This window comes from Pseudomonas sp. LBUM1676, from assembly GCF_059695605.1.
Genome location: NZ_CP166777.1, coordinates 751,888 through 809,558, shown reverse-complemented (window position 1 = coordinate 809,558; position 57,671 = coordinate 751,888). Strand labels below are relative to the sequence as shown.

The window sequence follows — 57,671 nt, the reverse complement described above, 5'->3', positions numbered from 1 at the left end:
GCCAGGGCCTTGTTCAGCGTCGCCTCGGCTTGCTTGAGGGCAATACCGGTGCCGCAACGGTAAATCTTCTTGCCGGCGAAACGCTCGGTGGCGACTTCGATGTCCGCCGCCAGCAACACCACATCGGCATCGGCAATGGCGGCGGCGCTCAGCGGATTACGCGCGCCGACCGAGCCCTGGGTTTCCACCTGCAGCTCGTAGCCCAGGCGCTTGGCGGCCTGCTGCAAGGCTTCGGCGGCCATGAAGGTGTGCGCGACGCCGGTCGGGCAAGCGGTCACGGCCACCAGGCGCGGGGCGTTCTGGACGACGGCAGCCGGCTCGGCGACGACTGGCGGGGCAACATACACCTCGGCCTCTTCAGCACCGCGGCGCAGCACCGCTTCGACATCCTGCAGGGCCTGGGCCGGCGTGCTCTGGAACACTCGCTTACCGACAAATCGTGACATATCCACTGGCGCGCTGGTCACCAGCAGCACCCACTCGGCAGCTTCGATCGTCGCCGCCGACAATTGACGTTCCGGATGCGCCGCATCGGTGACTTCGACGCTGGTGCTCCAGCCCTGACGCTGGGCCGCGGCATCGAGCAGCCGGGCGCACAGCACACTGGTGACCATGCCGTTCGGGCAGGCCGTAACAATGGCTAACTTCATGACAAACCCTCTTATTGTTCTGTCAGGGGGCGTATGCGCACACCCTGTTCGAGCCGCGCCAATTGCGCGACGTCGCCGATGCCGAAACCGATCTGGGTGACCGCCATCGCGGCAATTGCCGTGGCGGTGCGCAGGGTCTGTTCGGGTGTGTCGGCGCTGAGCAAACCGTGGAGCATGCCGGCCAGCAACGAATCGCCGGCACCCACGGTGCTGACGACGCTGACCCTGGGCGGCGTGGCGTGCATCGCCGAGCCGACACTGAACCAGTTCACGCCATCGGCGCCGTGGGAGATCACCACGTGCTCAATGCCCTGAGCGTGCAAGCGGCTTGCGGCTTCGGCCTGGGCCGCGACGGACACCACTTCGCAGTCCAGAGCATCGGCCAACTCTTCGGTGTTGGGTTTGATCAGCCATGGAGCGGCTTTGAGCCCTGCGCGCAAGGCTTCGCCGCTGGTGTCCAGCGCCACGTTCAAGCCGAGATTTTTCAAACGTTCGATCAAGGCCTGTAACCATTGAGGGCTGATGCCCTGGGGCAGGCTGCCGGCAACGACGACTGCATCATGACCAGGCGCGATGTGATCAAGTTGATCAAGCAACGCCTGCTGCGCCGCTTCGCTCACCAAGGGTCCTGGACCATTGATGTCGGTGATGCGCCCGTCACTTTCCGCCAGTTTGATATTGCTTCGGGTCTCGCCGGGGACGCGAATGAAAGCGTCGACGAAACCACGTTTGGCGAACAGGGTTTCAAACGCTTGAGGATTGTCTTCGCCGAGGAAACCGCTGACCGTGAGCTGATGCCCGAGGTCCGCCAGCACCTGCGCCACGTTCACGCCCTTGCCCGCGGCGTGGGTGTGCATCTCGTCGCTGCGATTTACCTGGCCGGGCTCCAGGCGCGGTAACTGGACGGTGAGGTCCAGCGCCGGATTGAGGGTCAGGGTCAAGATCTTGGCCATTACAGGGCCTCCACTAATGCGCGTACTTCATTCGCGCTGCCCACGGCCAGGGCCTGTTGGGCAAGGGTTTGAGTCTGGGTCAGGCTGAGTTCGCGGATGCGCGCCTTGACCTCGGCAATGCTGCGGCCCGATACGCTGAGCTCATCCACACCCAGTCCGACCAGCACCGGCACCGCCAGCGGATCGGCCGCCAGCTCGCCGCACACGCCGACCCACTTGCCATGGGCATGGGCCGCTCGCACGGTGATATCGATCAGTTGCAGCACCGCCGGGTGCAAGCCGTCAGCCTGGGCCGACAAGGTTGGATGACCACGGTCGATGGCCAGGGTGTACTGGGTCAGGTCGTTGGTGCCGACGCTGAAGAAGTCGACTTCCCTGGCCAGCACCGGCGCCAGCAAGGCCGCCGACGGCACTTCGATCATGATCCCCAGTTGCAGGTCGGCGACCGGGATTTCCAGTCGCAGTCGTTCGGTCATGTCCCGCGCCTGACGCCACTCATCAACGCTGCCGACCATCGGGAACATGATGCGCAACGGGCGGTTGTCGGCGGCACGGAGCAAGGCGCGCAATTGCGCTTCCATGATGTGCGGGCGTTGCAGGGTCAGGCGAATGCCGCGTACGCCAAGGAACGGGTTTTCCTCTTTGGCGATCGGCCAATACGGCAGCGGTTTGTCGCCACCGACATCAAGGGTACGCACCACCAGCGGTCGACCGGCGAGGCCATCGAGGACGCGACGGTATTCGACTTCCTGAGTGGCTTCATCCGGCGCTTGCGAGTGGGCCATGAAAATCAGTTCGGTGCGCAGCAGGCCAATGCCTTCGGCGCCCTGCTCCACCGCGCTGATGACGCCCGCGCTTTCGCCGATATTGGCGAACACCTCGACCGCGTGGCCATCGGTGGTCAAGGCCGGTTGATGACGTTGTTCGGCGGCCGCCTTCAGCCGTTGCTCGCGGGTGTCGCGTTCTTCGGTGGCGCGCTGCAAGGTCGCCGCATCGGCGTCCACGTGCAGGCGACCGCGTTGCCCGTCGATCAGCAACGGCGTACCCGGCGCCAGCAGCAACACCGCCGGGCCGGCGCCGACCAACGCGGGAATACCCAGGGCCCGGGCGACGATTGCACTGTGAGCGGTGGCGCCACCCCGGGCGGTGAGAATGCCGGCGACGCGGGTCGGGTCGAGACGGGCGACGTCGGATGGACCGACCTCATCCATCACCAGAATGTACGGTTGCTCGGGCTCGGCCGGAGTTTCGACGCCACAGAGCTGCGCCAGCACCCGACGGCCTATATCGCGCAAGTCGGCGGCACGCTCGGCGAGCAAGGCGTCCTGCAGGGATTCCTGTTGCTTGGCAGCCGCTTCAATCACCGCCATCCACGCCGCTTCAGCGCTTTCGCCTTGCTTGAGGCGAGTGTCGACTTCATCGGTCAATTCCGGGTCGTCGAGCATTTCCTGGTGGGTGATGAAGATCTCGCGAATCGCCTTGGACTTGCTGCGTTCAATCAGGCCTTCGATATCGCGACGCACATCCGTCAGCGCCTGCTTCAGACGTTCGCGTTCGATGCCGGCGGATTCGCCGCGCAGTGGGTAATCGATGGCTTGCAGCACCTGGATATGCGCCGGGCCGATGGCGATGCCCGGTGCCGCTGCAATGGCCTGAACCAGGCTGCCGGACGTTGGCGCGAGCAGCACTTCGGCGATCTCGGTGAGCACTTCGCGCTGCTGGCTCACGGCTGGCAGCGGCTCGACTTCTTCGCCAAGGCCTTCTTCGATGGCGGCGAGCAAGGCCGGCAAGGCATCGGCGGCAATGCCCGGTTCGGCGACGAATTCCAGCACCTGACCGCGACGGGCGCCGAGGCTGAGCAGCTTGCTCAAGCTCTTCACCGACACCGCGCTGTCCTGGCCATCGACAATCCGCACGCGGATTTCACCTTCGAAACTTTTTGCCAGTTGCGCGAGGATCTTCGCCGGGCGTGCATGCAATCCGTGGGCATTGGCCAAGGCGATGCGAGCGCTCGGCCAGTCCGCGGGCAATTCACCGCCGAGCACCTCGAGGACTTTGCGGCTGCTGGTGGCGCGGCCCAGTTCATGACCACGACCTTCAATCAGCAACGCACAAAGGCGTTCGAGCAACGCCTGATGGGCTTCACCGAGGCTGGCCAGGCAGAACAGACCGCTCAACGGCTGGCCGAGGTAGCGCATCGGTTTGTCCGGGGTGACGAAGGCCAGGCCCGGACGCTTGACCGTTTGCTCGCTGTGCAACCACCACAGGCCATCGCCCAGCGGCAACGCTTCGACCTGTTGCAGCACGGCGGAGAAACCGTTGCTCACGCAGTCGGCCTGGCGCAGCAAACGGGCGCCGCGCCACACCAGCTCTTCGAAATCATCGGCAGACACGCCGAGACCGATCATCTGTGCATCCAGCGCCAACTCTTGCGGCGCGCCTTGCAACAGCTTCAACAAGGCTTCGGCGGAGCCGGCCCGGCGCAGGGCCTGGCCCAGATCGGTCTCACCGAGGGCACGGGTCAGCAGTTGCAGCAGGCGCAGGTGTTCATCGGATTTGGCGGCAATACCGATCGCCAGGTAGACGACCTGACCGTCGCCCCAGTCCACGCCTTCTGGAAACTGCATCAGCCGCACGCCGGTGGAAAACACCTGATCGCGGGTTTCGGGGGTGCCGTGGGGGATTGCAATACCTTGACCGAGAAAGGTCGAGCCCTGGGCTTCACGCGCCTGCAACCCGGCGAGATAGCCCTCGGCGACCAGGCCATCGGTTACCAGGTGCTGGGCCAGCAAATGCAACGCTGCGGACTTATCCACTGCCGACTGGCCCATGGATATCTGCTCTATGGTGAGCTCGAGCATGCTTTCTCCTTTTTGGCGTCTGTGGGCGCCAGGTATTGTTTTGATGATTTCAGCTTAGGCGCTTGGTCATGACTTTGGCAGTTTTGCGGCAGAACCGGCCAAAGGCACCTTCAACGTAGAAAATACGCTTGCTGAAACGTTTAATCTAGAATGATTGGCACGTTACTCGATAATGTCTCATCCTTGAAGTCCAACTTGTCGGATGCGTTGAGACAATGGTCGTCTGCCTGAATCAGGTAGGATTGGCGAAAATGTCGGGACAAGCTCGAAAAAACAAGGAATTGCGAGTTGAAACTCAGTGATATTGCGCAGTTGGCCGGTGTGTCCGTTACTACCGCCAGCTATGTCATCAATGGCAAGGCCGAACAGCAACGCATCAGCAGTGCCACCGTCGAGCGCGTGCGCGCGGTCGTCGAACAACATGGCTTCACACCCAATCCACAAGCCGCGGGACTGCGCAGTCGGCACACGCGGACCCTGGGTTTCATTCTCCCGGATCTGGAGAACCCCAGTTACGCACGGATCGCCAAATTGCTGGAACAAGGCGCCCGGGCCCGCGGCTATCAGTTGCTGATCGCCAGTTCCGACGATGCGCCGGACAGCGAACGGCAGTTGCTGCAACTGTTCCGGGCACGGCGCTGCGACGCGCTGATCGTCGCCAGTTGCCTGCCGGCCGGTGATGACAGTTACCGTCAGTTGCAAGCCAAGGGCATGCCGATCATCGCGATCGACCGGGTGATGGAGCCTGAGCATTTCTGCTCGGTGATCAGTGACGACCGCGAAGCCAGCCTGCAACTGACGCGCAGTTTGCTTGAGCCGTTGCCCAAGCAGATCGCACTGATTGGTGCCCGTCCGGAACTGAGCATCAGTCAGGAACGGGCCGCAGGCTTCAAAGAGGCGTTGGCCGGGTTTGAAGGCGAAACCCTGATCGAACACGGCGAATCGTTCAGCCGTGAGTGCGGCAAACAATTGATGGACGAATTGCTCCAGCGTCTGGGGCATTTGCCGGACGCGCTGGTGACCACCTCCTATGTGCTGCTGCAGGGTGTGTTCGATGCCTTGCACGACTTCCCGCTGAAATCTCGTCCGCTGCGCCTGGGCACCTTTGGTGACACGCAGTTGCTGGACTTCCTGCCGTTGCCGGTCAACGCCATGGCCCAGCAGCATCAACTGATTGCCGATAAAGCCCTCGCGCTGGCGCTGGCCGCCATCGAGCAGTCCGATTACCAACCCGGCGTGCAGGCCATTGCGCGGACCTTCAAGCAGCGAATTCGCCAGGACTGAATCGTGGAACTGATCGACACCCACACCCATCTGGATTTTCCGGACTTCGACGAGGATCGTCAGGCGCTGCTGGCCGAAAGCCGCGCCCTCGGTGTGCGGCGGATCGTGGTGCTGGGGGTTTATCAGGGCAATTGGCAACGGGTCTGGGATCTGGTGCAAAGCGATCCCGACCTGCATGCGGCGTTCGGTTTGCACCCGGTTTACCTGGATGACCATCGGCCTGAAGACCTGAAAGAGCTCGGCGACTGGCTGGCTCGGTTAACCGGTCATCGGCAGTTGTGTGCGGTGGGCGAGATCGGCCTGGATTACTTCATCGAGAGCCTCGACCGTGAGCGTCAACTACCGTTGTTCGACGCACAGTTGCAACTGGCGGCGGACTTCAATCTGCCGGCTCTGATTCACGTGCGGCGCAGTCATGCGGCGGTGATTGCCACGCTCAAACGGTTCAAGTTGAAACGCGCCGGGATCATCCACGCTTTCGCTGGCAGCAAGGAAGAAGCCCGCGAATACATCAAGCTCGGGTACAAACTTGGTCTCGGCGGCGCTGCGACCTGGCCGCAGGCGCTGCGTATGCACCGTGTCCTCGCCGAACTGCCGCTCGACTCGGTGGTACTGGAAACCGACTCACCGGACATGGCGCCCGCCATGTTCCCCGGCCAACGCAACAGCCCGGCGCACCTTCCGGCGATCTGCGAGGCACTGGCCGGGATCATGGCGATCAGCCCCGAGCGGTTGGCGGCGGCGAGCACCGCCAATGCCTGTGAAGTCTTCAATTGGTAAATCAGGTTGTGCACACAATCCCTGTGGGAGCGAGCTTGCTCGCGATTCGGGCTGACAGCCAACATCTCTGGTGAATGTAGCGCCGTCATCGCGAGCAAGCTCGCTCCCACATTGAATCTGCGGTGTAGTATCAAACCCGGAACGCGCTGATCAGCTGCTTCAACTCCACCACCTGGGCCGACAACGCACGACTGGCATGCTCGGTCTGGTGCGCCCCCTCGGCAGTACGCTCGCCGGCGCGGTTGATCTCGACGATGTTCTGGTCGATGTCGTGCGCCACTGCGGTTTGCTGCTCCACCGCGGCAGCAATCTGCTGATTCTGGTCGACGATCATGCCGACGGCACCGAGAATATTTTCCAGCGCCTGCTGGACTTTTTTCGACTGCCCGACGGTGCCGCTGGCCATCTGATGGCTGGTGCCCATGGCCTTCACCGCAGCGCCGACTCCGCTGTGCAGCCTGGTGATCATCTGTTCGATTTCTTCAGTCGATTGCTGGGTGCGCTTGGCCAGGGTCCGCACCTCATCCGCCACCACCGCAAATCCACGGCCCTGTTCGCCGGCGCGAGCGGCTTCGATCGCCGCGTTCAACGCCAGCAGGTTGGTTTGTTCGGCGATGCTCTTGATCACTTCCAATACACGGCTGATGGACTGACTGTCGCTGGCCAGTTGATTGATCACCTGCACTGACTGATCGATCTCACCGGCCAGTGCAGCAATGCTGCCCTGCTGGGATTCCACGAGCACGCGACCGCTAATGGTCTCGTCGTTGACGCTGTGGGCGCTGCTGACTGCCGCGGCGGCACTGCGCGCCACTTCAAGGGAGGTGGCCGACATCTGGTTCATGGCCGTGGCGACCTGCTCGATCTGCGAGCGCTGCCCTGCCACCGCCTGGTTACTGCGGGCGGAGACGTTTTCGACTTGCCCGGCCTGGCGCTCGACCTCGGCGACGGTCTGCCCCACCCGCTCGATCAGGTCATGGATTTTCTTCACGGTGCCGTTGAACACCTCGCCCAACTCGCCCAATTCATCGCGGCTGTTGGCATTGAAGGTCACGGTCATGTCGCCGGCCGCCACCTTGTCCATCATCGCGCCAAGGCGCTTGAGCGTGGTGCGCGTCGACGCGTAGAAGCCGCCGTAGAGGTAAAAAATCAGTACAAACACCACCGACAACGCCACGGCCTGCAACACCATGTGCGTGCGGTTCTGGTCCAGCCGCTGCTGCAACTGGGTGCCAAGAAACGTCAGGGTGGCTTCGTTGAGTTGATAGGTCTGGTCCATCAGGCCCGTGACATGATCGTAAAAGGCCTGCCACGGCGCATCGAGGGTGTCGGCCATCACCACCTGCTCTTCGAACAGCTCACTGGCTTTTTTCAGCGACGTTTTACTGCTCTCGGCCTGCGCGGCCAGGCTGTCCTGTGCCGCCTTGCTTGAACCCAATGCATCCTGCAACTTCAGACCGTACTCGGCCTGCAGCTTTTCGATCTGTGCCAGCAGCTCGTCGAAACGGGTGCTCGAGGATGAATTGAGAAAGCCCTGCCCCAAGGAATAAGAACCCATCGCCCTTCCGTCACCCAGGGTCTGGGTGACCGCTGGCGTGACGCTGGTGATGAGCTCGCTCAGCTGGCGCATGTCGCTTTGATTGTCACGGCTAAGCCCGGCCTGACTGGCGATGATCTGGCTGAAAATTTGTGCGTTGCCCAGCAGCTTGCCGATCAGCGCACTTTTACTCTGCATGGAGGTTTCCGTTTGCTGGCCCTTGAACGCGGCAATCATTTCATCGCGCTTGGCGTCGAAAACCAGTATCTGCGCCGGATCGGTGGTCATTGCCGCCAACCCTTGCAAACGCGCGAGAACGCTTTGCTCCAGCGCATTGATTTTGCCTTCGACATTACTGGCCTTGCCGGACTGACCCAGGGTGACGTTGATCTGCACCAGGTTGTTCAGGGTTTCCAGATCGCGGCGCAGCGTCAGGCTGCTTCCTAGCAGGTCGAGGCTTTGCAGTTCGACCCGGGTGCCCTGGAATTCGCGATAGGAATCGCGCACCAGATAGAAGTTGGTCACCAGCATCGGCACCAGGAACAGCACGCTGATCAGACTGAACTTCATGCCGAAACTCAGGCGGTTCATCAGCGCGACGGCGGGATAGAGCAAGCTCTTCACTGGAAGTCTCCCTTTGATTTCTTATTTTTATTGGCAGGCGCGGGCTGAGAGCAGATAGCCACTATTCGGCGCCAGCTCTGTATAACTTAAATCGGCGGGAGGTTTTGTAACTTAAGGTTAACGGAGAAATATCGCTCTTCAGGCAGATGAACAACCTGTGGCGAGAGAGCTTGCTCCCGCTCGTCTGCGAAGCAGACGTAAAGCAGGCGACAAGCTTTTCCTGACGAACCATCGTGTCGGTTTGGGGGCGCTTCGCGCCCCAGCGGGAGCAAGCTCCCTCGCCACATTGAATTCGCTTTTATGCTATGCGTGATTTACGGCAGGACGGTCCACAACGCAAACCCGGCGTACCAGAGCACCGCGGCGCGCAGCAGCAGCTCCCAGATCCGGTCCAGGCTGTTGATGCCGTCCGGTCCGACCACCGGTGCCGGGATTTCACCGGCCACCAGCCCGACCTTCTCGATCAGTTGGGCGGCGCTGATGTTCCAGTTCAGCAGCTCATGCAACATCACTCGGCTGACCGCGACGAAGTTGCCGACCAATGCAAAACTCGCCGCCAGCAACCGCACCGGCACCCAATCGAACGCGTGACGCAGTTGTGCCGCGCGCTCGACCACGGCCGGGTTTTGCCCGTGCTCTTCGGCCAGTGCCAGCAGTCGATAGCTCAAGGCGGCGACCGGCCCCAGCAGGAAATACCAGAAAATCACCGCAAAGAAGCTCTGGTAGGCTTCCCACAGCAGATGCCCCTGGACCCGCTCCAGCAGCTGATCAGCGCTGTCGGCGCAGATACCCAGGTCACGTTCCGCCACGTGGGCGGCGGCCTGCAGGTCTTCCCGGCGCCAGGCATCGCGAAACGGACCAAGGCCGGCCAGCAGGTCGCCGCGACCCAGGCTGTAAATCACCACCAGCAAATGCACTGGCAACGCCAGCAGGCCGTAAGCCACCGGCTCCAGCACCAGCAACAGCAAGCCCAGCAGTGCCACTGGCAACAACACCAGCACCATCAGTATCAGCCATGGCCGGTTGACCAGACGCGGACTTGCCTCAAGCTTGTGCAGCTCGCGCACCCAACCGCCATCACGTTGGACCCGATGGCGCAGGGCCGAGAACTTCTCGACCCAGACCGCCAACAGCAACACCAGAAAACTCATTGTCGTTCCTCTTTTTCCAGGGCGGCGCGATAGCGGGCCCAGTCGAACGCCGGCCCCGGATCGGTTTTGCGACCGGGAGCGATGTCGCTATGCCCGCAGATACGCTGTGCGGTGATGGCCGTGAAGGTGCTTTGCAGCTGCCGGGTCAGGGCCGTCAACGCGTCATATTGCGCGTCGGTGAACGGCAGATCATCCGTGCCTTCGAGTTCAATGCCCACGGAAAAATCGTTACAGGTTTCCCGACCCTCAAAACACGAGACGCCGGCGTGCCAGGCGCGTTCAAGACAAGAGACAAACTGAGTGACAGCGCCGTCACGTTCGATCAGAAAATGCGCAGACACGCGCAGCTCGGCAATCCCTTCAAAGTAGGGATGCTCCGTGACATCCAGACGATTCTGGAAAAATTCCTGCACCTTGCCGGTGGCGAACTGCGCAGGCGGCAGGCTGATGTTGTGGATCACCAGCAGGGAAATTTCGCCCAGGGGGCGCGCATTGAAGTTGGGCGAGGGACATAAACGCACGCCCTGACACCAACCGCTCGCGGGGTCCAACTGCATACAGGTTCCTTCAACGACAAGTGTGTTGGCGCCCAGTATGCCGCGATAGACCCTGGGGGCGCGATCACTTGCCGCGATTGAGACGTTGCAGGTTGCCGATCACCGACTCCAGGGCCCGGTCGAACAGCAAGTTGTCATCGAGGACGCGCGCTGCGCCACGGCGCAATTCCAGGGCCAGCCGGGTGCGGCTGCGCTCGCCATGGGTGAAGGCAAGAAAATCCGTCAGCAATTCGGAAAAAATCGCTGGGTCATCGACAAAATCGTTCAACAGCCGCTGCACCAGTTGCTCGATGCGCAGGTACAGGCTGTCGCGCTCATGGTCATCCCGCTCGCCCCAACCCATGGCGGCGGCGGCGATTTCGTTGAGCAAGCGCCGGGCCGGATGGCTGCCGCGGCTGAAGAAGCTTTTGTCGAGTACCGCCACTTTCAGCATCGGGATCTGCAGGCGGCCGATCAGTGCCTTCAGAGCCTGCGGCAGGTTGCGGTCATCGAGTATGGATTCGAAGAGCATGGCGACCAGATTGATCACGTCCTCGTCAGCCACCCCGACCACGCGCGATTTGCCGCTCCTGACGCTGACCCGCGTCAGCAGTTGTCTGAGCTGGTTGCGCAGATCGAAGTCGTCCTGGGAGGCCGGCACCGGCACGTATTGCTGCAAGTGCGAGAGCAGGCGCAGCAGGTCGCGGGTGGAAATCGGTTGCGCCTGGGCACTGGCTTCCAGCGTCGGTGCGACGCTGCCGCGAACCTGTAACAACAATTTCTGCAATGCGCCGAACACTACATGATCGCTGTCATCCGCCTGCGGGCGGCCGGGACGAATGCCGTCCCCGGGCTTGGCACGTACACTGGTAGCAGCACGGCCCGCAGTGCGCCGTACAGGCGCGGGCTTGAGATCAGGCAGCACCCCGGTGACGATCAGCAGTTGGTTGGCTTCGGCGTAGAGTTGGTCGGCAAGACTGAGTACATAGCGGTCGAACAGCTTGAGGATGATCAGCTTGACCTTGATTTCGACCCCAAGGTCGCGCCCGGACTGCAGGAAATATTCGCAGAGCATCGCCGGTCCCAAAGGGTTGTGCTGACTGTCCAGTTCCGTGCCCAGCAGTGCGTTGAGCCGGACGGTCAATTGGTCGAGGGCGAAACCGTCACGGTTCAGTACGTTGCCGACTATCGCCGCAACCGCCACATTGCGTTCCATGTCGTCGTCCGGCGGCATCGCCGAGGCATCGAAGGCCAACGCCTGGGGCATGGCAGTCTCAGTGCCGCCGTACTGGGTGAGGTTGGCAAAAGCCTGGAACAAGTGTTCGAAAAAGCCGCGCTCGATGTTTTTGTGCTTGAGGCGCAAGTCGCGCATGACTTCGAAGAAAATATTCTGTTCGACGTCATCGCGGGCCCGGTCGGCCATTTCGAACAGCGTGTCGTCGGCGTTATCGAACAACGCCTGCAATCCATGCCGCAGGTGTTGAGCCGCCTTGTCGCGAACCTGAAGCATAATCACAGGCAGGCGGGCGAGCGGCGAAGGACTCGCCTGGTCGGTAGTCGCCTTGTGCAAAGGCACTACATTCCCGTCGTTGTGCATCCACACCTCCTGAAATGGCGAGTCTGGGTTCGGTACGAATAGTCTGTGCGCAGCCAGAAAAGACAGCGCGTCAAAGCCATGACGTCAAATACAAGGCGAATTATCTTGTAAAAGATAACCTTTGTGCCAGCAGACTCTGTGGCTACCACTGAATTAGACGTGCGGCACCGCTCCATGTCTGGCGCTTATCGCGTCGGCGAATTGACTGGAAGCCGGGTTCTGGGCGACAGGAAAAATGCTGATGCCTTGGGTTGCTCCGCACCATGGCCCTATAATCGGCCCACTTTGTTTGTGGAGTCCGTTATGCCGAATCTACGTCTCGCCGATCTGACCGCCGAAATCGAAGCCAACGTGCGCCGTGCGTTGCTCGAAGACATCGGCAGCGGCGACATCACCGCACAGCTGATCCCGGCCGAACGCCTGGCCAAAGCCACCATCATCACTCGCGACGCCGCCGTCATCGCCGGCACCGCATGGGTCGATGCGGTTTTCCGCCAACTGGACCCGCGGGTTGCAGTGCATTGGCAAGTGCGCGATGGCGAACGGGTGAAACCCAATCAGGCGCTGTTCCACCTCGAAGGTCCGGCGCGCTCGCTGCTGACCGGCGAACGCAGCGCGCTGAACTTCCTGCAATTGCTGTCGGGTGTAGCCACCCGGGCGCAGGACCTGGCGGATTTCGTGGCCGAGACTCAGGTGAAACTGCTCGACACCCGCAAGACCCTGCCGGGGCTACGCCTGGCCCAGAAGTACGCCGTGACCTGTGGCGGCTGCCACAATCACCGCATCGGCCTGTATGACGCGTTCCTGATCAAGGAGAACCATATTGCCGCCTGTGGGGGCATCCCGGAGGCCATCAACGCCGCGCACAAGATTGCCCCGGGCAAACCGGTGGAGATTGAAGTGGAAAGCCTGGATGAGCTCAAAGAGGCTCTGGCGGCCGGTGCCGATATCATCATGCTCGATGAGTTGAGCCTGGATGACATGCGTGAAGCGGTTCGCCTGAACGGCGGCAAGGCGAAACTGGAGGCCAGCGGCGGTATCAACGAAAGTACGCTGCTGCCGATTGCGCAGACCGGAGTGGATTACATTTCGATCGGTGCGATGACCAAGGATGTGAAGGCTGTCGATCTGTCGATGCGTCTGAGCCTCTGATCGAAAAAACGCCCGTGCCAAATGTGGGAGCGGGCTTGGTCCGGGCGGCGTTCCGACGAAAGCGGTGAGTCAGTCGACAATTACGTTGACTGACACGCCCTCTTCGTCGGAACGCCGCCCGGACCAAGCCCGCTCCCACAGGTCAGACCACCAGATTATTCATCTCGCAGTACTCTTCCCACTCGACGCCCAACACCTCGGCCGCCTCCTTGTGCAGTACAAGGCGCGCAGCCTCGAACTCTTCCGGGCTCGAGGTGTACTTGAGCGTCAGCTCCCATGGCTGCAAGCCCTGGGATTCCGCCTCATCCTCGAACGCCCACTGGATCTGGTCTTTCTGATCGTCGGCGGGCAAGTCCTTGATCTCTTCGGCTAGCTGGGGCGATTCCAGCAAGTACTTCTTCAGCGCTTCTGCGTGTCTGGCTTCTTGGGTCAATTCTTTAACGGTCATGGCGTTCTCTTTGATCTGGGGAATGGAAGATGGATCTGGATCATCAAGGATCTCTCTGACGCAAAAAAACCGTTTGAAGCCCGGTTTATCTGGCCTTCAGAACCATTCGGGATCATCTGAAAACAACGTGTCGCTCGTGCCCGAGACAGGAATCGAACCTGCGACCTTCGCGTTACGAGTGCGCTGCTCTACCGACTGAGCTACACGGGCAGTGGGCTAAACCTAGCACTGACTTTGGGGTCAGGCAACTTCATGACTCGTCTCATTTTTTTGCAGGCAAAAAAATGCCCCGCAGCTTTCACTGCGGGGCATTTTTTATAACGTTGAAGCGGTCAGGCGTGGGGAGTAATTAAACGCCCGAAGCCTTGGCTGCTGCTACGTCTTTGATGGACAGCTTGATACGGCCGCGGTTGTCCACGTCCAGTACCAGTACTTCCACTTCCTGGCCTTCTTTCAGGATGTCGGTCACTTTCTCTACGCGAGCGTCGCTCAGCATCGAGATGTGAACCAGACCGTCCTTGCCGGGCAGGATGTTGACGAATGCGCCGAAGTCGACGATGCGCTCAACCTTACCGACGTAGATCTTGCCGATTTCAGCTTCAGCGGTGATGCCCAGAACGCGCTGACGTGCTGCTTCAGCCGCTTCCTTGGTTTCGCCGAAGATCTTGATCGAACCGTCGTCTTCGATGTCGATCGAAGCCTTGGTCTCTTCACAGATCGCACGAATGGTCGCGCCGCCTTTACCGATGACATCACGGATTTTGTCGGTGTCGATTTTCATCGCGATCATGGTCGGAGCGTTTTCCGACAGTTCGGTACGCGACTGGCCAATGATCTGGTTCATCTGACCGAGGATGTTCAGGCGCGCTTCCAGGGCTTGGCCCAGAGCGATCTCCATGATTTCTTCGGTGATGCCTTTGATCTTGATGTCCATCTGCAGCGCGGTCACGCCTTTGGCGGTACCGGCTACTTTGAAGTCCATGTCGCCCAGGTGGTCTTCGTCACCCAGAATGTCGGTCAGGACGGCGAATTTCTCGCCTTCTTTAACCAGACCCATGGCAATACCGGCAACCGGTGCCTTCATTGGAACGCCGGCATCCATCAGCGCCAGGGAAGCGCCGCAGACCGAAGCCATGGAGCTCGAACCGTTGGACTCGGTGATTTCCGACACTACACGAATGGTGTACGGGAACACGTCGGCAGCAGGCAGCATGGCCTGAATCGAACGACGGGCCAGACGGCCGTGACCGATTTCGCGACGACCGGCGCCACCCATGCGACCACACTCACCTACCGAGAACGGAGGGAAGTTGTAGTGCAGCATGAACGGGTCTTTTTTCTCGCCTTCCAGGGTGTCCAGCAGTTGTGCGTCACGGGCGGTGCCCAGTGTTGCAACAACCAGGGCCTGGGTTTCGCCACGGGTGAACAGCGCCGAACCGTGGGTCTTTGGCAGAACACCGACTTCGATGTTCAGCGGACGAACGGTGCGGGTGTCACGACCGTCGATACGGGGCTTGCCGTTTACGATGTTTTCGCGAACGGTGCGGTATTCGATTTCACCGAAAGCCGCTTTGACTTCAGCGGAAGTCGGCTGGCCTTCTTCGCCGGACAGGTTGGCAACCACCTGGTCTTTCAGCTCGCCCAGACGTGCATAACGGTCAGCTTTGACGGTGATGGTGTAAGCCTGGGAAATCGCGTCGCCGAACTCGGCACGGATAGCGCCCAGCAGTGCGCTGGCTTCAGGCGCAGGAGTCCAGGCCCAGGTTGGCTTGGCGGCTTCGGCGGCCAGTTCCTTGACAGCGTTGATCACGACCTGGAATTCGTCTTGAGCAAACAGTACCGCGCCCAGCATCTGGTCTTCGGTCAGCTCTTTGGCTTCCGATTCAACCATCAGCACGGCATCGGCAGTACCGGCAACGACCATGTCCAGGCTCGACGCTTTCTGTTGTTCGTAAGTCGGGTTCAGCAGGTAGCCGGTGCTTTCGTGGAACGCAACGCGGGCAGCGCCGATCGGGCCATCGAAAGGAATACCGGAGATGGCCAGCGCAGCCGAGGTACCGATCATCGCAGCGATGTCCGGATCGGTCTTCTTGCTGGTGGAAACGACGGTGCAGACAACCTGCACTTCGTTCATGAAGCCTTCTGGGAACAGCGGACGGATCGGACGGTCGATCAGTCGGGAAGTCAGGGTTTCTTTCTCGGAAGGACGGCCTTCGCGCTTGAAGAAACCGCCAGGGATCTTACCGGCAGCGTAAGTCTTTTCCTGGTAGTGAACGGACAGAGGGAAGAAGCCCTTGCCTGGATCGGCTTGCTTGGCACCGACAACAGTCACCAATACGCTGACGTCGTCGTCAACGGTGACCAATACTGCGCCGGAGGCCTGACGGGCGATACGGCCAGTCTCGAGGGTAACGGTCGACTGACCGAACTGGAATTTTTTGATTACCGGGTTCACGGTGTCCTACCTTCTTTTGTGGCTCTTGGGGAACTTGTCTTCTTGCGAAATTCTTGGGCAACGCCGGGAATCGGCCCGACTGTCATTGTCCAGGTAAAGCGGTGGTCCAGATAAAACTTGAGGCTGGGAGCCTGCCCTGCGCCTGCGGGAAACCCGCTGACGCACAGCAAACAACCAACCTCATAGCGCAATCGCTGATTAGCGACGCAGACCCAGGCGACCGATCAGCGAGCTGTAACGGCTCACGTCTTTGCCTTTCAGGTAGTCCAGCAGCTTACGACGCTGGTTTACCATACGGATCAGACCACGACGGGAGTGGTGATCTTTACCGTTGATCTTGAAGTGACCTTGCAGTTTGTTGATGTTGGCGGTCAGCAGTGCAACTTGCACTTCCGGCGAACCAGTGTCACCAACAGCTTGCTGATAGTCAGCTACGATTTGAGCTTTTTCTTGAACGTCGAGAGCCATGAGGCAATCCTTTTATCAGGAAACTGTTTCAAAGAAACAGCTTCAACAGGCCAGGGACAAATCCCTGTATCTAAAAATGAGGAAGTGACCGTGCCTGTTAACAGCCACCCTCGTTCGGTCATTCTGACCGAATCAGTCGACGTGGCGCGATGCGCCCGTCTTCGCTCACTTCACCGATACCGATGAAGCGACCATTGTGATCCTGTACCCGTACCATGCCGAACTTCGGTGCATCCGGGGCTCGTACCGGCTGGCCGTTAAGCCAGTAGAACGAGCTGTGCTCCGAGAACTGCAACAACGGCCAATCCAGCAGGCCGCTGTCCGATGGCATCAGGAAGCGATCGACCGCTTCGTTGCCGCCTTCGGCATGTACCGCTTCCAACTCTTCCAGGGTGACCGTCTGGGCCAGCGTGAAAGGCCCGGCCTGGGTACGTCGCAGTTCAGCAACGTAAGCGCCACAACCGAGTTGCTCACCGATATCCTCCACCAGGGTGCGGATATAGGTGCCTTTGGTGCAATCCACCGCAAGCCGCGCAGTATCACCTTCAAAAGCCAGCAATTCCAAGCGCGCAATAGTAACAGAACGCGGTTCGCGCTCCACTACTTCGCCTGCACGGGCCAGCTTGTACAGCGGCTGGCCATCACGCTTGAGGGCCGAGTACATAGGCGGTATCTGACTGATTTGCCCGCGGAATTTCGGCAGTACCGCTTCGACATCGGCGCGACCAACGGTCACCGGGCGCTCCAGCAAAACTTCACCTTCGGCATCGGCCGTGGTGGTGGTTTTGCCCAGTTGCGCCAGGGTTTCGTAACCCTTGTCGGAATCGAGCAGGTATTGCGAGAACTTGGTGGCCTCACCGAAGCACAACGGCAACACGCCGGTGGCCAGCGGATCGAGACTGCCGGTGTGCCCGGCCTTCTCGGCATTCAGCAGCCAGCGCACCTTCTGCAACGCGGCGTTGGAGGTAAACCCCAGCGGCTTGTCGAGCAGGATGATGCCACTGACGTTACGACGGATACGTTTGACCTGAGCCACCGATTACTCCTTGGCGTCTTCGGGTTCAGCCGCTACCGGGCGCTGACTGTCTTCAGCCACCGCACGTTCGATCAGGGCCGACAGGTGCGCGCCGCGCACGACGCTTTCGTCGTAGTGGAAGTGCAACTGCGGAACGCTGCGCAACTTCATTTCACGGGCCAACTGCATACGCAGGAAACCGGCGGCGGAGTTGAGCACCTTGATGCTTTGCGCGATGTCTTCGGCGTTGTCCTGGCCCATCACGGTGATGAAGATCTTGGCGTGACCGACGTCACGGCTGACTTCAACAGCGGTAATGGTGACCAGGCCGACGCGCGGGTCTTTGACTTCACGACGGATCAGCTGTGCCAGCTCACGCTGCATCTGATCGCCGATACGTTGGGTACGGCTGTATTCTTTTGCCATGTCTTGTTACCTGTTACTGCCTCACGGTGAAACCCGTGGGGTCTGAAAGCGGCAAACGCCCGGCCTGACAAAAGCCAGACCGGGCGTTGCGTTTAGAGTCCTGACGCTGTGCCGCGCATCTGCATGCGGCGGCTCATCGTGGCCCTTGAAGTGCGCGAGTCAGAGGCTGCGAGCAACCTGAACCTTCTCGTAAACTTCGATCTTGTCGCCAGGCTTGACGTCGTTGTAGCTCTTGACGCCAATACCGCATTCCATGCCGGCACGTACTTCGGAAGCGTCATCCTTGAAGCGGCGCAGGGATTCCAGCTCGCCTTCGAAGATAACGATGTCTTCACGCAGTACACGGATTGGACGGTTACGGTGAACAACACCTTCGATAACCATGCAACCGGCGATCGCGCCAAACTTCGGCGAACGGAACACGTCACGCACTTCAGCGATACCCAGGATGTTCTCGCGAACATCGCTGCCCAACATACCGGTGAGGGCTTTCTTGACGTCTTCGATGATGTCGTAGATCACGTTGTAGTAACGCATATCCAGGCCTTCCTGCTCGACGATCTTGCGAGCGCCAGCATCGGCACGCACGTTGAAGCCGAACAGTACAGCGTTGGAAGCGAGTGCAAGGTTGGCGTCGGATTCGGTGATACCACCGACACCGCCACCGACAACACGCACTTGCACTTCGTCGTTACCCAGGCCGTTCAAGGCACCGTTCAACGCTTCCAGCGAACCACGGACGTCAGATTTGAGGACGATGTTAAGCGTCTTCTTCTCTGCCTGGCCCATGTTCTCGAAGATGTTTTCAAGCTTGCCGGCGTGAGCACGGGCCAGTTTGACTTCGCGGAACTTGCCTTGACGGAACAGAGCCACTTCACGGGCTTTCTTCTCGTCCGACAGCACGCTCATCTCGTCGCCAGCGTCCGGAGTACCGTCCAGGCCGAGGATCTCGACAGGGATGGAAGGACCGGCTTCTTTGATTGGCTTGCCGTTCTCGTCGAGCATGGCACGTACACGGCCGTAGTTCGAACCGACCAGGACCATGTCGCCTTGGCGCAGGGTACCGTCTTGAACCAGAACGGTAGCAACCGGGCCACGGCCCTTGTCGAGACGCGATTCAACTACAACGCCACGGCCAGGAGCGGAAGGCGTGGCCTTCAATTCCAGAACTTCGGCTTGCAGCAGAACAGCTTCGAGCAACTCGTCCACGCCAGTACCGACTTTCGCCGAAACCGATACGAACGGGGTGTCGCCGCCCCACTCTTCCGAGGTCACGCCGTGAACCGACAGTTCGCTACGGATGCGATCGAGATCGGCGCCCGGCTTGTCGATTTTGTTCACGGCTACTACCAGAGGAACACCGGCAGCCTTGGCGTGCTGGACAGCTTCAATGGTCTGCGGCATTACGCCGTCGTCCGCTGCAACTACCAGGATCACGATGTCGGTCGCCTTGGCACCACGGGCACGCATTGCGGTAAACGCGGCGTGACCCGGGGTGTCGAGGAAGGTGACCATGCCGCGTTCGGTTTCAACGTGGTACGCACCGATGTGCTGGGTGATACCGCCGGCTTCGCCAGCAGCTACCTTGGCACGACGGATATAGTCGAGCAGCGACGTCTTACCGTGGTCAACGTGGCCCATTACGGTCACAACTGGCGCACGGGAGAACGTCTCACCTTCAAACTTCAGGGACTCGGCCAGGGAATCTTCCAGGGCGGTGTCGCTGACCAGGGTCACTTTGTGGCCCAACTCCTCAGCCACAAGCTGAGCAGTTTCCTGATCAAGCACCTGGTTGATGGTCGCTGGAGTACCCAGTTTGAACATGAACTTGATGATTTCAGCAGCCTTGACCGACATCTGCTGGGCGAGATCGCCAACAGTGATGGTCTCGCCGATCTGCACATCACGCACGACAGGGCCGGTTGGGCTCTGGAAACCGTGGGCGTTGCGTTTTTTCAGCTTGGCCTTGCCGCGACCACCACGACGGAAGCCATCGCTTTCTTCGTCGGTAGTACGTGGGGCAACGCGTGGAGCAGGCGCTTTCTCTTTGACCGAGGCACGATGCGGAGCGTTTTTACGCTCGCCGTCGCCACCACCGCTGCGACGATTGTTATCGTCGGCACGTGGTTTATCCGGACGGCGCTGTTCGTTCTGCTTGTTGCGAACGTCAGCAGACGGTGCTGGAGCAGCGGCTACAACCGGTGCGCTTTCGCGTACTGGCTCGGCAACTGCAGCAGGCGCTGCAACGGCGTCGTTAGTAGCGGCTTGCGCAGCAGCAGGCTGGCGACGCGCTTCTTCTTCGGCGCGACGCTTGGCTTCTTCTTCAGCCTTCTGACGTGCAGCATTGTCTACTGCGCGACGTTCTTCCAGTTCGCGTTTGCGCTCGGCTTCGATTTCTTCCGGGCTGCGCTGTACGAAGACTTTCTTCTTGCGTACTTCAACGCTGATGCTTTTGCTGCCAGCAACACGCAGGGTGCTGGTGGTTTTGCGCTGCAATGTAATCTTGCGCGGTTCTTCCACTTTCGCCTTGTGGCTGCTCTTCAAGTGAGTCAGCAGAGACTGCTTCTCACTATCGCTCACACCTTCATCGGCGGCGGTGTGCGGCAGACCTGCCTCACGCATCTGCTGCAACAGGCGCTCTACCGGTGTTTTGACCTCATCGGCCAGTTGTTTCACCGTGACTTGCGTCATGCACTTCTCTCCTCAGGCCGCGCCTAATTACTCGAACCAGTGGGCTCGGGCGGCCATGATCAACTTGCCGGCACGATCATCGTCAATGCCGTCGATGTCGAGCAGATCGTCAATAGACTGCTCGGCCAGGTCTTCGCGGGTAATTACGCCGCGCACCGCCAGTTCCATCGCCAAATCCTTGTCCATACCCTCAAGCGAGAGCAGGTCTTCGGCCGGATGGGCGTCTGCCAGCTTTTCCTCAGTAGCGATGGCTTTGGTCAACAAACGATCCTTGGCGCGAGCGCGAAGCTCGTTGACGGTTTCTTCGTCAAAGCCGTCGATGTTGAGCATTTCTTCCAACGGTACGTAGGCAATCTCTTCCAGGCTGGTGAAACCTTCGTCTACCAGCACCTGTGCCAGGTCTTCGTCGACTTCCAGCTCGTCGATGAAGTTGCGCAGGATGTCGCCGGTTTCTGCTTGCTGCTTAGCCTGGATGTCCGATTCGGTCATCACGTTCAGGGTCCAGCCAGTCAATTGGCTGGCCAGACGCACGTTCTGACCACCGCGACCAATGGCCTGAGCCAGATTGTCTGCGCCAACGGCGATGTCCATGGCATGGGCATCCTCGTCAACGATAATTGCCGCCACTTCAGCCGGCGACATTGCATTGATCACGAACTGAGCCGGGTTATCGTCCCACAGGACGATGTCCACACGCTCACCGCCCAACTCACCCGACACTGCCTGGACGCGCGAACCGCGCATGCCGATGCAAGCGCCTTGCGGGTCGATGCGTTTGTCCTTGGAGCGGACCGCGATCTTGGCGCGCGAACCCGGATCACGGGAGGCAGCCATTACTTCGATCAGGCCTTCAGCGATTTCCGGCACTTCGATGCGGAACAACTCGATCAGCATTTCCGGCGCGGTACGCGACAGGATCAGCTGCGGGCCGCGGTTCTCGGTGCGGATTTCCTTGAGCAGCGCACGCAGGCGCACGCCAACCCGGAAGGTTTCGCGAGAAATGATGTCTTCGCGGGCCAGCAACGCTTCTGCGTTGTTACCCAGGTCGACGATCACGTTGTCGCGGGTCACTTTCTTCACGGTGCCGGAGATGATTTCCCCCAGGCGCTCGCGATAGGCATCAACGACTTGAGCACGTTCGGCTTCGCGAACTTTCTGCACGATGACTTGCTTGGCAGTCTGTGCAGCAATGCGGCCGAATTCGATGGATTCGATCTTTTCTTCGACTACGTCGCCAACCTTGGCGCCAGGATGCGTTTCTGCAACCTTGCTCGGCCAGGTTTCGATGGCCGGATCGTCCAGGTCTGCTTCTTCGACGACCGTCCAGCGACGGAAGGTCTCGTAAGCACCGGTGTGGCGATTGATTTCCACACGCAGATCGACTTCGTCCTCAAAACGTTTTTTGGTAGCAGTGGCCAGAGCCAGCTCCAGCGCTTCAAAAATTACGTTTGCCGGTACGCCCTTTTCATTGGATACCGACTCAACAACCAGCAGTACTTCTTTGCTCATCGTACGCCTCGCCTTTCGCAAGCCATTGGATCCGCGGGATCCGCGTCTCAGTCAAAACTGGGAATAATGTTGGCCTTGTCGATCATATCGATCGGCAACAGGAACTCATGGTCTTCAACCTGCACCACGACGTCCTGCTCTTCTACACCGCGCAGAAGGCCCTGAAAGTTGCGTCGCCCTTCAAAAGGCGAGCGCAGCTTGATCTTCACTTGTTCACCGGCAAATTTTGCAAACTGCTCAATAGTGAACAGTGGGCGTTCCATGCCAGGCGAGGAAACTTCAAGGGTGTATTCAACGGCGATCGGATCTTCAACATCCAGGACACCGCTGATCTGACGGCTGACGATGGCGCAATCGTCCACCAGCACACCGCCTTCTTTATCAATATAAACGCGCAACATTGAGTGGCGACCTTGAGCCGAAAACTCAATACCCCAGCATTCATAGCCCAGGGCCACGACCACCGGGGCCAACAAGGCCTGCAACTCTTCTAGCTTGCTCGACACCTGAACCCCCTCGTGCATGTATGTGCATGCTATGCAAAATAAAAAAATGGGCGAAACGCCCATCCTTGAAACGCCGTCGAACAGCGGCGTAGAAAGTGTCCAGCTAACAAAAAGCCCCTTAAAAGGGGCTCCTGAAACTGGTTGCGGGGGCCGGATTTGAACCGACGACCTTCGGGTTATGAGCCCGACGAGCTACCAGACTGCTCCACCCCGCGACAAAGCTGGGGCGGAAGTATACGACTGATCCCTCACAGGGTCAATGTAACCTTCCACCTACAAGAAAGCCCGCAACAGCGGGCTCTCCTGATAATTGGTACCGAGAAGGGGACTCGAACCCCTACACCCTATGGGCACAACCACCTCAAGGTTGCGTGTCTACCAATTCCACCACCTCGGCAATACTACGTTTGAAACCCTTCTTACTTTTGCTCTTGAGCTGGAGGCACGTCAGTCGCTGGGGTAGCCGACTTTTGCTCTTGAAGCACCGGGACATCATCAGAAGCCGGTTGTTGCTTTGGAACTTCCAACACTGCCGGGTTTGGCAAACCTACCTGAGTCAGCTGTTGAGCTTTCTCTTTAGCAAAGTAACCTAACCCTAAGCTGGTTATGAAGAAACCGGCGGCAAGTATAGCAGTAAACTTACTAAGAAAGGTAGAGGAACCTTGGCTTCCGAACACAGTATTTGAAGCACCTGCTCCGAAAGACGCGCCAGCATCCGCACCTTTACCCTGCTGCAGCAAAACCAGAGCAACTACGCCCAATGCACCCAGCAGATGAAAAACGACTACGACTGTTTCCAGCATTTTTTCAGTTTCCCGCGGCGCGACAAATCGCACCGAACTCATCTGCATTCAGGGACGCTCCACCAATGAGCCCCCCATCGATATCCGGCATGCCGAACAGTTCGACCGCATTGGCCGCCTTCACGCTGCCGCCGTATAGAAGCCGCACACCTTGCGCGACTTCAGAATTCTCTGCCGCCAACTGGGCGCGAATGGCTGCGTGCACATCCTGCGCCTGTTGCGGCGAAGCAGTCAGCCCGGTGCCAATGGCCCAGACCGGCTCGTAAGCGATTACTGCCTTGGCAAAGACACCAACACCCAGCTCCTCAATGATACAGCCAAGCTGACGCCCGACAACCTCAAGAGTTTTCCCGGCTTCGCGCTCTTCAAGGGTTTCCCCTATGCACAACACCGGAATCAAGCCACATGCCTGTGCCGCTGCGAACTTGCGGATCAGCATCCCGTCCTGCTCGCCCATTATCTGGCGGCGTTCGGAGTGCCCGACAAGCACCAGGGAACAACCTGCATCCACCAACTGACTCGGTGCAACTTCACCGGTCAATGCGCCTTGCATGGATTCCACCGCAGAGTTCTGCGCGCCGATCGAAACCGGCTGGCCTTTCAAGCCATCAATCACTTGATTGATATGCAGGCAAGGCGGGAATACCGCAACGTCAACATCGCTCGGCAAGTCCAGACGGCGGAGGCCGTCAATCAGCTCAGCGACGCTGGTGCGGGTACCGTGCATCTTCCAGTTACCAGCTACCATAGGGCGACGCATGCTGTACCTCGTCGGTCAAAGTGGGCGCAGATGTTACCCAACACAATCATGGCTGGCAAGCCGAATTCAGGCAGAAACTTCAGTAACCAGGTTTGCCAGCTCTTCGGCGTAGGCACGAACCTGTGTTTCGTCCTCGCCTTCGACCATTACCCGCACCAACGGCTCCGTCCCGGACTTGCGCAACAGCACACGCCCCCGGCCGGCCATGGCCTGGGTAACGCGCTCGCTCGCCTCTTTGACCGCCGGATGATCCAGGGGGCTTGCACCACCGCCGAATCGTACATTGATCAGCACCTGAGGGCACTTGCGCAGCGCCTGACGCGATTGCGCCAGCCCTTCTGAGCGAGTCTTGAGCGCCATCAACACCTGCAAGGCGGCAATGATCGCGTCACCGGTGGTGGTGTGACTGAAGCAGACAATGTGCCCCGAGTTTTCACCGCCCACCAGCCAATCGCGCTCCTGCAACTCGGAGATGACGTAACGGTCGCCGACATTGGCCCGCACGAATGGGATCGACAGGTCCGCCAGGGCCAGTTCCAGCCCCAGGTTACTCATCAAGGTACCGACCACACCGCCCTGCAGCTTGTTGCGCTCATGCAGGTCGCGAGCAATGATGAACAGCAATTCATCACCGTCGACGACGGTGCCGGTGTGATCGACCATCTGAACCCGGTCGCCGTCACCGTCAAAGGCGATACCCAGATCGGCATGCTCGGCCAATACGGCAGCCTGCAGCGGCTCCATATGGGTCGAACCGCAATTTTCATTGATGTTCAGGCCATTGGGATGAGCGGAAAGCACCACGACTTCGGCGCCCAGCTCCCGGAATACACTCGGCGCCACCTTGTAGGTCGCACCGTGGGCGCAGTCGAGCACGATCTTCAGGCCGGCGAAGCTGGTGCCGGTCGGGACGCTGCTCTTGCAGAATTCGATGTAGCGGCCCGACGCGTCATTGATGCGCGAGACCTTGCCGATCTTGCTCGACTCGACCACGGTCATCGGGGTGTCGAGCAACTCTTCGATCATATGCTCGACTTCATCCGGCAGCTTGGTGCCCTTCCCGGAGAAAAACTTGATGCCGTTGTCGTCGTGGGGATTGTGCGAGGCGCTGATCACGATGCCTGCTTCGGCATGGAAGGTGCGCGTCAGATAGGCGATGGCCGGCGTCGGCATCGGGCCCAGGAGCATCACGTCGGCACCCGCCGACGTCAGCCCGGCCTCGAGCGCCGATTCGAACATGTAGCCGGAGATCCGGGTGTCCTTGCCCACCAGCACCTTGCAGGCGCCCTTTTTACGGAACGCCATGCCCGCAGCCCAACCGAGCTTGAGCATGAAGTCAGGGGTAATCGGGTATTCGCCGACCCGGCCACGAATGCCGTCGGTGCCAAAGTATTTTTTAGTCATAAGCTCTCCATGATTCTTATTCGGCTGATTCCACTGCGGCGATCATCCGCACGACATCGACTGTTTCGGCCACATCATGGACGCGCAATATACGCGCTCCCTTGAATGAGGCCAGCGCCGCGAGCGCGAGACCGCCATGCAGGCGCTCTCCGACCGGGCGATTCAAGGCCTGACCTATCATGCTCTTTCGCGAAACCCCGACCAGCAGGGGCCGCCCCAAGGCATGCAAGGCTTCCATATGCTTGAACAAGCTTAGATTGTGTTGCAGGGTTTTGGCGAAGCCGAAGCCCGGATCAAGAATGATCCGCTCGGCGGGAATGCCTGCCGATGCGCATTGCGCCATGCGCGCGCCAAGAAACTCGCCCACTTCGCGGGTCACGTCCTGATACTGCGGGTCATCCTGCATGTCGCCCGGCTCACCGAGCATATGCATCAGACAGACCGGCAAGCCGGTAGCCGCGGCCGCATCCAGCGCGCCATCGCGGCGCAGCGAGCGCACGTCATTGATCAACCCGGCCCCAAGCCGTGCGGTTTCGCGCATGACGGACGGGGTAGAGGTATCAACCGAGATGATCACATCCAGCTCGCGATGAATTCGCTCGACGATGGGCGCTACGCGCTCCAGCTCCTCCAGCGGTGAAACCGCCCTGGCGCCCGGCCGGGTCGATTCGCCACCAACATCGATCAGCGTCGCGCCGGCCGCCACCATGGCTTCGGCGTGGCGCAAGGCCGCATCGAGCTGGCTGTATCGGCCACCATCGGAAAAGGAATCGGGAGTGACATTGAGAATGCCCATGACATGCGTCAGGGCCAAATCAAGAACCCGGTTGCCGCAAGGCAACCGGGTCGAGGACTGAACAGAAGTCATTTCAAACCTTAAACGTCAGCAGCAGGACCGCCGATTGGTGTTTCCGGACGCTCGCCCTGCACGACCGGAGGTGTCCCGGAAGTACCAGTGCCGCCCGACCAGTCGCGAGGTTCGCGTGGCGTACGGCCCGCCATGATGTCATCGATCTGATCGGCATCGATCGTTTCGTACTTCATCAAGGCATCGGCCATGGCGTCGAGCTTGTCACGGTTATCCGTGAGGATCTGCTTGGCAGTGCCGTAGCACTGGTCAATGATGCTGCGCACCTCGGAGTCGATCAGCTTCGCTGTCTCACCGGAGAAACTTGCGCCCTGACCGCCGCCGCCACGACCGAGGAACACTTCATTCTCTTCTTCGGCGTACATCAACGGACCGAGTTTTTCCGACAGGCCCCACTTGGTCACCATGTTCCGTGCGATCTGGCTGGCACGCATGATGTCGTTGGATGCACCGGTGGTGACGCCATCGAAGCCCAGGGTCATTTCTTCAGCGATGCGGCCGCCGTACAGCGAGCAGATCTGGCTGATCAACGCCCGCTTGGACAGGCTGTAGCGATCTTCTTCCGGCAGGAACATGGTCACACCCAGCGCACGTCCGCGCGGAATGATCGACACCTTGTAGACCGGGTCATGCTCAGGCACGACACGACCGACAATGGCGTGGCCGGCTTCGTGATAAGCGGTGTTCTGCTTCTCTTTCTCGGACATGACCATGGATTTGCGCTCGGCACCCATCATGATCTTGTCTTTGGCCAGTTCGAACTCTTTCATTTCGACGATGCGCTTGCCGGCACGAGCAGCGAACAACGATGCCTCGTTCACCAGGTTCGCCAGATCGGCACCGGAGAAACCAGGGGTACCACGAGCGATCACGGCCGGAGCGACATCGTCACCCATTGGCACTTTGCGCATGTGGACCTTGAGAATCTGCTCACGACCACGGATATCCGGCAGACCGACCACAACCTGACGGTCGAAACGGCCCGGACGCAGCAGCGCCGGGTCCAGTACGTCCGGACGGTTGGTGGCGGCGATGACGATGATGCCGTCATTCATTTCGAAGCCGTCCATCTCTACCAGCAACTGGTTGAGCGTCTGTTCGCGCTCGTCGTGACCGCCGCCCATGCCGGCGCCACGGTGGCGACCGACGGCGTCGATTTCATCGATGAAGATGATGCATGGCGCGTGTTTCTTGGCCTGCTCGAACATGTCGCGAACACGGCTGGCACCGACACCGACGAACATTTCGACGAAATCGGAACCGGAAATGGTGAAGAACGGCACTTTGGCTTCGCCGGCAATCGCCTTGGCAATCAAGGTTTTACCGGTACCGGGAGGACCGACCATCAGCACACCGCGAGGAATGCGACCGCCCAGGCGCTGGAATTTGCCCGGATCACGCAGGAACTCGACCAGCTCGCCGACTTCTTCCTTGGCCTCGTCGCAACCGGCAACGTCGGCCAGGGTGGTTTTCACCTGATCTTCGGAGAGCAGGCGTGCCTTGCTCTTGCCGAAGCTCATCGGCCCGCCCTTGCCACCTGCACCGCCCTGCATCTGGCGCATGAAGAACATGAACACGGCGATGATCACCAGGATCGGGAAGCTCGCGACCAGGAGTTGAGTCCAGATGCTTTGCTGTTCAGGCTGCTTGCCTTCGACCACGACGTGGTTGTCCACGAGATCGCCGATCAGACCGTTATCCTGGATTGCCGGACGGATGGTCTTGAAGCTGTCGCCATCGTTGCGCTTGCCGGTAATCACATAGCCGTCCACGGCTACGCGCTCGACCTTGCCATCCTTGACCTGCTGGATGAAGTCGGAATAGTTGAGGGTCTGCGGCTCGTTAGGGCTGGAGAAGTTGTTCATCACCGTCACCAGGACTGCCGCGATGATCAACCACAGGATCAGATTCTTTGCCATATCGTTCAATTAACTACCCTCTGAAGCAAGCGCCGCTGATGGCGCGCGCTTCGCATGATATTCACCGGCCTAACTTACTACATTACCTACAACTCTGGCAGGCGCCGTCTGTAACCCTTTGTGAAACACTTCCTACACAATATTCGCTATTTCTCACAAGGCGAAATGCGAAAATCCTATCGCCCCGGTCGAAAATTCCCTACTCCTCGCTGCGCCCGCGGAAACCACGGCCCAGCAAGTACTGCTCGCGGGAGCGATCGCGCGACGATTTCGGCTTGCGCGTCGTGACCTTCTCGAACTGCTTGCGCACGCTCTTGTGGTACTCGTCGAAACCTTCACCCTGGAAGATCTTGATCAGGAAATCACCACCTGGCTTCAGCACCCGAGTGGCGAGGTCCAGTGCCAACTCGCACAGGAACATCGATCTCGGCATATCAACAGATGCCAGTCCACTCATATTGGGGGCCATATCGGAAATCACAAGGTCTACTTCTTTATTTCCGACCGCTTCAAGGATTTGTGCCAGCACGGCGTCCTCGGTGAAATCGCCCTGGATAAAGGTCACATCGGGGATGCTGTCCATTTCAAGGATGTCGGAAGCGATCAACGTCCCTTGCCCACCAATCAGACGACTGGTCACCTGGGACCAGCCACCTGGCGCAGCGCCGAGGTCGATCACGCTCATGCCCGGGCGGATCAAACGATCCCTTTCCTGGATCTCCAGCAATTTGTAGCTGGCACGGGAACGATACCCGTCTTTTTGCGCCATTTTGACGAATGGGTCGTTGAAATGCTCTTGCAGCCACTTAAGGCTTGTCTTGGAACGGGCCACGGGCCACCTCGAAAAATAAAACGGGTCGTGATTAACTGGGCGGTCCCGGACTCGCTCGGGTAAACTGGCCGCCGCTTTTTACAAGATCAGACGCAGGGGTCAGATTATGCCGCTCACTCAAGAGCAGAAGAAACAGTACAAATCCATTGGCCACCATCTGAAACCAGTTTTGATCGTGGCTGATAACGGTTTGACTGAAGGTGTGTTAGCCGAACTTGAACGCGCATTGGCGGATCACGAGCTGATCAAGATCAAGCTCAACATCCTCGATCGCGAATCGCGCCTGGCTTCCGTTGCAGAACTCTGCAAGGTCGGCAAGGCGGACCTGGTTCAGGTCATCGGCAAGATGGCACTGATTTACCGCAAGAACTTCAGCGTCAACAAGCAGCTGTCGAACGTCCATCGCTTCAAATGATGGCAAGGGTCAAGGGTGTGCTTCGCGCACCCTGCCACTCCATCCCGGCACCGGCTGCAATACCAGCACCAACCCGGAAAACCCCAGAACAAGATAGCTGAACACCTGCCAACGCACTGCATCCGGCCAACCGAAGCGTACCGCGAAATACATCGCACACGCATACAGCCCTATCATCAGCAGTTGCCCGCGAATATCGCGCCATAGACTGGCAAGGCCCTCGGCCTGAACCAGCACCAAAGCCTGAAAAATCACACACGCCGCGGCAAATCCCACCATCAGCGTATTCAGCATGCCTGCAATTTCGTCGATCAGCAGCGGTGCCAGGCCAATGTGACCCAGCACCGGCAGCAGACCGATATGCAACAGCCACAGGCCGCCAACCCATAACATCTGGGTCAGCTGCCAAAGCATGGCGCCCGCATGTAGCGGGCGCCTGCGTTCAGATGTGGCGAACTTCGACAATCTCGTACTCGATAACGCCGCCTGGCGTTTTCACGGCGACCACGTCGCCCTCTTCCTTGGCAATCAAGGCGCGGGCCAGTGGCGACCCCACCGAAATCTTGCCGAGTTTGAAGTCCGCCTCATCCTCACCCACGATGTGGTAAGTGACGCGCTCATCAGTCTCGACGTTGGCGATTTCCACGGTGGTGCCGAAAATCACTTTGCCAGTGTGAGGAATGGTCGTGACGTCGATGATGACCTGGTTCTGAATCCGGCCTTCGATGTCACGAATCCGCGCCTCGACCATCCCCTGCTGCTCGCGGGCAGCGTGGTATTCGGCGTTTTCCTTCAGGTCACCCAGTTCGCGGGCTGTCCCGATGTCCTGGCTGAGCTTCGGACGGACGACCTTGGTCAGGTGAGCGTGTTCTTCTTCCAGGGCTTTCGCGCCCTGGACGGTCATTGGGTATTTGATCATGCCTTCAATCCTGCGTGTAGATCCTGCAAGCGGCGTACAGTCTTCTCGGGACCGAACTTCAGCGCTTCGCAGATAGCTTCGCCAGCAGCAATAGTCGTGGTGCAGTAGATCTTGTGCTGCAGGGCATTACGACGAATGGAGTACGAATCAGCGATCGACTGACGCCCTTCGGTGGTGTTGATGATCAAGGTAACTTCGTCGTTCTTGATCATGTCGACCACGTGCGGACGACCTTCGGTCACCTTGTTCACGCGACGCACTTTCAGGCCTGCGGCTTCGATCAGCCTGGCAGTACCGGCAGTGGCGACCACTTCGAAGCCCAAGTTGATCAGATCACGGGCCACGCCTGCAACCAGTGGCTTGTCGTCGTCACGTACGCTGATGAATGCGGTACCGCCGGTCGGCAGCACTTCGCTGGCGCCCATCTGGGCCTTGGCAAATGCTTCACCGAAGGTGTCGCCCACGCCCATCACTTCACCGGTGGACTTCATCTCAGGGCCCAGGATCGGGTCCACGCCAGGGAATTTGGCGAACGGGAACACCGCCTCTTTCACACTGTAGAAGTTCGGAATGATTTCCTTGGTGAAGCCGATTTCCTTCAGGGTTTTACCGGCCATCACGCGCGCCGCGATCATCGCCAGGGAAACACCGATGCACTTGGACACGAACGGTACGGTACGGGAAGCGCGCGGGTTGACTTCGATGACGTAGATGTCTTCGCCTTGCAGCGCCAACTGAACGTTCATCAGGCCGACCACGCCCAGCTCCAGGGCCATTTTCTTGACCTGTTCGCGCATCTCGTCCTGGATGTGTGCTGGCAGCGAGTACGGCGGCAGGGAGCACGCGGAGTCACCGGAGTGAACACCGGCCTGCTCGATGTGCTGCATGATCGCGCCGATCACCACGTCGGTGCCGTCGCAGACCGCATCCACGTCCATTTCGATGGCGCAGTTGAGGAAGTGGTCCAGCAGCACCGGGCTGTCGTTGGACACTTTCACTGCATCGCGCAGGTAGCGCTTGAGCTCTTCTTCTTCGTAGACGATTTCCATCGCCCGACCGCCCAGTACGTAGGACGGACGCACCACCAGCGGGTAACCGATCTTGCTGGCGGCACGAATCGCTTCGTCTTCGCTGCGCACGGTAGCGTTTGGCGGCTGACGCAGGTTCAGGCGCTCGACCATCTGCTGGAAGCGCTCGCGGTCTTCGGCACGGTCGATGGCGTCAGGGCTGGTGCCGATGATCGGCACGCCGGCTTCTTCCAGGGCACGCGCCAGTTTCAGCGGGGTCTGGCCGCCGTACTGGACGATCACGCCTTTTGGTTTCTCGACGCGGCAGATTTCCAGCACGTCTTCCAGGGTCACTGGCTCGAAGTACAGGCGATCGGAGGTGTCGTAGTCGGTGGAAACGGTTTCCGGGTTGCAGTTGACCATGATGGTCTCGTAACCGTCTTCGCGCAGGGCCAGTGCCGCGTGGACGCAGCAGTAGTCGAACTCGATGCCCTGGCCGATACGGTTTGGACCGCCGCCGAGGATCATGATCTTGTCGCGGCCCGACGGCGCGGCTTCGCACTCTTCCTCGTAAGTCGAGTACATGTAAGCGGTATCGGTGGCGAACTCGGCCGCGCAGGTGTCAACGCGCTTGTAGACCGGGTAAACGTCGAGCTTGTGACGGTGGCGACGCAGGCTCTTCTCGGTTACGCCCAGCAGCTTGGCCAGACGCATATCGGAGAAGCCTTTGCGCTTGAGCTTGAACATCAGGTCGCGGTCGATGCTGGCCAGACCCAGGGTCTTGACCTTCTCTTCGTCCTTGATCAGATCTTCGATCTGCACCAGGAACCACGGGTCGATCATGTTCATGCCGAAGATGTCTTCCACCGACAGACCGGCACGGAAGGCGTCAGCCACGTACCAGATGCGCTCGGCGCCCGGCACGGTCAGTTCGCGCTTGAGGATGCTCATGCTTTCCGGGTTGCTCAGGTCGAGCTTCTCGTCCAGGCCGCAAACGCCCACTTCCAGACCGCGCAGGGCTTTCTGCAGGGACTCCTGGAAGGTCCGGCCGATGGCCATGACTTCACCCACCGACTTCATTTGCGTGGTCAGGCGCGCGTCGGCTTTCGGGAATTTCTCGAAGGCGAAGCGTGGCAGCTTGGTCACGACGTAGTCGATGGACGGCTCGAAGGACGCAGGAGTAGCGCCGCCGGTGATTTCGTTCTGCAGTTCGTCCAGGGTGTAGCCGATCGCCAGCTTGGCAGCGATACGCGCAATCGGGAAACCAGTGGCTTTCGAAGCCAGGGCCGAAGAACGGGATACCCGCGGGTTCATCTCGATGACCACCATACGGCCAGTGTCCGGGCAGATGCCGAACTGGACGTTGGAGCCGCCGGTTTCCACGCCGATCTCGCGCAGTACCGCCAGGGAGGCGTTACGCATGATCTGGTATTCCTTGTCCGTCAGGGTCTGTGCCGGCGCAACGGTGATCGAGTCACCGGTGTGCACGCCCATCGGGTCAAAGTTTTCAATGGAGCAGACGATGATGCAGTTGTCCTTCTTATCGCGGACAACCTCCATCTCGTACTCTTTCCAGCCGATCAGGGATTCGTCGATCAGCAGCTCTTTGGTCGGCGACAGGTCCAGGCCGCGGGCGCAGATTTCTTCGAACTCTTCACGGTTGTACGCGATACCGCCACCGGTGCCGCCCATGGTGAAAGACGGACGGATGATGCACGGGAAGCCAAGCTTCTCGAGCACTGCGTTGGCTTCTTCCATGCTGTGGGCGATACCCGAGCGCGGGCAGTCCAGGCCGATGGATTTCATCGCCTTGTCAAAGCGCGAACGGTCTTCGGCCTTGTCGATGGTGTCGGCATTGGCGCCGATCATCTCTACGCCGAATTTCTCCAGGACGCCTTCGCGCTCCAGGTCCAGGGCGCAGTTCAGGGCAGTCTGGCCACCCATGGTTGGCAGCAGCGCGTCCGGACGCTCTTTCTCGATGATCTTGGCAACGGTCTGCCACTTGATCGGCTCGATGTAGGTGGCGTCGGCCATGTCCGGGTCGGTCATGATGGTCGCCGGATTGGAGTTCACCAGGATGACGCGGTAGCCCTCTTCGCGCAGGGCTTTGCAGGCCTGGGCGCCGGAGTAGTCGAATTCGCAGGCCTGGCCGATCACGATCGGGCCAGCGCCGAGAATCAGGATGCTTTTAATGTCTGTACGTTTTGGCATGGGTTGTCACTCAAATCCGCAGGTCAGTCGGCAAGCCGTCTTGTTCAATCTCTGAAGCCTTGAGGGGGCCACCGGTGTCGGGGCCACCCTCAAGACATGCAACATCAAGGCGAGCGATCAGCGTCGCTTGGCCATTTCGTTGATGAAGCGATCGAACAATGGCGCTACGTCGTTCGGGCCAGGGCTGGCTTCAGGGTGACCCTGGAAGCTGAAGGCGCTCTTGTCGGTAAGCTCGATGCCTTGCAGGGTGCCGTCGAACAGCGATTTGTGGATCGCGCGAACGTTGCCTGGCAGGGTCGCATCGTCTACCGCGAAGCCGTGGTTCTGACTGGTGATCATCACCACACCGCTGTCCAGGTCCTGGACCGGGTGGTTGGCGCCGTGGTGGCCATGCCCCATTTTCAAGGTCTTGGCGCCAGCGGCCAGGGCCAGCAGCTGGTGACCGAGGCAGATGCCGAACACCGGGATGTCGGTTTCCAGCACGTCCTTGATCGCCTGGATCGCGTAGTCGCATGGCTCGGGATCGCCCGGGCCGTTGGACAGGAACACGCCATCCGGATTGAGCGCCAGCGCTTCAGCCGCTGGCGTCTGAGCCGGCACCACGGTCACGCGGCAACCGCGCGCAACCAGCATGCGCAGGATGTTCAGCTTGACGCCGTAGTCGTAGGCAACCACGTGGTACGGCAGCTCGGAGGCGTCGATGGTCGCATGGCTGTCGGTTTTCAAATCCCAGACAGTCGAGCGCCATTCGTACTTCTCCTTGGTGCTGACGACTTTCGCCAGGTCCATGCCTTTCAGGCCAGGGAAGCCTTGCGCTGCGGCAATCGCCGCTTCTTCGGAGATGTTGTCACCAGCCATGATGCAGCCGTTCTGCGCGCCTTTCTCACGCAGGATGCGCGTCAGGCGGCGGGTGTCGATACCGGCGATTGCCACCACATTGTTGGCTTTCAGGTAGTCGGACAGAGACAGCTTGTTACGCCAGTTGCTCGCAACCAGCGGCAGGTCACGGATGACCAGGCCAGCGGACCAGACGCGATCGGACTCGGCGTCTTCCGGTGTGGTACCGGTATTGCCGATGTGCGGGTAAGTCAGGGTAACGATCTGTTGGGCGTAGGAAGGATCGGTAAGGATTTCCTGATAGCCGGTCATGGCGGTGTTGAACACCACCTCACCAACGGTTTGACCGTCGGCTCCAATGGCTTCGCCGCGAAAAATGCTGCCATCAGCAAGGGCGAGTATGGCTGGCTTAGTCAAGAAGACCTCCCGTAAATAAAGCCTGAAAGGGCGATCGCAGGTTGTAAAAAAGCGGAGTGACGTATGGACACGTCACCCCGCTTCTTCACCGAATAATTCTGCGCGCTTTTAGTGGACACACTAAAGCTGTAGCTTACAGAAAAAGGCATTTTTGGTCTACCGCCAATGAGCCCAAAAGGCCGGAGAATGCGACAGGACGTCGCTTGGCGGGATAAAACCGGGTCCAAACGCTGAGTTTGAACCCGGTTTCGGGCGCATCTTAACGCAGGTCGAGCACGTCTTGCATGTCGTAAAGGCCTGGCTTGCGTCCGTCCAGCCACAAAGCCGCACGTACCGCACCCTTGGCGAAGGTCATGCGACTCGAAGCCTTGTGCGTGATCTCGACACGCTCACCGTCGGCAGCGAACAGCACGGTGTGATCACCCACGATGTCGCCGGCACGCACAGTGGCGAAGCCGATGGTTTCGCGAGCGCGGGCACCGGTCTGACCTTCACGACCGTACACCGCCACTTCCTTCAGGTTGCGACCCAACGCATCGGCAATCACTTCACCCATGCGTACGGCCGTGCCCGACGGCGCATCGACTTTATGCCGATGGTGGGCTTCGGTGATTTCGATATCGACGTCATCGCCCAACACCCGGGCAGCGGTGTCGAGCAGCTTCAGGCACAGGTTGACGCCGACGCTGAAGTTGGCGGCGAAGACGATAGGAATATCCTTGCCCGCCTCGGCCAGCAACTGCTTCTCCTCTACGCTGAAGCCGGTGGTGCCGATGATCATCGACTTACCGTGCTTGCGGCAGAACGCGAGGTTCTTCAGGGTCACCGTCGGGTGCGTGAAGTCGATCAGCACGTCGAACTCGTCGACCACCCGGGCCAGATCACCGGACAGCGGTACGCCGATCCGACCCAGCGCCGCCAGCTCGCCGGCATCGGCACCGACCAGGGTGCTGTCGGGGCGATCAACAGCCGCCGTCAGACCGGCACCCGGCGTTTGCTGCACCGCTTCGATCAGGGTTTTGCCCATGCGCCCGGCGGCGCCCATCACTGCAATACGTCGCATGCCTGTCTCCTTACAAATCGCCGAAGAAGCGCTTCACGCCTTCGAACCAACCAGTGGTTTTCGGCGAATGGCTGTTGTCGTCCGCCAGCGAACTGCGGAACTCTTCCAGTAATTCACGCTGACGACGACCCAGGTTGACCGGGGTTTCGACCGCCACACGACACATCAGGTCACCGGCACCGCCACCACGCACTGGCGCGACGCCTTTGCCACGAACCCGGAACTGCTTGCCGGTCTGAGTCCCCTCGGGGATCTTCAACTTGACCCGGCCATCGAGGGTCGGAATCTCCAGCTCGCCACCCAGCGCCGCATCGACGAAGCTGATCGGCACTTCACAGAACAGGTGCTTGCCGTCGCGCTGGAAGATCGCGTGTTCACGCACGTTGATCACCACGTACAGGTCGCCAGTCGGGCCACCCTGGGCGCCCGCCTCGCCTTCACCGGACAGACGGATGCGGTCACCGGTATCGACGCCGGCCGGCACTTTCACGGAAAGTGTCTTGTACTCTTCGACGCGGCCTTCGCCATGGCAGGAATCGCACGGATCGGAAATGATCTTGCCCTGGCCATGGCAGCGCGGGCAGGTCTGCTGCACCGAGAAGAAGCCTTGCTGCATGCGGACCTGGCCGATACCGCCACAGGTAGGGCACGTCACAGGCGAAGAGCCTTTCTTGGCACCCGAACCGTCGCACGGCTTGCAGTTGACCAGTGTCGGAACGCGGATATTGACGGTGGTACCGCGCACCGCTTCTTCCAGGTTCAGCTCCAGGGTGTAACGCAGGTCACTGCCGCGCTGAGCACCGCCACGGGCACCGCCGCGACCGCCACCGAAGAAATCACTGAAGACATCACCAAAGATGTCGGAGAAATTCTGACCGCCAAACCCGGCACCGCCGCCGCCCATGCTCGGATCGACGCCGGCGTGGCCGTACTGGTCGTACGCCGCGCGCTTGCTGGAATCGGACAGCACTTCGTAGGCCTCGTTGGCCTCCTTGAACATCTCTTCCGACGCTTTGTCATCGGGATTACGGTCCGGGTGGTGCTTCATCGCCAGGCGACGGTAGGCCTTTTTCAGATCCGCTTCGCTTGAGCCGCGCTCAACACCCAATACTTCGTAATAGTCACGCTTTGCCATAAGTCTTTGCACTCTTAAGGACGTTCGGCAAACCCCTCCTGAGCCTCGCCAAACTCGTTGAGCCCCAATACAGGCCCGGACCCAACTCACGTCAATTCAACGATCCTGGTCTTTGATTCAAACGCGGTACTTTCGGCACGAAAAGCAGGAGCATTCCCGGCCATACCGCCAGCACCCGAGCGTTGTCGCATGCTGTAAAAATTCGCTAACTCCAGACACGCCAACGCGGGAGCAAGCTCCCGCGCGGCGACATCCTACCAGTCACCGCCTGAAGGCAGTCAACCGGGCGACCAACAACTTACTTGTGGTCTTTGACTTCTTCGAACTCAGCGTCAACGACGTCGTCGGCTTTTTCAGCTTTTTCGTCGTTCGGTGCAGCGCCTTCAGCAGGCTGAGCCTGTTCGGCGTACATTTTCTGAGCCACTGGCGCGGAGACTTTGGACAGCTCTTCAACCTTGGCGTCGATAGCCGCCTTGTCGTCGCCTTTGATGGCGGCTTCCAGGGCAACTACTGCGGCTTCGATTGCAGTCTTCTCTTCAGCGGTCACTTTGTCGCCGGCATCAGCGACCATTTTGCGCGTCGAGTGAACCAGGGCATCGCCCTGGTTACGGGCGCTGGCCAGCTCTTCGAACTTGCGGTCTTCTTCGGCGTTCACTTCAGCATCACGAACCATCTGCTGAATTTCGTCCTCGGACAGACCGGAGTTGGCCTTGATCACGATCGACTGAGTCTTGCCGGTGGCCTTGTCTTTCGCGCCGACGTGCAGGATGCCGTTGGCGTCGATGTCGAAGGTCACTTCGATTTGTGGCACGCCACGTGGTGCTGGTGGAATCTCGGCCAGGTCGAACTTGCCCAGGGACTTGTTCTGTGCGGCTTGCTTGCGCTCGCCTTGCAGCACGTGGATGGTCACTGCGCCCTGGTTGTCGTCGGCAGTCGAAAACACTTGCGATTTCTTGGTAGGAATCGTGGTGTTTTTCTCGATCAGCGCAGTCATCACGCCACCCATGGTTTCGATACCCAGGGTCAGCGGGCTGACGTCGAGCAGCAGGACGTCTTTCACGTCACCGGCCAATACCGCGCCCTGGATGGCAGCACCCATGGCAACCGCTTCGTCAGGGTTGACGTCTTTACGTGCTTCTTTACCGAAGAAATCGGTCACCAGCTTCTGAACCAGCGGCATACGGGTCTGACCGCCGACCAGGATCACGTCGTTGATCGAACCAACGTCGATACCGGCGTCTTTCATGGCGATACGGCAAGGCTCGATGGTGCGTTGAACCAGGTCTTCAACCAGCGCTTCGAGCTTGGAACGCGAGATTTTCACGTTCAAGTGCTTGGGACCGGTAGCGTCTGCAGTGATGTACGGCAGGTTAACGTCGGTCGACTGGCTCGAGGACAGTTCGATCTTGGCTTTTTCAGCGGCTTCTTTCAGGCGCTGCATCGCCAGCGGGTCACCTTTGAGGTTCATGCCGCTTTCTTTCTTGAATTCGTCGACGAGGTAGTCGATCAGACGAATGTCAAAGTCTTCACCGCCCAGGAAGGTGTCGCCGTTGGTAGCCAGCACTTCGAACTGGTGCTCGCCATCGACTTCAGCGATCTCGATCACGGATACGTCGAACGTACCGCCACCCAGGTCGTAAACGATCACGGTGTGATCGCCCTTGGCCTTGTCCATACCGTAAGCCAGCGCGGCTGCGGTTGGTTCGTTGATGATACGTTTTACGTCCAGACCAGCGATGCGGCCGGCGTCTTTGGTAGCTTGACGCTGACTGTCGTTGAAGTAGGCCGGAACGGTGATAACCGCTTCGGTCACTGGCTCGCCGAGGTAGTCTTCGGCGGTCTTCTTCATCTTCTTCAGAATTTCAGCCGAGATTTGTGGCGGAGCCATTTTCTGGCCGTTCACTTCAACCCAGGCGTCGCTGTTGTCAGCCTTGACGATCTTGTAAGGGACCATCTGGATGTCTTTCTGCACGACTTCTTCGTCGAAACGACGACCGATCAAACGCTTCACCGCGTACAGGGTGTTGTGCGGATTGGTCACTGCCTGACGCTTGGCGGACTGGCCAACCAGGATCTCGCCGTCGTTGGCATATGCAACGATCGAAGGGGTGGTACGCGCGCCTTCGGCGTTTTCGATGACTTTGGCTTTGCCGTTTTCAAGAATGGAGACGCAGGAGTTGGTAGTCCCCAGGTCGATACCGATAATTTTGCCCATGTTTACTCTCCCGAAACTTTGGATTTGGATGCCGCAGCAGTGGTGGCTAACTGCGGTAGCACTTAAACGCTTGACTTCTAAATGGGGGCCCTGCGGCTAATTTCAAGCCTGCTCGTCAATAGAAGGCGAAACCGGCGCGCTGGCCTTGCTGACCACGACCATGGCCGGGCGCAGCAGGCGACCGTTGAGCTGATAGCCCTTTTGGAACACCTTGAGCACGCTGTTGGGCTCGACGTCGGCGCTTTCCTGCATGGCCATTGCCTGATGCTGCGATGCGTTGAAGGGCTCGCCTTCAGGATCGATCACTTCCAGCTGATAACGCTTCAGGGTGTCCTGGAACATTTTCAGGGTCAGCTCGATCCCTTCGCGCATCGGACGAATGTTTTCGTCGTCAGGGCTGGACAACTCCAGGCCACGTTCGAGGCTGTCGATGATCGGCAGCAGGTCACCGGCGAATTTCTCCAGTGCGAACTTGTGAGCCTTCTCTACATCCTGCTCGGCGCGACGGCGGACGTTCTGCAGATCAGCTGCTACACGCAAAGCCTGATCATGAGCGCCAGCCAATTGCTCTTCGAGCACTTGTACACGAGCCGCCAGCTCATCACCCTCCAGGGCAGCTTGATCGGCGTCTGGGTTTTGCGTATCCACTGTCTGTTCGTCAGCCATAGATTTCTCCTTTCAATAACGTCCGCGAGCTCAACTCGCGCTTCTGTCCCGGTATATGGGGCCGCAAAAACCAGCTTCAAGGGGTGCCGATTGATTAACCCTACAAAAAACAGCTGCATTGTCATTCCCCGGCGCACTAAGGATTTCGTCGGATCAAGCAAATCGAGCTAAGACAGGGCATTGTCAGGCTGAAACAAAACACTGTATAAATAACCAGACCTAAAGCCTGGGAGCGGCCTTTATGCTGGTGCACCTGTCCGTACACAACTACGCCATCGTTGAACATCTCGATCTCGAACTCGATCGCGGGATGAGCGTGATCACAGGGGAAACAGGCGCGGGCAAGTCGATCATGCTCGACGCCCTGGGCCTGACCCTGGGCGATCGCGCCGACAGCGGCGTGGTCCGCCCCGGTGCCGACAAGGCCGACATCCTGGCCACGTTCGACCTGGTCGACATCCCGGAAGCCAGCACCTGGCTCGCCGAACGCGACCTGGAAAGCGACGGCCCGTGCATCCTGCGCCGGGTGATCACCGCCGAAGGACGCTCGCGCGGGTACATCAATGGCACCCCCTGCCCATTGGGCGACCTCAAGGCCCTGGGCGAGTTGCTGATCGATATCCACAGCCAGCATGAACACCAGTCCCTGCTCAAGACCGATACCCACCGCCGCCTGCTCGACGAGTACGCCGGGGCGACGGACCTCGCACGCCAGGTACAGCTGGCCGCCCAACGCTGGCGCCAGACCCGCCAGGAACTGGATCGCCTGTCCAACTCCGGCGACGAGCAACGTGCCCGCCATCAGCTGCTCAGCTATCAACTCGAGGAGCTGGAGAACCTCGGCCTCGGCGACAACGAGCTGGAGCAACTCGAACAGGAACATAAAAACCTGACCAACGCCGAAACCCTGCTGGGCATCTGCCGGCAAGTGGTCGAACAATGCAGCGAAAGTGATTCCGGCAATGTGCTCAATGCGCTGACCGCCAGCCTCAACCGCCTGTCGAGCGTCAACAACTCGGTCGGCGCACTGGGTGAAGCCAGCAGCCTGCTGACCAGCGCACAGATCCAGGTCGAGGAAGCCGTTGGCGAACTGAACCGCTTTCTCGACAACTTCGATGCAGATCCGGCGCGCCTTCAATACCTGGAGGAACGCCTCGATGCGATCTACACCATGGCGCGTAAACACCGCATCCAGCCGACCCAGGTCGCCGAGATGCAGCAGAAACTGCTGGATGAAATCGAGACCCTGAACGCCAACGATGAATCCATCGAGCGACTGAGCGATGAGCTGGCGTCCTACGCCCGCCATTATCAGGAGAAAGCCCGGGAACTGAGCGACCTGCGCCATCAAGCCTCAAACAGCCTGGCCAGCGCCGTCGAGCAGGAAATCCAGCGGCTGGGCATGCCCGGGGGTCGCTTTACCATCGAACTGCGCCCCAACAGCAGCGATGAGTTGCTGCCCAATGGGCTCGAACAGGTCGAATTGCTGGTGAGCGCCAACCCTGGGCAACCACTCAAGGCCCTGGCAAAAGTCGCCTCCGGGGGCGAACTGTCACGAATCAGCCTGGCGATCCAGGTGATCACCGCGCAAACCTCGCGGGTGCCGACCCTGGTATTCGACGAAGTGGACGTGGGCATCGGCGGGCCGACTGCCGAGATCGTCGGCCAGTTGCTGCGCCGCCTCGGTGAACGCGGGCAGGTGCTGACCGTGACCCACTTGCCGCAAGTAGCGGCGCAGGGTCACCAGCATCTATTCGTGCACAAGGTGCGCGGCGAGGATGCAACCCGCACGGCGGTCTCCAAGCTGAGCAAGAATGATCGTGTCGAAGAAGTCGCGCGAATGCTGGGTGGCATTGACCTGACCAAGGAATCCCTGGCTCACGCCAAAAAGATGGTGGTTACCGCGAAGATTTAGGAACGACAGACAGCACGAAGGCGACCCTGGGGTCGCCTTCGCTCGTTTCGCGAACCTGAAGTTCGCGCGACAGGCTTACTTTTTCTTGCGTACGTACAGTACAAGGTTGTGATCAACCATCTCGAAGCCATACTTGTCGACGATTGCCTTCTGCAGCCGCTCGATTTCTTCGTCGAAGAATTCGATCACTTCGCTGGTTTCGACGTTGACCATATGGTCGTGATGCTTGCCGTCATCCAGCTCGAAGACCGCATGGCCTCCGTCGAAGTTGTGCCGCACCACAAGGCCAGCTGCCTCGAACTGGGTCAGTACACGGTAAACCGTGGCCAGACCGACGTCCTCACCAGCTTCCATCAGCGCCTTATAGACATCCTCGGCACTCATGTGGCGTTGCTCGGCGGAATCGAGCATTTGCAGAATTTTGACCCGTGGAAGGGTCACTTTGAGGCCGGCTTTGCGTAGTTCGCTATTTTCAACCATGGTCAGCTTTCTCGCGATGCTGCTTCGCAGCTTCTCTTAATGCGGGTATGATCGGCGTTTACGTTGTCCCAGCCAAGATAGTGGAAGTCGCCCACCGATGCAAAACACCAAGCTCTTGCTAACCAGTTTCACCTTTGTGGGACTGCTCGCACTCGCCGGTTGTTCATTCCCCGGGGTTTACAAAATCGACATCCAGCAGGGCAATGTCGTCACGCAGGACATGATAGACCAGTTACGCCCGGGAATGACCCGTCGGCAAGTACGGTTTATCATGGGCAACCCTCTGCTGACTGACACGTTCCATGCCGATCGCTGGGATTATCTGTACAGCCTGCAACCCGGTGGCGGTGAACGCCAACAGGAACGCATTAGCGTTATCTTCAACCCAAATGACCAACTTGTCAGCCTCTCTGGTGATTTCATGCCGGGCGTGAGCCGGGATGAGGCCATTCTCGGCAAGGACAGCGACACCAACGTGACCGCGCCTGCAGAAAATGTCGAGAAGCCAAAACCGGAAAAACCGGTCAAGCCAGGTTCGCTGCTGGATCAGATCCAGAAGGACGTCGACGGTGTAGAAACCGTTCCGGTCCCGACGCCAGAGCCTCTGGAAACCTCGCCGCAATAATTTGCGGCGCCAAAAAAAACCCGGCATGTCCGGGTTTTTTATTGTTTGGCCCTTACTCACTTCACTGAATGCGCGCCTTGGCCTCGGCTGCCTTGGCGGCGCGCAGGCGACGAACTTCTTTCGGATCGGCCAGCAGCGGCCGGTAGATTTCGATGCGATCCCCCGCCTGAACCACACGACTGTCCGGATCGAGGATCTGCTTTGCGAAGATCCCCACGGGACAATTGGCCAGATCAAGCTCCGCAAACGCCTGGCCGATGCCCGATTTCTGCAGAGCCGCGCGCACTGTCGTCCCTGCAGGCACTGCCACAGTGAGAAGCACCTGACGATCAACGGCGGCATACACCACCTCGACCTCGATCATGGCCTCAACCATGCATTTGCTTGGCCCGCTGGCAAAACGCATCCACCAGCGTATTGGCCGCCTGATTGAACAATGGCCCCAGGGTGGCGCGAACGATCGGCCCGGCGTAATCGAACGACAGGTCCAGACTGATCTTGCAGGCCTTCTCGCCCAGCGGCTTGAACACCCACACACCGTGCAGTTGATTGAACGGACCTTTTTCAAGGTTCATTTCGATCGACTGCCCGGGCACCAGGGTATTGCGTGTCACGAAATGCTGACTGAGCCCGCCCTTGGCGACGCCGACACTGGCGCGCATGTGCTCGGGGGAGCTTTCCAGGACTTCGGCCGACGAGCACCACGGCAGGAATTCCGGATACCGTGCCACGTCGTTGACCAGGTCATACAGCGCTTGTGCGGGGTACGGCAGCAGGGCCGAACGTTGAATGTGTGTCGTCATGTCAGCGTCACTTCCACAGCTGGGCGGCAAACACTACAAGAATGCCGATGGGCGCCACATAGCGCATCAAGAACAGGGACAGGGCGAACAACATCGGGCTGCGGATCGACAACTCGTCGCGTACCGTTTCCCGACCCATCACCCATCCCGCAAACACCACGAAACACAAACCACCGAGTGGCAACATGATTCGCGAAGTGAAGAAATCGATCACACCGAAGAAGTCCAGGCCACCGGCCGCACCCCATTGGTAGAGATGGAACATCCCGCCTTCGTTCACGAAAAACTTGGCTTCTTTCCAGATATTGAAGGAAAAGACAGTGCCCAACCCCACAAACCAGCAGATGAAGGCCAGCCAGAAAGTCACCCAGGCCCGACTGACTTTGGTGCGTTCAACCAGGTAAGCCACCATCGGTTCGAGCAGGGAAATCGCCGAACTCCAGGCGGCAATCGCCACCAGCACGAAGAACACTACGCCCATCAACTGGCCGAAGGCTACGTTGCCAAAGGCAAAAGGCAGGCTGACGAACATCAGGCCCGGGCCCTCGCTCGGGTTCAGGCCCGCGGCAAACACAATCGGAAACAATGCCAGGCCAGCGACCAGGGACACGAAGGTATCCAGCAGCGCCACACCGACAATGGTGCCGGAAATCGACGAGTGCTTGGGCATATAGGCACCGTAGATCATGATCGAACCCACGCCCACGCTCAGGGAAAAGAACGCATGTCCCATGGCCGGCAGCAAGCCATCCAGTACTTTTTCCGGGTGGAAGTCGAACATGAAATGCACGCCTTCCATGAAATGCCCGGTGGTCATGCTGTAGCCCAGCAACACCAGAATCATCACGAACAGCAGCGGCATCATGATGCGCAGGCTGCGTTCAAGGCCGGCAACCACGCCCTTGGCGATCACCACGGCGGACAGCAGCATGAAAATCGTGTGCCAAAGTGTCAGGCGCCATGGATCGGCGATCACGTTGCCGAAATACGCGCCAACCTGGTCTGCCGTCACCCCCTGAAAATCACCGCGCCCCATGTCGATGATGTAATCCAGCGACCAGCCGCCGACGACACTATAGAAAGACAGGATCAGCAGCGCCGTGATCATCCCGGCGAAAGCGCCCCAGGACCACTTCGCCGAATGCCCCGCCTCCAGCGCCAGTACCTTCAAGGCGTTGGCGGGGCTCTGCCGGGCGCGACGGCCGATCAGGGTTTCCGCCAGCATGACCGGCACACCGATCAGCGCGATACAGGCCAGGAACATCAGCACAAACGCGCCGCCGCCGTAGACGCCGACCATGTAGGGGAATTTCCAGATACTACCCAGGCCCACGGCCGAACCGGTCGCGGCGAGTATGAAGACCCAGCGGCTAGCCCAACTGCCGTGGACAGAAACCTTGTCTGTCGACATCGTTATCACGCCCAAGCGTTCAAAAAAGAGGCCGCATTGTCCGGGATTCAATCAACCTGCTCAAGCACGTAGCGATACCGTAGCCGACTAGCTTGTAACTCCCTATAATGCCGCCCCTATGGCTAAACAGAAGAAACACCCAACAGGGACCATCGCGCAAAATAAAAAGGCGCGACACGATTACTTCATCGAACACAAGTTCGAGGCTGGTCTGGTCCTGGCCGGCTGGGAAGTAAAAAGTCTGCGGGCAAGCAAGCTGCAACTGGTTGACAGTTATGTGCTGCTCAAGGATGGCGAAGCCTGGCTGCTCGGCAGCCACATTACGCCGCTGATGACCGCCAGCACCCACGTCATCGCTGATCCGACCCGCACCCGTAAACTGCTGCTCAACCGACGCGAGCTGGAAAAGCTGGCCTCTGCCGTGCAGCAAAAAGGCTACGCCTGCGTGTGCCTGTCCTGGTACTGGAGCAAGCACATGGTCAAGTGCGAGATCGCTCTGGGCAAGGGCAAGAAGGAATACGACAAGCGTGATACCGAACGCGAGCGCGACGCCGGTCGCGAGTTGCAGCGGGCGGTGCGCAACAAGGGCAAGGAAGATTAATCTTCCAGCCTGATCGCGACTCTTGTGGCGAGGGAGCTTGCTCCCGCTCGGGTGCGAAGCGGCCGTCGCTTTTTTGGGACGGCTTCGCCGTCCAGCGGGAGCAAGCTCCCTCGCCACAAGCAAGCGCCCTCCCTACAAGCAAGCTCCCTCGCCACAGTGACTGACTACATCCCCTTGCGCCGCTCCGCCCGGGCCACGCGCTGCACTTCCTGACGCACCTCTTCCAACACTTCCTGCACATACAAGATATGTCGGCTGGAAATTTCCCGCGCCTGCTCCGCCCTGCCTTCGATAATCGCCAGGTATAGCTCACGGTGCTGCGAAATCAGCATGTCGCGGGTTTCCGCGCGCTGCTTGTACATGCCGCCGATGTTGGTCACCACGTTGCGTTTGAGCAAGTCGAACAGCCCGCGAATGGTGTGCAGCAACACCGCGTTGTGACTGGCTTCGGCGATCGCCAGGTGAAATTTCGCATCCGCCGCGCCCTCTTCCGCACGGCTCACATCTTCGTGACGGGTATAGCAGTCCTGCAATTCGTTGAACGCCGCCGTCAGCCGCTCGCGATCGACGTCCGTCGCACGCGACGCCGCGTAATAGGCGCAGGACGCTTCCAGGGTATGACGAAATTCCAGCAGGTCGCGCTGGGCTTCAGGGTTGCTTTCCAGCAGAAGCAGCAGCGGATCGCTGAAGGTCGATCCCAGCGACTCCACCACATAGTTGCCGCCACCCTGGCGACTGACCAGCAAGCCCTTGGCCGCCAGTTTCTGGATCGCTTCACGCAACGACGGGCGGGAAACGCCGAACTGCTCGGCCAACGTACGTTCGGCCGGCAAGCGCTCGCCCGCCTTCAGCGTGCCCTCGAGGATCATTCCCTCGAGCCGCTCGACAATATCGTCAGACAAACGGCGCTGACGAATCTGATCAAACCCCATAACTCATTTCTCCACGGTCCCGGCAGCTCACCGGGCCCTCTATTCTGGCCCATCCGCGCTGCGCCAGCACCCTATCAGATTGCATTGAATCGACCGCATCAGATGACCGCCGCACCGCGTATTCGACAAAAGTTTTAGAGCGGCAAATTGACACGCCACCTACAAGGCTTTTACCCTAGCCAACAGCGATTGTAAATTGGTATTACCAATTAACCAAGAACGCTGACCAGTGCCTGACCAACAACAATTAGGGGCCACCCCATATGCAAACCTGGCAACAGCTCTATAGTCCGCTCGGCAGTCTCGGCCTTTCCGCGCTCGCGGCCGTCATCCCCATCGTATTTTTCTTCCTGGCTTTGGCGGTGTTCCGCCTCAAAGGCCATGTGGCCGGCAGCATCACGCTGGCCTTGTCCATCGCAGTGGCTATCTTCGCGTTCCAGATGCCGGTCGATATGGCCTTCGCGGCGGCCGGCTACGGCTTCGCCTATGGCCTGTGGCCGATTGCCTGGATCATCGTCGCGGCGGTATTCCTCTACAAACTGACGGTCAAGAGCGGGCAGTTCGAAGTGATCCGCAGCTCGGTGCTGTCGATTACCGATGACCAGCGCCTGCAAGTGCTGCTGATCGGCTTCTGTTTCGGTGCGTTCCTGGAAGGTGCCGCCGGTTTCGGTGCGCCAGTGGCAATTACCGCCGCATTGCTCGTGGGACTGGGCTTCAACCCGCTGTACGCCGCGGGCCTGTGCCTGATCGCCAACACCGCACCGGTAGCCTTCGGTGCCCTGGGGATCCCGATCATCGTCGCCGGGCAGGTCACCGGTATCGATGCGTTCAAGATCGGCGCCATGACCGGCCGTCAATTGCCGCTGCTGTCGCTGTTCGTGCCGTTCTGGCTGGTGTTCATGATGGACGGCCTGCGCGGCGTGCGTGAAACCTGGCCGGCCGCACTGGTAGCGGGCTTGAGCTTCGCCGTCACTCAGTACTTCACCTCGAACTTCATTGGCCCGGAACTGCCGGACATCACCTCGGCCCTGGCCAGCCTGATTTCCCTGACCCTGTTCCTGAAAGTCTGGCAGCCGAAACGTGCCGCTGGCCAACATATCGTCGGCGCCGTCTCGGCGTCCGTGGTGACCGCCAACGCTGGCGGCTTCGGTCAGCCGCGCAGCACCGTGGCGTCGCCCTACAGCTTCGGTGAAATTCTCAAGGCCTGGTCGCCGTTCCTGATCCTCACCGTACTGGTCACCATCTGGACCCTGAAACCGTTCAAGGCGATGTTCGCTGCCGGCGGTTCGATGTACAGCTGGGTGTTCAACTTCGCGATCCCGCACCTGGATCAGATGGTGATCAAGGTCGCACCGATCGTAACCGCCCCGACGGCCCTGCCTGCCGTATTCAAGCTGGACCCGATTTCCGCGACCGGCACCGCGATTTTCTTCTCCGCACTGATCTCGATGCTGGTGCTGAAGATCAATCTCAGAACTGGTCTGACCACTTTGAAAGAGACCTTCTATGAGCTGCGCTGGCCGATTCTGTCCATCGGCATGGTCTTGGCATTTGCCTTCGTCACCAACTTCTCGGGCATGTCGTCGACCATGGCCCTGGTACTGGCCGGCACCGGCGCCGCGTTCCCGTTCTTCTCGCCGTTCCTCGGCTGGCTGGGTGTTTTCCTGACCGGTTCCGATACGTCGTCCAACGCGCTGTTCGGTTCGCTGCAAGCGACCACTGCGCACCAGATCGGCGTCAGCGACACCTTGCTAGTGGCAGCGAACACCAGCGGCGGCGTGACCGGCAAGATGATCTCGCCACAATCGATCGCCGTGGCCTGTGCCGCGACCGGCCTGGTGGGCAAGGAATCGGACCTGTTCCGTTTCACCCTCAAGCACAGCCTGTTCTTTGCAACGATCGTCGGTTTGATCACCTACGCACAGGCGTACTGGTTCACCGGCATGCTGGTGCACTAAGACCTACAAGCAGCATCGAAAAAACCGACGCCGGACCACGATTCCGGCGTCAGCTATTCACAACCCGGTCTGTAAGGCTGCTGAAAGCTTCCCTCTCTATATTCAGCAGCCTCAGCGGACGGATAACCGGGCCCACCCGGAGACACGCCTGATGAGCGAGCTTTTTTACAACGCCGTGCCGAACGCGACCCGCGTCGCCCCGCCACTGCCCGAGCCTCGGCAATACCCCAGCGAAAAACCGTCACGGGTCTACCTGTTCGGAACCTGCGTGGTGGATTTGTTCTACCCCGAAGCCGGGATGGATGCGATCCACTTGCTGGAGCGCGAAGGCATTCGGGTCGAGTATCCGCAAGGGCAGAGCTGCTGCGGACAACCGGCCTACACCTCGGGTTACACCGAGCAGGCTAGGACCGTGGCGCGCTCGCAACTGGCGCTGTTCGCCGGGGATTATCCGGTGGTGGTGCCGTCGGGATCGTGTGCCGGAATGTTGCGCGAACACTATGCCGACTTGTTCAAAGACGAGCCGCAAACGCTGAAACAGGTTCAGGCACTGGCTGCCCGGACCTATGAACTGGCCGAGTTCCTGCTGTTTGTCTGCAAGGTGCAGCTCAAGGACAGCGGCACACCTGTGAAAGTCGCGTTGCACACCTCGTGTTCGGCGCGACGTGAGATGAACACCCACCTGCATGGCCGCGAGTTGTTGGCGCAGCTGGGCAACGTGGAGCGGGTCGACCACAGCCACGAAAGTGAATGCTGTGGCTTCGGTGGGACTTTCAGCGTCCGTATGCCAGACATTTCCGGCGCGATGGTGGCTGACAAGACCCGGTCGTTGAAGGAATCAGGCGCGCACAAGGTCCTCAGTGCCGATTGTGGTTGCCTGATGAACATCAACGGCTCGCTGGAGAAACAGCAGGAAGCGTTGCGCGGCCAACACCTGGCGAGCTTCCTCTGGCAGCGAACCGGAGGTGGCCGATGAACGCCTCCGCGATTATTCCTACGGTCGCCGTAGAAGAAGATTTTCGCGCCCGGGCCCACAAGGCTTTGGGTGACCCGCAACTGCGAAACAATTTTCGCACTGCGATGGATTCACTGATGACAAAACGGGCAGCGTCCTTCAGCGATGCCTATGAGCGAGAACATTTGCGAGCGTTGGGCAATGCTGTCCGCGCCCGTGCGTTATCCAAGTTGCCCGACCTGCTCGAGCAGCTTGAACAGAACCTGACCCGCAACGGTGTGACAGTGCACTGGGCGGAAACGGTAGACGAAGCCAATGGCATCGTCCTCTCGATCATCCGCGCTCACGAGGGGCGGCAAGTGATCAAGGGCAAATCGATGGTCAGCGAAGAGATGGAGATGAACCATGTCCTCGAGGCTCAAGGCATTGAATGCCTGGAGTCGGACATGGGTGAATACATCGTCCAGCTCGACCACGAGAAGCCTTCACACATCATTATGCCGGCGATCCACAAGAATGCCGGTCAGGTCGCGTCCTTGTTCCACGACAAACTTGGCGTGGAGTACACCAAGGACGTTGACCAACTCATTCAGATCGGTCGCAGGGTCTTGCGGCAGAAATTCTTCGAAGCGGACATCGGCGTCTCCGGCGTCAACTTCGCCGTGGCCGAAACCGGCACCCTGCTGCTGGTGGAAAACGAAGGCAATGGCCGCATGACCACCACAGTGCCGCCGGTGCACATCGCCGTGACCGGCATCGAAAAAGTCGTGGAAAACCTGCGCGACGTGGTGCCGCTGTTGTCGCTGTTGACCCGCTCGGCCCTCGGCCAGCCGATCACCACCTACGTCAACATGATCTCCGGCCCGCGCAAGGCGCATGAGCTCGACGGCCCACAGGAAGTGCATCTGGTGTTGCTGGACAATGGCCGCAGCCAGGCCTTTGCCGACAGCGAATTGCGCCAGACCCTGAACTGCATTCGCTGCGGCGCTTGCATGAATCATTGCCCGGTCTATACCCGAATCGGCGGCCACGCCTATGGGGAGGTTTACCCTGGGCCTATCGGAAAAATCATCACCCCGCACATGGTCGGCCTGGCGAACGTCCCCGACCATCCGAGCGCCTCGTCGCTGTGTGGTGCCTGCGGTGAAGTGTGCCCGGTAAAAATTCCTATCCCGGCACTGCTGCGTCGCCTGCGGGAAGAAAACGTCAAGGCACCGGACAGCCCGCACCAAGTGATGCGCGGCCAAGGCAGCAAGTACTCGCGCAAGGAGCGCTTTATCTGGAACGCCTGGGCCAGGCTCAACAGTTCGCCAACCCTGTATCGCCTGTTCGGCTTCTTCGCCACTCGCCTGCGCGCCCTTGCACCGAGTAACGTTGGCCCGTGGACACAAAATCACAGCGCACCGAAACCTGCTGCCCGCTCACTGCATGACATGGCCCGCGAGCATCTGGCCAAACAGGGAGATCGTTGATGAGCGCCAAGCAAAATATCCTCGCCAAATTGCGGAAAAGTCTGACCGGCACCACGCCCGTGCCCGACGAATTCGACGTCGAACTGGTGACTGCGCCTTACACCTACACCGCCGAGCAACGTATCCCGCAACTGCGCAAACTGATGGAAGCGGTGCATACCGAAATCCATCTGACGTCCGGTGAAGGTTGGCCGGCGCTTCTCGCGCAATTGCTGCGAGACCGCCAGTTGCCGAGCCTTTTGATCGCGCCGACTACGCCTCACGGTCAACGTGTCACTCAACACTGGGCGTACAATCCGGGTCTGCCGACACTCAAGTCCTACGACCGCCCGGTTGAAGAATGGAAAGCCGAGTTGTTCAACGACACCCCGGCCAGCCTGACCACCACCCTCGGTGCAATCGCCGCGACAGGTAGCCTTATTCTCTGGCCGACGCGGGAAGAACCGCGCTTGATGAGCCTGGTGCCGCCGGTGCATTTTGCGTTGCTCAAGGCCAGTGAAATCCGCGACAACTTCTATCAGGTGCAGCAGGAATTCAACTGGGCCCAAGGCATGCCGACCAACGCGCTGCTGGTGTCGGGTCCATCGAAAACCGCTGACATCGAACAGATCCTGGCCTACGGCGCCCACGGCCCGAAAGACCTGGTGGTTCTGATCCTGGAGGACCAATGAGTCTACCGGCGGCTTTTCTCAGAGATGCACAGCAACTGATCCCCCAAGAGCGCCGTTTCGACGATCCGCTGTCGACCTTGGCCTTCGGCACCGACGCCAGTTTCTACCGGCTGATTCCGAAACTGGTCATCCGTGTCGAGTCCGAAGACGAAGTGGTGGCGCTGCTCGAACTGGCGCAACGGGATCAAGTCCCGGTGACCTTCCGCGCCGCCGGCACCAGCCTGTCCGGCCAAGCCATCAGCGATTCGGTGCTGATCGTGCTTGGGGATAACTGGAACGGGCGCGAGATCCGCGGCCAAGGCACGCAAATCCGCCTGCAACCCGGCGTGATCGGCGCGCAGGCCAACGCTTGGCTGGCTCCTTTCGGGCGCAAGATCGGCCCTGACCCGGCCTCGATCAACGCCTGCAAAATCGGCGGTATCGTTGCCAACAACGCCAGCGGCATGTGCTGCGGCACCGCGCAGAACACCTACCACACGCTGGCCGGCATTCGTCTGGTGCTGGCCGACGGTAGCCGGCTCGACACCGAAGATGCAGCGAGTGTCGCGGCGTTTCGCCAGAGCCACGCTTCGCTGCTTGAGCGCCTGGCAACCTTAGGCCGCGAGACCCGGGCCAATGCCGAACTGGCTGCGAGAATCCGCCACAAATACCGTCTGAAAAATACCACCGGCCTGTCACTCAACGCCCTGGTGGATTTCGACGAGCCTGTGGATATCTTGAGCCACTTGCTGGTGGGTTCCGAAGGCACCCTCGGCTTCATCAGCGCGGTGACCTACGACACCGTGATCGATCACCCGAACAAGGCGTCGGCACTGATTGTGTTCCCGGACGTGGAGACCTGCTGCAACGCGGTCAGCGTGCTGAAGAGCCAACCGGTGTCGGCCGTGGAACTGCTGGACCGCCGCAGCCTGCGTTCGGTGCAGGACAAGCCCGGCATGCCGGCTTTCGTACAACAACTGTCGACCAATGCCTGCGCCCTGCTGATCGAATCCCGCGCCGCCTCACCCACGTTGCTGCAGGAACAACTGGCGCAGATCATGGCGTCGCTGACCTCGTTCCCGGTTGAAAAACAAGTCGACTTCACCGAAGACCCGGTGGAAAACGCCCGGCTCTGGGCCATCCGCAAGGACACCTTCCCCGCCGTCGGCGCGGTACGCAAAACCGGGACCACGGTAATCATCGAAGACGTGACCTTCCCGGTGGAACAACTGGCCACCGGCGTCAACCGCCTGATCGAGCTGTTCGACAAACATCACTACGACGAAGCGATCCTTTTCGGACACGCGCTGGAAGGCAATCTGCACTTCGTCTTCACTCAAGGCTTCAACAACCCGGAAGAAGTCGCACGCTACCAGGCGTTCATGGACGACGTGGCGCAGTTGGTGGCGGTGGAATTCGGCGGCTCGCTGAAAGCCGAACACGGCACCGGGCGCAACATGGCGCCCTTCGTCGAACTGGAATGGGGCAGCGATGCCTACCAGTTGATGTGGCAGCTCAAACGCCTGCTCGATCCCAACGGCATTCTCAACCCGGACGTGGTGCTCAGCGAGGACCCGCAGATCCACCTCAAGCACCTGAAACCGTTGCCGGCCGCCGACGAGATTGTGGATAAATGCATCGAGTGCGGCTTCTGCGAACCGGTCTGCCCCTCGAAAGGCCTGACCCTCAGCCCGCGCCAACGCATCGTGATCTGGCGGGACATCCAGGCGAAGAAACGCGCCGGGGTCGATACCACCGAACTCGAAGCGGCCTACGAATACCAGGGCATCGACACGTGCGCGGCGACCGGCCTCTGTGCCCAACGCTGCCCTGTGGGCATCAACACCGGTGAACTGGTGAAAAAGCTGCGCAGCCGCAACGCGACTCATACGAAAACCGCCAATTGGCTGGAAGGCAATTTCGCCACCGCGTTGCAAGGCGCACGCTTTACCCTGCACGTGGCCAACGGCGCACGCATGTTGTTGGGAGCACCGCGACTGGCGAAACTCTCGGCCACGCTGACGCGCTTATCCAAAGGTCAGGTCCCGCAATGGACCAACGCCATGCCGCAACCGGAAAAGGCCATTCGCTTCAGCCCTACCGTATCGGACCAACGCCCTCGGGTGGTGTACCTGGCGGCCTGCGTGTCGCGAGCAATGGGCCCGGCGGCGGGTGATAAAGAACAAATGTCGCTGTATGACAAAACCCGCGGCCTGCTGGAAAAGGCCGGTTACCAAGTGGTCTTCCCGGACAATCTGGACAGCCTCTGCTGCGGTCAGCCGTTCGCCTCCAAAGGCTACGCCGAACAGGCCGAACACAAGCGCCAGGAACTGATCGGCGCATTGCTGCACGCCAGCCGTGGCGGGCTCGATCCGATCTACTGCGACACCAGCCCCTGCACCTTGCGCCTGGTCCAGGACCTGGGCGAAGTTCGACTGGACCTGTACGACCCGGTGCGTTTCATCCGTACGCATTTGATGGATCGTCTGGACTTCTCGCCCCAGGAAGCACCGATCGCGGTGCACGTCACCTGCAGCACCCAGCACCTGGGCGAGAGCCAGGCATTGATCGATCTGGCGCGTAAATGCAGCAAGAACGTGGTCATTCCCGAAGGTATTCACTGCTGCGGGTTTGCCGGTGACAAGGGCTTCACCACACCGGAGCTCAACGCTCACTCCCTGCGCACACTCAAGGAGGCCGTGCAGCAATGCAGCGAGGGGATTTCTACCAGCCGCACCTGTGAAATCGGCCTGACACAACACGGCGGCATCGACTACCACGGGCTGGTGTATCTGGTGGATCGGGTCACCCGAGCAAAGGCGACCTGAAGAAAAATAGAACCCTGACGCACCGCCGCAGTCCACTGATCAAGCCCCGCAAAACGCGGGTCTTCCCCACACTCGGCAGCCCGTCCTGATGGCCAGCGATGCCTGGACCTTCAGTTCAAGGAGATACACATGAAACGTTCTGTACTGTTAGGTCTGTTCGTTACTGCTTCCATGATGGCGTCCTCCTCGTTTGCTGCAGGCGATCTTTGCGAAGTCAATCTGCAAACCATCAACAATGCCAAATCGCAGATTCAGGCACCGGAAATGCAGGCCCGGGTAGAAGCCAGCGTCCAGCAAGCCAAAGCCCATCAGGCACTCGGCACGAAAGACGGCACCGAGAAATGCATCGCGGAAACTACCCAGACCATCCAGGAAATTCAGAAGGCAAGTGATGGCGGCAAGCAATAACATCCGCCGAGGGCCAACCTTCGGGTTGGCCTTCTGAGCCACGTTGGCGTACACTGTGCTCGCTTGTTGCTCATCAGGATTCACAGAGCAACAGGCTCGGGGCCGTTTAGGATTCGACGCCGGTTGCGAAACTTTAGGTGCATGCCGAGTTGGTAACAGAACTCGTAAATCCACTGTTGCAACTTTCTATAGTTGCCAATGACGAAACCTACGGGGAATACGCTCTCGCTGCGTAAGCAGCCTTAGCCCTTCCCTCCTGGTACCTTCGGGTCCAGCAATCATCAGGGGATGTCTGTAAACCCAAAGTGATTGTCATATAGAACAGAATCGCCGTGCAGTACGTTGTGGACGAAGCGGCTAAAACTTACACAACTCGCCCAATGCACCCTGCCCGTCGGGTCGCTGAGGGTTAACTTAATAGACACGGCTACGCATGTAGTACCGACAGCGGAGTACTGGCGGACGGGGGTTCAAATCCCCCCGGCTCCACCACTTCATCATCTAAAGACGTCCACGGACGTCTTTTTTTGTGCCTTAAATCCAGTAAATACAGGGGTTTCAGCGCTTATGGGGGCTTTGCAGGGTTTCTGAGTTCCAGGCGCTTTGGTATCCCAGGTGGTATCCCGGACTGCCAAATGCTATTTTCAGGATACCAAAACGGTGCTGGAGGTAGCCCCCATGCCTACTAACGCAACCCGCCTCTCCGATCGCCAGCTCAAGGCAGTCAAGGCAACTGGTAAAGACTTCGTCCTTAGCGACGGCGATGGCTTACAGCTTCGAGTACGCGCGAGCGGCTCAATGATGTGGAATTTCAATTACCGCGAGCCGTTGACCAGAAACCGTATCAATATGGCGCTCGGTCCATACCCCGACCTCTCGTTAGCCAACGCTCGAAAGAAAGCCGTAGAGGCTCGCGAGTTGCTAGCTCTGGGTATCGATCCCAAAACCCGACGTGATGAGATAAGGCAAGCCAAACTCGCCGAGACTGAACACACCTTCGAAAAGGTGGCCACGGCTTGGTTTGAGCTGAAGAAGGACTCGGTCACCCCAGCGTACGCCGAAGACATTTGGCGATCTCTCACACTGCACGTGTTTCCAGATCTAAAAAAAACGCCGCTCTCGGAAATCAGCGCCCCCATGGTGATCAAGCTCCTTCGCCCAATCGAGGCCAAAGGCAGCCTCGAGACCGTCAAGCGAGTGAGCCAGCGCCTTAACGAGATCATGACCTACGGGGTCAATTCAGGACTGATCTTCGCCAACCCCCTCAGCGGCATTCGAGCTGTCTTCAAGAAGCCCAAGAAAGAGAACATGGCTGCGCTAGCACCTGATGAGCTTCCGGAGCTCATGCTGGAAATCGCCAACGCCGCCATCAAGAGAACGACCCGCTGCCTGATCGAATGGCAACTGCACACCATGACCCGCCCTTCCGAAGCGGCGACCACCCGATGGGCAGACATCGACTTCGACAAACGCATCTGGACCATCCCTCCGGAGCGCATGAAAAAGCGTCGCCCGCATACCATCCCATTGTCTGAACAGGCACTCGCGCTGCTGGAGGCACTCAAGTCCCACAGCGGCCACAGGGAGTACGTGTTTCCGGCAGACAGAAATCCACGTACCCACGCCAACAGCCAGACTGCCAACATGGCGTTGAAACGTATGGGTTTCCAGGACCGCTTGGTCAGCCACGGCATGCGCTCCATGGCCAGCACCATCCTGAATGAACATGGCTGGGATCCGGAGCTGATTGAGGTCGCGCTGGCGCATGTCGACAAGGACGAAGTCCGAAGCGCTTACAACCGAGCTGACTACATCGAGCGCCGGCGTCCGATGATGGCTTGGTGGAGTGAGCACATCCAGAAAGCGGCCACTGGCAACCTGTCGGCATCTGCGATCAATCAAACCAGGGACCACAACGTCGTGCCGATACGGTGAGCGCTCACCGGACGCCACCAGTAACCGAGAATGACTCCCCAGATGGAGTGATGGTTGATTTGGCGACAGCGGCGACACCGGCGACAACCCGCGTAATACCTGGTTTGCAGCATGGCGACAGAAGTGGCGACTGTCGCCGTTGCAAGCCTCCCTCTTGGGGCTTTCTCGGCCAAGCCCACGCGAGCGGGAAGGCTCCGCATTCCCACTCGCATGGGCTCTGCATAATTGCATCTCACTTGACCACCTAATTGCATTGCCACTGACCAGTCGTTTGCATTCGCGCTGACCAGCCGTTTGCAGTTGATGGGTGTCAGCGGGTGCCACTCAGCGTGAGTGCGTCAGCCAAGCACTGAAGGACTGCAACCGCCCCGAAGCGGCAAGTCGTGATGGACAGAAAAGCTAGGAGTAATCACTCCCCGTCAACAAAGCTGGGACGATTCACAATATTCTCGGACATACCCGAAACATGGTTATTGGTTCTTAAGATAGACTGCCGCAAATCCATTGCTCATAGGCCACCATGCTGAGAGTAAAGATGTACCCCGCAAGGAACGGCGACGCATTTCTAATCGATGCATCCGGTA

48 protein-coding genes, 3 tRNA genes, 1 other RNA gene and 2 pseudogenes (2 of these 54 only partly in view) are annotated in these 57,671 nt (G+C 59.6%); 16 read left to right on the top strand and 38 right to left on the bottom strand.

Going from position 1 to position 57,671, the window contains the following annotated elements:
• The 3 genes in view from ACA041_RS03655 to ptsP are tightly spaced (at most 11 nt apart) and all read right to left on the bottom strand, a layout consistent with a single transcriptional unit that may run on beyond the window.
• Positions 1-650: the start of a PTS fructose-like transporter subunit IIB gene (locus tag ACA041_RS03655; RefSeq protein ID WP_497439919.1), read on the bottom strand. 1,090 nt of this gene lie to the left of the window's left edge; only the first 650 of its 1,740 coding nucleotides appear in the window; its start codon is at positions 648-650; its stop codon lies beyond the left edge, outside the window.
• A gap of 11 nt (positions 651-661) precedes the next feature.
• Positions 662-1,603, bottom strand: a complete 942-nt coding sequence (gene pfkB, locus ACA041_RS03650) for a 1-phosphofructokinase (protein WP_497439918.1) — start codon at positions 1,601-1,603, stop codon at positions 662-664.
• Positions 1,603-4,464: a phosphoenolpyruvate--protein phosphotransferase gene (ptsP, locus tag ACA041_RS03645; RefSeq protein WP_497439917.1), complete on the bottom strand. Its 2,862-nt coding sequence runs from the start codon at positions 4,462-4,464 to the stop codon at positions 1,603-1,605. The genes pfkB and ptsP overlap by 1 nt, the downstream gene beginning before the upstream one ends.
• A gap of 288 nt (positions 4,465-4,752) precedes the next feature.
• On the opposite strand from ptsP, the gene cra reads away from it, so the two are divergent.
• Positions 4,753-5,748 carry a catabolite repressor/activator gene (gene cra, locus ACA041_RS03640; protein WP_497439916.1) on the top strand — a complete coding sequence of 332 codons (996 nt, stop codon included), beginning with the start codon at positions 4,753-4,755 and terminating at the stop codon, positions 5,746-5,748.
• A 3-nt stretch (positions 5,749-5,751) separates the two neighbouring features.
• Entirely contained in the window at positions 5,752-6,528 is a 777-nt protein-coding gene (locus ACA041_RS03635) for a TatD family hydrolase (RefSeq protein ID WP_497439915.1), read from the top strand.
• 130 nt (positions 6,529-6,658) lie between these two features.
• Here ACA041_RS03635 and ACA041_RS03630 read toward each other — a convergent pair whose 3' ends face one another.
• The 5 genes and pseudogenes from ACA041_RS03630 to ACA041_RS03610 all read right to left on the bottom strand — a co-directional run.
• The gene (locus ACA041_RS03630; RefSeq protein ID WP_497442001.1) at positions 6,659-7,363 is read right to left on the bottom strand and encodes a methyl-accepting chemotaxis protein; all 705 of its coding nucleotides are present in this window, start codon (positions 7,361-7,363) and stop codon (positions 6,659-6,661) included.
• 153 nt (positions 7,364-7,516) lie between these two features.
• Positions 7,517-7,720 (bottom strand): annotated as a pseudogene (locus ACA041_RS03625) (HAMP domain-containing protein); the annotation flags it as partial.
• Between the two features lie 1,283 nt (positions 7,721-9,003).
• A complete protein-coding gene (gene ampE, locus ACA041_RS03620; RefSeq protein ID WP_497439914.1) occupies positions 9,004-9,840 on the bottom strand; it encodes a regulatory signaling modulator protein AmpE in 837 nt (278 codons plus the stop codon).
• Positions 9,837-10,397 carry a 1,6-anhydro-N-acetylmuramyl-L-alanine amidase AmpD gene (gene ampD, locus ACA041_RS03615; protein WP_497439913.1) on the bottom strand — a complete coding sequence of 187 codons (561 nt, stop codon included), beginning with the start codon at positions 10,395-10,397 and terminating at the stop codon, positions 9,837-9,839. Before ampD ends, ampE begins: the two co-directional genes overlap by 4 nt.
• A gap of 151 nt (positions 10,398-10,548) precedes the next feature.
• Positions 10,549-11,973: pseudogene (locus ACA041_RS03610) on the bottom strand (DUF1631 family protein); the annotation flags it as partial.
• A gap of 303 nt (positions 11,974-12,276) precedes the next feature.
• Between ACA041_RS03610 and nadC the strand changes: the two are divergent.
• Complete coding sequence (gene nadC, locus ACA041_RS03605; RefSeq protein ID WP_497439912.1) at positions 12,277-13,125, top strand: carboxylating nicotinate-nucleotide diphosphorylase; 849 nt, start codon at positions 12,277-12,279, stop codon at positions 13,123-13,125.
• Positions 13,126-13,267: 142 nt separating this feature from the next.
• Here nadC and ACA041_RS03600 read toward each other — a convergent pair whose 3' ends face one another.
• The 17 genes from ACA041_RS03600 to rlmE all read right to left on the bottom strand — a co-directional run bounded on the left by ACA041_RS03600 (position 13,268) and on the right by rlmE (position 29,229).
• Positions 13,268-13,573 (bottom strand): DUF6388 family protein, encoded by a 306-nt coding sequence (locus ACA041_RS03600; RefSeq protein ID WP_150745458.1) that lies wholly within the window; start codon positions 13,571-13,573, stop codon positions 13,268-13,270.
• Between the two features lie 137 nt (positions 13,574-13,710).
• A tRNA-Thr gene (locus ACA041_RS03595) sits at positions 13,711-13,783 on the bottom strand.
• Between the two features lie 139 nt (positions 13,784-13,922).
• The gene (pnp, locus tag ACA041_RS03590; RefSeq protein WP_497439911.1) at positions 13,923-16,028 is read right to left on the bottom strand and encodes a polyribonucleotide nucleotidyltransferase; all 2,106 of its coding nucleotides are present in this window, start codon (positions 16,026-16,028) and stop codon (positions 13,923-13,925) included.
• 198 nt (positions 16,029-16,226) lie between these two features.
• Positions 16,227-16,496: a 30S ribosomal protein S15 gene (gene rpsO / locus ACA041_RS03585; RefSeq protein ID WP_064679783.1), complete on the bottom strand. Its 270-nt coding sequence runs from the start codon at positions 16,494-16,496 to the stop codon at positions 16,227-16,229.
• Positions 16,497-16,614: 118 nt separating this feature from the next.
• Entirely contained in the window at positions 16,615-17,532 is a 918-nt protein-coding gene (truB, locus tag ACA041_RS03580) for a tRNA pseudouridine(55) synthase TruB (protein ID WP_497439910.1), read from the bottom strand.
• A gap of 3 nt (positions 17,533-17,535) precedes the next feature.
• Positions 17,536-17,937, bottom strand: coding sequence for a 30S ribosome-binding factor RbfA (gene rbfA, locus ACA041_RS03575; RefSeq protein WP_045060039.1), 402 nt, complete (start codon positions 17,935-17,937; stop codon positions 17,536-17,538).
• A 159-nt stretch (positions 17,938-18,096) separates the two neighbouring features.
• Complete coding sequence (gene infB / locus ACA041_RS03570; protein WP_497439909.1) at positions 18,097-20,628, bottom strand: translation initiation factor IF-2; 2,532 nt, start codon at positions 20,626-20,628, stop codon at positions 18,097-18,099.
• Between the two features lie 27 nt (positions 20,629-20,655).
• The gene (gene nusA, locus ACA041_RS03565) at positions 20,656-22,137 is read right to left on the bottom strand and encodes a transcription termination factor NusA (RefSeq protein ID WP_007900474.1); all 1,482 of its coding nucleotides are present in this window, start codon (positions 22,135-22,137) and stop codon (positions 20,656-20,658) included.
• A 47-nt stretch (positions 22,138-22,184) separates the two neighbouring features.
• Entirely contained in the window at positions 22,185-22,643 is a 459-nt protein-coding gene (gene rimP, locus ACA041_RS03560; RefSeq protein ID WP_010463487.1) for a ribosome maturation factor RimP, read from the bottom strand.
• 138 nt (positions 22,644-22,781) lie between these two features.
• Positions 22,782-22,858, bottom strand: a tRNA-Met gene (locus tag ACA041_RS03555).
• 96 nt (positions 22,859-22,954) lie between these two features.
• A tRNA-Leu gene (locus ACA041_RS03550) sits at positions 22,955-23,040 on the bottom strand.
• Between the two features lie 22 nt (positions 23,041-23,062).
• The gene (gene secG / locus ACA041_RS03545) at positions 23,063-23,446 is read right to left on the bottom strand and encodes a preprotein translocase subunit SecG (protein WP_010463489.1); all 384 of its coding nucleotides are present in this window, start codon (positions 23,444-23,446) and stop codon (positions 23,063-23,065) included.
• 4 nt (positions 23,447-23,450) lie between these two features.
• Positions 23,451-24,206, bottom strand: a complete 756-nt coding sequence (gene tpiA, locus ACA041_RS03540) for a triose-phosphate isomerase (protein ID WP_497439908.1) — start codon at positions 24,204-24,206, stop codon at positions 23,451-23,453.
• A 66-nt stretch (positions 24,207-24,272) separates the two neighbouring features.
• Positions 24,273-25,610, bottom strand: coding sequence for a phosphoglucosamine mutase (gene glmM / locus ACA041_RS03535; protein WP_497439907.1), 1,338 nt, complete (start codon positions 25,608-25,610; stop codon positions 24,273-24,275).
• Between the two features lie 16 nt (positions 25,611-25,626).
• The gene (gene folP, locus ACA041_RS03530) at positions 25,627-26,478 is read right to left on the bottom strand and encodes a dihydropteroate synthase (RefSeq protein WP_497439906.1); all 852 of its coding nucleotides are present in this window, start codon (positions 26,476-26,478) and stop codon (positions 25,627-25,629) included.
• A gap of 8 nt (positions 26,479-26,486) precedes the next feature.
• Positions 26,487-28,397 carry an ATP-dependent zinc metalloprotease FtsH gene (ftsH, locus tag ACA041_RS03525; protein ID WP_497439905.1) on the bottom strand — a complete coding sequence of 637 codons (1,911 nt, stop codon included), beginning with the start codon at positions 28,395-28,397 and terminating at the stop codon, positions 26,487-26,489.
• A 199-nt stretch (positions 28,398-28,596) separates the two neighbouring features.
• On the bottom strand, positions 28,597-29,229 hold the full coding sequence (gene rlmE / locus ACA041_RS03520; RefSeq protein WP_201114939.1) for a 23S rRNA (uridine(2552)-2'-O)-methyltransferase RlmE: 633 nt from the start codon (positions 29,227-29,229) through the stop codon (positions 28,597-28,599).
• Positions 29,230-29,335: 106 nt separating this feature from the next.
• Between rlmE and ACA041_RS03515 the strand changes: the two genes are divergently transcribed.
• Positions 29,336-29,644, top strand: coding sequence for a YhbY family RNA-binding protein (locus tag ACA041_RS03515; protein WP_059403182.1), 309 nt, complete (start codon positions 29,336-29,338; stop codon positions 29,642-29,644).
• Between the two features lie 9 nt (positions 29,645-29,653).
• Here ACA041_RS03515 and ACA041_RS03510 read toward each other — a convergent pair whose 3' ends face one another.
• The 8 genes from ACA041_RS03510 to grpE all read right to left on the bottom strand — a co-directional run bounded on the left by ACA041_RS03510 (position 29,654) and on the right by grpE (position 40,114).
• Positions 29,654-30,058 carry an MFS transporter gene (locus tag ACA041_RS03510; RefSeq protein WP_497439904.1) on the bottom strand — a complete coding sequence of 135 codons (405 nt, stop codon included), beginning with the start codon at positions 30,056-30,058 and terminating at the stop codon, positions 29,654-29,656.
• A 28-nt stretch (positions 30,059-30,086) separates the two neighbouring features.
• Positions 30,087-30,563 carry a transcription elongation factor GreA gene (gene greA, locus ACA041_RS03505; protein ID WP_150633542.1) on the bottom strand — a complete coding sequence of 159 codons (477 nt, stop codon included), beginning with the start codon at positions 30,561-30,563 and terminating at the stop codon, positions 30,087-30,089.
• Positions 30,560-33,781: a carbamoyl-phosphate synthase large subunit gene (gene carB / locus ACA041_RS03500; protein ID WP_497439903.1), complete on the bottom strand. Its 3,222-nt coding sequence runs from the start codon at positions 33,779-33,781 to the stop codon at positions 30,560-30,562. Before carB ends, greA begins: the two co-directional genes overlap by 4 nt.
• A gap of 117 nt (positions 33,782-33,898) precedes the next feature.
• On the bottom strand, positions 33,899-35,035 hold the full coding sequence (gene carA, locus ACA041_RS03495) for a glutamine-hydrolyzing carbamoyl-phosphate synthase small subunit (protein WP_497439902.1): 1,137 nt from the start codon (positions 35,033-35,035) through the stop codon (positions 33,899-33,901).
• A gap of 259 nt (positions 35,036-35,294) precedes the next feature.
• Positions 35,295-36,098, bottom strand: coding sequence for a 4-hydroxy-tetrahydrodipicolinate reductase (gene dapB / locus ACA041_RS03490; protein WP_497439901.1), 804 nt, complete (start codon positions 36,096-36,098; stop codon positions 35,295-35,297).
• Positions 36,099-36,108: 10 nt separating this feature from the next.
• Positions 36,109-37,233 carry a molecular chaperone DnaJ gene (gene dnaJ, locus ACA041_RS03485; protein WP_123405133.1) on the bottom strand — a complete coding sequence of 375 codons (1,125 nt, stop codon included), beginning with the start codon at positions 37,231-37,233 and terminating at the stop codon, positions 36,109-36,111.
• Between the two features lie 298 nt (positions 37,234-37,531).
• The gene (dnaK, locus tag ACA041_RS03480) at positions 37,532-39,448 is read right to left on the bottom strand and encodes a molecular chaperone DnaK (protein ID WP_497439900.1); all 1,917 of its coding nucleotides are present in this window, start codon (positions 39,446-39,448) and stop codon (positions 37,532-37,534) included.
• A 102-nt stretch (positions 39,449-39,550) separates the two neighbouring features.
• The gene (gene grpE / locus ACA041_RS03475) at positions 39,551-40,114 is read right to left on the bottom strand and encodes a nucleotide exchange factor GrpE (protein ID WP_497439899.1); all 564 of its coding nucleotides are present in this window, start codon (positions 40,112-40,114) and stop codon (positions 39,551-39,553) included.
• Between the two features lie 241 nt (positions 40,115-40,355).
• Between grpE and recN the strand changes: the two genes are divergently transcribed.
• Entirely contained in the window at positions 40,356-42,029 is a 1,674-nt protein-coding gene (recN, locus tag ACA041_RS03470; RefSeq protein WP_497439898.1) for a DNA repair protein RecN, read from the top strand.
• 75 nt (positions 42,030-42,104) lie between these two features.
• Here recN and fur read toward each other — a convergent pair whose 3' ends face one another.
• A complete protein-coding gene (fur, locus tag ACA041_RS03465; RefSeq protein ID WP_003197684.1) occupies positions 42,105-42,509 on the bottom strand; it encodes a ferric iron uptake transcriptional regulator in 405 nt (134 codons plus the stop codon).
• Between the two features lie 97 nt (positions 42,510-42,606).
• Here fur and ACA041_RS03460 point away from each other — a divergent pair, with 97 nt between their 5' ends.
• The gene (locus tag ACA041_RS03460; RefSeq protein WP_497439897.1) at positions 42,607-43,134 is read left to right on the top strand and encodes an outer membrane protein assembly factor BamE; all 528 of its coding nucleotides are present in this window, start codon (positions 42,607-42,609) and stop codon (positions 43,132-43,134) included.
• A gap of 61 nt (positions 43,135-43,195) precedes the next feature.
• Here ACA041_RS03460 and ACA041_RS03455 read toward each other — a convergent pair whose 3' ends face one another.
• From ACA041_RS03455 to ACA041_RS03445, 3 genes are read right to left on the bottom strand one after another with little or no spacing between them, the layout of a single operon-like run.
• Positions 43,196-43,510 carry an RnfH family protein gene (locus tag ACA041_RS03455; RefSeq protein WP_497439896.1) on the bottom strand — a complete coding sequence of 105 codons (315 nt, stop codon included), beginning with the start codon at positions 43,508-43,510 and terminating at the stop codon, positions 43,196-43,198.
• Positions 43,503-43,937 (bottom strand): type II toxin-antitoxin system RatA family toxin, encoded by a 435-nt coding sequence (locus ACA041_RS03450; RefSeq protein WP_497439895.1) that lies wholly within the window; start codon positions 43,935-43,937, stop codon positions 43,503-43,505. The genes ACA041_RS03455 and ACA041_RS03450 overlap by 8 nt, the downstream gene beginning before the upstream one ends.
• 7 nt (positions 43,938-43,944) lie before the next feature.
• Positions 43,945-45,348, bottom strand: a complete 1,404-nt coding sequence (locus tag ACA041_RS03445; RefSeq protein WP_497439894.1) for a sodium-dependent transporter — start codon at positions 45,346-45,348, stop codon at positions 43,945-43,947.
• A gap of 118 nt (positions 45,349-45,466) precedes the next feature.
• On the opposite strand from ACA041_RS03445, the gene smpB reads away from it, so the two are divergent.
• Positions 45,467-45,949, top strand: a complete 483-nt coding sequence (gene smpB / locus ACA041_RS03440) for an SsrA-binding protein SmpB (protein ID WP_123405120.1) — start codon at positions 45,467-45,469, stop codon at positions 45,947-45,949.
• 164 nt (positions 45,950-46,113) lie between these two features.
• On the opposite strand, the gene ACA041_RS03435 is transcribed toward smpB, so the two are convergent.
• Complete coding sequence (locus ACA041_RS03435; RefSeq protein ID WP_497439893.1) at positions 46,114-46,881, bottom strand: GntR family transcriptional regulator; 768 nt, start codon at positions 46,879-46,881, stop codon at positions 46,114-46,116.
• Positions 46,882-47,144: 263 nt separating this feature from the next.
• Here ACA041_RS03435 and ACA041_RS03430 point away from each other — a divergent pair, with 263 nt between their 5' ends.
• The 9 genes from ACA041_RS03430 to avs1a form a co-directional block, all read left to right on the top strand.
• A complete protein-coding gene (locus ACA041_RS03430) occupies positions 47,145-48,839 on the top strand; it encodes a lactate permease LctP family transporter (RefSeq protein WP_497439892.1) in 1,695 nt (564 codons plus the stop codon).
• 151 nt (positions 48,840-48,990) lie between these two features.
• The gene (locus ACA041_RS03425; RefSeq protein WP_497439891.1) at positions 48,991-49,815 is read left to right on the top strand and encodes a (Fe-S)-binding protein; all 825 of its coding nucleotides are present in this window, start codon (positions 48,991-48,993) and stop codon (positions 49,813-49,815) included.
• Positions 49,812-51,266, top strand: a complete 1,455-nt coding sequence (locus tag ACA041_RS03420) for a LutB/LldF family L-lactate oxidation iron-sulfur protein (protein ID WP_497439890.1) — start codon at positions 49,812-49,814, stop codon at positions 51,264-51,266. Before ACA041_RS03425 ends, ACA041_RS03420 begins: the two co-directional genes overlap by 4 nt.
• Positions 51,266-51,937, top strand: a complete 672-nt coding sequence (locus tag ACA041_RS03415) for a LutC/YkgG family protein (RefSeq protein ID WP_497439889.1) — start codon at positions 51,266-51,268, stop codon at positions 51,935-51,937. The genes ACA041_RS03420 and ACA041_RS03415 overlap by 1 nt, the downstream gene beginning before the upstream one ends.
• Positions 51,934-54,744, top strand: coding sequence for an FAD-binding and (Fe-S)-binding domain-containing protein (locus ACA041_RS03410; protein WP_497439888.1), 2,811 nt, complete (start codon positions 51,934-51,936; stop codon positions 54,742-54,744). Before ACA041_RS03415 ends, ACA041_RS03410 begins: the two co-directional genes overlap by 4 nt.
• A gap of 129 nt (positions 54,745-54,873) precedes the next feature.
• A complete protein-coding gene (locus ACA041_RS03405) occupies positions 54,874-55,152 on the top strand; it encodes a PA2433 domain-containing protein (RefSeq protein ID WP_497439887.1) in 279 nt (92 codons plus the stop codon).
• Positions 55,153-55,250: 98 nt separating this feature from the next.
• Positions 55,251-55,644, top strand: a transfer-messenger RNA (tmRNA) gene (gene ssrA / locus ACA041_RS03400).
• A gap of 186 nt (positions 55,645-55,830) precedes the next feature.
• Positions 55,831-57,087 (top strand): integrase domain-containing protein, encoded by a 1,257-nt coding sequence (locus ACA041_RS03395; RefSeq protein WP_315337817.1) that lies wholly within the window; start codon positions 55,831-55,833, stop codon positions 57,085-57,087.
• A 520-nt stretch (positions 57,088-57,607) separates the two neighbouring features.
• Positions 57,608-57,671 carry the beginning of an AVAST type 1 anti-phage system MBL fold metallo-hydrolase Avs1a gene (gene avs1a, locus ACA041_RS03390; RefSeq protein WP_497439886.1) on the top strand. The gene runs 1,115 nt beyond the window's last position, so only the first 64 of its 1,179 coding nucleotides appear in the window; the start codon lies at positions 57,608-57,610; its stop codon lies beyond the right edge, outside the window.

What these genes read in the sequence shown, in the direction of transcription:
- pfkB (WP_497439918.1), bottom strand. Translation starts at nt 1,603, where the DNA reads ATGGCCAAGATCTTGACCCTGACCCTCAATCCGGCGCTGGACCTCACC.
- ptsP (WP_497439917.1), bottom strand. Translation starts at nt 4,464, where the DNA reads ATGCTCGAGCTCACCATAGAGCAGATATCCATGGGCCAGTCGGCAGTG.
- ACA041_RS03630 (WP_497442001.1), bottom strand. Translation starts at nt 7,363, where the DNA reads ATGTCGGCCACCTCCCTTGAAGTGGCGCGCAGTGCCGCCGCGGCAGTC.
- ampE (WP_497439914.1), bottom strand. Translation starts at nt 9,840, where the DNA reads ATGAGTTTTCTGGTGTTGCTGTTGGCGGTCTGGGTCGAGAAGTTCTCG.
- ampD (WP_497439913.1), bottom strand. Translation starts at nt 10,397, where the DNA reads ATGCAGTTGGACCCCGCGAGCGGTTGGTGTCAGGGCGTGCGTTTATGT.
- nadC (WP_497439912.1), top strand. Translation starts at nt 12,277, where the DNA reads ATGCCGAATCTACGTCTCGCCGATCTGACCGCCGAAATCGAAGCCAAC.
- ACA041_RS03600 (WP_150745458.1), bottom strand. Translation starts at nt 13,573, where the DNA reads ATGACCGTTAAAGAATTGACCCAAGAAGCCAGACACGCAGAAGCGCTG.
- rpsO (WP_064679783.1), bottom strand. Translation starts at nt 16,496, where the DNA reads ATGGCTCTCGACGTTCAAGAAAAAGCTCAAATCGTAGCTGACTATCAG.
- rbfA (WP_045060039.1), bottom strand. Translation starts at nt 17,937, where the DNA reads ATGGCAAAAGAATACAGCCGTACCCAACGTATCGGCGATCAGATGCAG.
- infB (WP_497439909.1), bottom strand. Translation starts at nt 20,628, where the DNA reads ATGACGCAAGTCACGGTGAAACAACTGGCCGATGAGGTCAAAACACCG.
- nusA (WP_007900474.1), bottom strand. Translation starts at nt 22,137, where the DNA reads ATGAGCAAAGAAGTACTGCTGGTTGTTGAGTCGGTATCCAATGAAAAG.
- secG (WP_010463489.1), bottom strand. Translation starts at nt 23,446, where the DNA reads ATGCTGGAAACAGTCGTAGTCGTTTTTCATCTGCTGGGTGCATTGGGC.
- tpiA (WP_497439908.1), bottom strand. Translation starts at nt 24,206, where the DNA reads ATGCGTCGCCCTATGGTAGCTGGTAACTGGAAGATGCACGGTACCCGC.
- glmM (WP_497439907.1), bottom strand. Translation starts at nt 25,610, where the DNA reads ATGACTAAAAAATACTTTGGCACCGACGGCATTCGTGGCCGGGTCGGC.
- folP (WP_497439906.1), bottom strand. Translation starts at nt 26,478, where the DNA reads ATGACTTCTGTTCAGTCCTCGACCCGGTTGCCTTGCGGCAACCGGGTT.
- ftsH (WP_497439905.1), bottom strand. Translation starts at nt 28,397, where the DNA reads ATGGCAAAGAATCTGATCCTGTGGTTGATCATCGCGGCAGTCCTGGTG.
- ACA041_RS03515 (WP_059403182.1), top strand. Translation starts at nt 29,336, where the DNA reads ATGCCGCTCACTCAAGAGCAGAAGAAACAGTACAAATCCATTGGCCAC.
- ACA041_RS03510 (WP_497439904.1), bottom strand. Translation starts at nt 30,058, where the DNA reads ATGCTTTGGCAGCTGACCCAGATGTTATGGGTTGGCGGCCTGTGGCTG.
- greA (WP_150633542.1), bottom strand. Translation starts at nt 30,563, where the DNA reads ATGATCAAATACCCAATGACCGTCCAGGGCGCGAAAGCCCTGGAAGAA.
- carB (WP_497439903.1), bottom strand. Translation starts at nt 33,781, where the DNA reads ATGCCAAAACGTACAGACATTAAAAGCATCCTGATTCTCGGCGCTGGC.
- dapB (WP_497439901.1), bottom strand. Translation starts at nt 36,098, where the DNA reads ATGCGACGTATTGCAGTGATGGGCGCCGCCGGGCGCATGGGCAAAACC.
- dnaJ (WP_123405133.1), bottom strand. Translation starts at nt 37,233, where the DNA reads ATGGCAAAGCGTGACTATTACGAAGTATTGGGTGTTGAGCGCGGCTCA.
- dnaK (WP_497439900.1), bottom strand. Translation starts at nt 39,448, where the DNA reads ATGGGCAAAATTATCGGTATCGACCTGGGGACTACCAACTCCTGCGTC.
- grpE (WP_497439899.1), bottom strand. Translation starts at nt 40,114, where the DNA reads ATGGCTGACGAACAGACAGTGGATACGCAAAACCCAGACGCCGATCAA.
- recN (WP_497439898.1), top strand. Translation starts at nt 40,356, where the DNA reads ATGCTGGTGCACCTGTCCGTACACAACTACGCCATCGTTGAACATCTC.
- fur (WP_003197684.1), bottom strand. Translation starts at nt 42,509, where the DNA reads ATGGTTGAAAATAGCGAACTACGCAAAGCCGGCCTCAAAGTGACCCTT.
- ACA041_RS03460 (WP_497439897.1), top strand. Translation starts at nt 42,607, where the DNA reads ATGCAAAACACCAAGCTCTTGCTAACCAGTTTCACCTTTGTGGGACTG.
- ACA041_RS03455 (WP_497439896.1), bottom strand. Translation starts at nt 43,510, where the DNA reads ATGGTTGAGGCCATGATCGAGGTCGAGGTGGTGTATGCCGCCGTTGAT.
- ACA041_RS03450 (WP_497439895.1), bottom strand. Translation starts at nt 43,937, where the DNA reads ATGACGACACACATTCAACGTTCGGCCCTGCTGCCGTACCCCGCACAA.
- ACA041_RS03445 (WP_497439894.1), bottom strand. Translation starts at nt 45,348, where the DNA reads ATGTCGACAGACAAGGTTTCTGTCCACGGCAGTTGGGCTAGCCGCTGG.
- smpB (WP_123405120.1), top strand. Translation starts at nt 45,467, where the DNA reads ATGGCTAAACAGAAGAAACACCCAACAGGGACCATCGCGCAAAATAAA.
- ACA041_RS03435 (WP_497439893.1), bottom strand. Translation starts at nt 46,881, where the DNA reads ATGGGGTTTGATCAGATTCGTCAGCGCCGTTTGTCTGACGATATTGTC.
- ACA041_RS03430 (WP_497439892.1), top strand. Translation starts at nt 47,145, where the DNA reads ATGCAAACCTGGCAACAGCTCTATAGTCCGCTCGGCAGTCTCGGCCTT.
- ACA041_RS03425 (WP_497439891.1), top strand. Translation starts at nt 48,991, where the DNA reads ATGAGCGAGCTTTTTTACAACGCCGTGCCGAACGCGACCCGCGTCGCC.
- ACA041_RS03420 (WP_497439890.1), top strand. Translation starts at nt 49,812, where the DNA reads ATGAACGCCTCCGCGATTATTCCTACGGTCGCCGTAGAAGAAGATTTT.
- ACA041_RS03415 (WP_497439889.1), top strand. Translation starts at nt 51,266, where the DNA reads ATGAGCGCCAAGCAAAATATCCTCGCCAAATTGCGGAAAAGTCTGACC.
- ACA041_RS03410 (WP_497439888.1), top strand. Translation starts at nt 51,934, where the DNA reads ATGAGTCTACCGGCGGCTTTTCTCAGAGATGCACAGCAACTGATCCCC.
- ACA041_RS03405 (WP_497439887.1), top strand. Translation starts at nt 54,874, where the DNA reads ATGAAACGTTCTGTACTGTTAGGTCTGTTCGTTACTGCTTCCATGATG.
- ACA041_RS03395 (WP_315337817.1), top strand. Translation starts at nt 55,831, where the DNA reads ATGCCTACTAACGCAACCCGCCTCTCCGATCGCCAGCTCAAGGCAGTC.